This window comes from Bradyrhizobium sp. UFLA01-814 (genome assembly GCF_046718885.1).
Lineage (GTDB): Bacteria > Pseudomonadota > Alphaproteobacteria > Rhizobiales > Xanthobacteraceae > Bradyrhizobium > Bradyrhizobium elkanii.
On sequence record NZ_JAQOSR010000044.1, the window covers coordinates 1 to 53768 of the forward strand.

The window sequence follows — 53768 nt, forward strand, 5'->3', positions numbered from 1 at the left end:
TGCTCACGGTCCTCAATGCCATGATGCGAGACCGAAAGCCGTACCTACAGACCAAACCGACATAACAGTTGCCGGCCCCCCGTGGGTAATTGCGCACTAGGCCGGGACGACAGCGAATGTGTGGTGCCGCTTGCGGTCAAGAATCCGCATCAGTGACTGACGCGTGAGCGAGGCACCGCCGGAAGGGTTCCCTCCCCTTGCGGGGAGGGAGCCGCGCGGCATGCTCACCTCACCGGCATTCCTCGCGATGCGTGAGCGCACCCGCCCCCGCACACGACCCTGTGACCATAGTTGAAGGCTGCGACGACGAAACTTCTGGATTGTTGGCCGCGTAGACGCCAAGACAGAAGCGCTATTCTGCGAAGGTTTCATTGATGCACGACGTCTCGATCCCGGCGGCCCTGATCGCCGGTCTGGTCAGCTTCCTGTCGCCCTGCGTGCTGCCGCTGGTGCCGCCCTATCTGATCTATTTGACCGGCGCGACCATCGAGCAGGTCAACCAGGACGGCGCCACCGCGGCCTCCAAGCGCGCGGTGATGACGGCGGCGCTGATGTTCGTGCTGGGCTTCTCCACCGTGTTCGTTGCGCTCGGCGCCAGCGCGTCCTTCGTCGGCGGGCTGGTGCGCGCCTGGTCGGCCGAGCTCTCGATCCTGGCCGGCATCGTCATCATCATCATGGGCCTGCACTTCCTCGGCGTGACCCGGATCGGCCTGCTGATGCGCGAGGGACGGCTGACCGCGCCGAAGCCGATCGGGCTGTGGGGCGCCTATGTCATGGGCCTGGCCTTCGCCTTCGGCTGGACGCCATGCATCGGGCCGATCCTGGCGGCGATCCTCTCGATCGCGGCCGCGGAGGCCACGGTGACAAAGGGCGCCGGCCTGCTCGCGGTCTATTCCGCCGGGCTCGGCATCCCGTTCCTGCTCGCGGCCTTCATGGTCAAGCAGTTCTCCTCGCTGTTCGCGCGGATGAAGCGCCATCTCGACACCGTCGAACGGGTGATGGGCGTGCTGATGGTGGTCACCGGCATCGGCTTCCTGACCGGCGCAGTGTCGAGCGTCAGCGTCTGGCTGCTGGAAACCTTCCCGGCGCTGCAAAATATCGGCTAGGCCTTCGCGCCAACGCAGGCTGCCGTCCGCTGGCTTTTGGCCGCGCGATGTCGGACTATTGCGGAATCGCCGCAATCCTCATGGGACCCCGATGGGCCAGGATCGTCAGACGCGCGCCAGCTGGCCGATCTTCAGTTCGCTGCAGTCGTTCCGGCCAAGCGACCTGCCGGGTGATCTGATCGCTGGCCTGACGCTCGCCGCGATCGCGATCCCCGAGCAGATGGCGACCGCCCGGCTCGGCGGCTTCTCGCCGCAGATCGGCTTCTTCGCCTTCATGGCCGGCTCGATCGGCTTTGCGATGTTCGGCGCCAACCGCTTCCTGTCCTGTGGCGCCGACTCCACGATCACGCCGATCTTCGCCGGCGGCCTCGCGCTGATGGCGACCGCCGGCTCACCGGACTATCAGGCGCTCGCGATGGCGCTGGCGCTGATGGTCGGCGCGATCATGATCGCCGGCAGCCTGTTCAAGCTTGGCTGGATCGCCAATTTGCTGTCGACGCCGGTGACGGTCGGCTTCCTTGCCGGCATCTCGGTCCACATCCTGGTCTCGCAATTGCCCGGCGTGCTCGGCCTGACCACCCCGGACGGGCCGACGCTCTACAAGCTCGGGGTGCTCACTGAAAAGATCGGCCAAACCAATCTCTACACGCTGGCGATCGGCCTCGGCGTGCTGGCGCTGGTCGCCGGATCGGAGAAGATCAGCGCGCGCATTCCCGGCGCGCTGATCGGCCTTGTCGTGGCCACCGTCGCCGTGATCGCCGGCCATCTCGAAAGCAAGGGCGTCAAGGTGGTCGGCACCGTGCCCGGAACGCTGCCGACGCCATCGTTTCCGGACATTGCGCCGGAGCGATGGGTCAAACTGTTGTCGCTGGCGATCCTGATCGCGGTTGTCGTCATGGTGCAGACCGCGGCGACGACGCGCTCGTTCCTGTCCGATCCGGACAAGCCGGCCGACGTCGATCGCGACTTCCTCGGTGCCGGTGCCGGCAGCCTGCTGTCCGGGCTGTTCGGCGCCTTTCCCGTCAACGCCAGTCCGCCGCGCACCGGCATCGTGTCGGAGACCGGCGGACGTACGCAGCTTTCGGGGCTGTTTGCCGCGGCCATCGTGCTCGCGCTGCTCGCGTTCGGCGCGACGCTGTTGCAGCACGTGCCCGATGCGGCACTCGGCGGGGTTCTGCTGTTCGTGGCACTGCGCATCATTCGCGTGAAGCAAATCGTCGCGATCTTCCGTCAGTCATTCTATGAATTCCTGCTGGTGGTGGCGACCGCAGCCGCGATCATCGTGCTGCCGATCGAGCAAGGCGTCGCCGTCGGCATCGCCTTGTCGCTGCTGCACGGCATCTGGACCACCACGCGCGGCCAGCTTGCCGAATTCGTCCATGTGCCCGGCACCACGATCTGGTGGCCGACAGGCCCGCACGTCACAGGCGAGCGCACGCCCGGCATTGCCGTCGTCGGCCTGCAGGCCCCGCTGTCGTTCCTCAACGCGGAAAGCTTCCACAGCGGCGTGCTCAAGACCATCAGCGCGGCGACACCCAGGCCGCGGCTGCTGGTGATCGAGGCCAGCGGCATGATCGAGATCGATTTCACGGCGGCGCAGGCGCTGCGCGACCTGTTCCGCGAATGCCGCGATGACGGCGTGACGGTGGCGGTGGCGCGGCTCGAATCCGAGCGCGCGCAGGACGCCTTCGAGCGCTTCGGTCTCTACGAGGTGTTGCCGCGAGACCACGTCTTCCGCAGCGTCGACGAAGCGGTCCGCACGCTCGGCGGACAGGCGTAAAGATTGATGGGATCCGTCCGTAGCCCGGGTGAGCGAAGCGATACCCGGGAAACCGTTCCCGCATATCGCTTCGCTCATGCGGGCTACGCACTATCCTCCGTCATTGCGAGCAAAGCGAAGCAATCCATCGCGTGGCATATGCGGAAGCATAGATTGCTTCGTCGCTATCGCTCCTCGCAATGACGGAGCTACAAATTTTGGGCGACTCAGCTGCGCAGCCCGGATGAAGCGAAGCGCAATCCGGGATTTTCTCGTGCGTCGATGAACCGTCCCGGATTTCGCTTGCGCTCCATCCGGCCTACGGGCACTCGCCTCGCCCCGACGGCCTCAGGCTTGCTCGCCCTCGAGCGTCGGATGCTCCCTCAGGACTTCCGCCTTGATCGAGCCGGCGTGGATGGCACGAAACAGCGCCCGCCCCGTCTTGATGTTATTGGCCTTCATGCAGAGACCGACGATCTCGCGCACCGCGGAATCCCGCACCAGCTCGTCGGAGATCTTCATCGCGGTCTCCATCGCGACCTTGGCGGCACGCTCGTAGCGATCACGCTCGGTCTGCTGCTTGTTCGGTGAACGCTTGTCGGGCGAGCCAACCGCCTCGGCACAGCCGGCGGCATCGCGGCAGATCGCACGGATCCGCTGCGCAGCCTCGATGTCGCCGAGCGGACGCTCGACGGGATCGTCCCAGATATCCTTGCGCCCGGCCTTGTTGAACCACCACATCGCCGCACCTTAAAAAAAGTACGGCAAGCATAGCTGGCCTTGGCGCAACCTGTGAACCGCGGAGTCCGCTCCGTGCCGAGCAAGAGGTGCGCACTATGGCCCGGCGGCCACACCGGCCGCCGATCCCCGCGCGAATCGATGTCGAATTCATGGAATAGAGCCCATTTCGGTTCTGATTGCGTCAGAGCCGAAGCTGCGGGACTCTCGCTTGCCGCGTCTTCACGCGAACCGACAACACTCTACGCAGATCGTTTCGGCCCGATCGCCTCGAACTGCGCCTTTTGCTCATCGCTGAGCGTGGCATAGAAATTCTCAAGCGCGGCGCGGACATCCTTGACCGCCTGCAGCATGACGTCGAGCCGCTTGGCGACGAAGGCAAGGCGTGCAGGCGGGGTCATCGCCTCGTTGGTCTGGCACGCGGCCTTCAGCTTCCGCGCGGCGTCGGCACTAGCGTCCTGCAGCACCTGAAGCGCACCGCGTTGGGTGTCGCTGAGCTGCAGCCGCGCCTCGATCTCGCCGGTCGGCCATTCCTGCATCGCAGGCTGTGCAGCGCCGCAGCTCTGGGCGACCGTCGCGCTCGGATCACGGGCCGCGGCTTCCTTGCGCTGGTTCTCGGCGAGCGCGTTGAGCCGCGCTTTCTGCTCGTCATCGAGCAGGCCGTAGAATTTTTCCAGCGGAGGCTTCACGATTCCGACCGCGGTGACCATCGCTTCGATCCGCTGCTGCATGGCGGCGAGGCGGTTCGGCGCCGTCAACACCACCTGCGCAGGACATGCCGCCCGAATGACCTGGGCAGCCGCGAGCGACGCGTTGCCGAGCTCGCCGAGCGCCGCCGATTGCGCTTCGGTCGGCTGCACCGTATCCGCGATCTGATCCACCGGCAGGCCGGCGACCGAACGGCTGTCATTGCCGCACATCTGCTCGATGCGCCCGCCGCCGCGGTAACGGCGGCCCGTCCGGCGCTCCGGCAGATAGCCCCGGAGATCGTCATACCCATAAGGCCCGAAGATGCCGGCATAGATGTCCGGATAGCCGTAGCCCCAGAATCCGATGTCGTCGCCCCAGATCGCGTAGTCGTAGATGTCGTTGTACGCGAACGGCCAGAACAGCGGGCCGACCCAGCCATAGCCGCCGCCGGGATGCTGCCACCATCCGTTGGCCACCGCCCCGCCGTGCCAGCCGGCGAGCGCCGCGGCCGCGGCGATCTGCGCGCGCGCCGCCGGGTTGCTCAACAGCCGGCCGTTGCGCAATGCGCCGTTGCGCGACAGCGAGTTGAACGTATTGCGCATATGGCCTGGTGCGATCGCGGCATTTCGCATCCGGCCGAAATTGCCGCCCCCGCGCGACGCGAAGGCGCCATGGCCGGCGAAGCCTGATCGCGAGATCGCGTGCGAGCGGCCGAACCCGCCATGATGGCCGCCGCCAAAATGCATGTGGCCGAAGCCATGCCCGCCACGTCCATGGCCACCGCCGTGCCCGTGGCCACCACCATGCCCATGGCCGCCACCATGTCCTCCGCCATGGCCGCCGCCGTGCCCGCCGCCGCCTCGGGCGATCGCATCGCCCGACAGCGCCATCGCAAGCACCACGACCGCAATTCCGATTGCCCGTCCGATCACGGCGTTCTCCCTCCGCGCACCGCACACATCGCGCGCCAGCACACTGCGGCACGACAGAGACGCCGGGCGGGCGGAAAAGTTCCATGCGTGACGCGCGCCAGAGACGCTCGCGAACGCTGCGCAGCCTGACGGCGCCTCAGGCGGCCGGGACGATCTTTCCGGGATTGAAGATGTTTTGCGGGTCGAGCGCATGCTTCAGCGCCCGCATCGCGTCGAGCGCCTCGGGGCCAAGCTCGGCCTGCAAATACTTCTGCTTGCCCTGCCCGATGCCGTGCTCGCCCGTGCAGGTGCCGCCCATGGCCTGGGCACGCTCGACCAGGCGGTGCATGAACTCCTCGCCGCGCGCCATCTCGTCCTTGTTGTCGACGTCGCAGAGCAGCGAGCAGTGGAAATTGCCGTCGCCGACATGACCGACGATCGGCGACAGCAGATTGAGCCGCTTGAGATCCTCCTCGGTCTCGGTGACGCAGTCGGCAAGCCGCGAGATCGGCACGCAGACGTCGGTCGCGACCACGCCGATGCTGTCGCCGGGGCGCAGCGCCTTGACGGACCAGTAGGCGTCGTGCCGGGCCTGCCACAGCTTGGTGCGGTCTTCCGGCTTGGTGGTCCAGGTGAAGTCGCCGCCGCCGCATTCGGCGGCGATGTCGCGGAAATTCTTCGACTGCTCGGCGACTTCGACCTCGCTGCCGTGGAATTCCAGCAGCAGCAGCGGCGTCTCCGGCAGCGACAGCTTCGAATAGCTGTTGCAGGCTTTCACCTGCGCGGCATTGAGCAGCTCGATCCGGGCGACCGGAATGCCGGTTTGGATCGCGAGGATCGTGGCCTGGCAGGCGCCGCGCACCGTTTCGAACGAACAGGCCGCCGCCGCGATCGTGTCGGGAATGCCGCGCAGGCGGATGGTCAGTTCGGAGATGATGCCGAGCGTGCCTTCGGCGCCGACGAACAGATGGGTCAGGTCGTAACCGGCCGACGACTTCTTGGCGCGCGTGCCTGTCGTGATGATCTCGCCGTCGCCGCGCACCACCTTCAGCGCCAGCACGTTCTCGCGCATCGTGCCGTAGCGCACCGCGTTGGTGCCGGAGGCGCGGGTCGAGGTCATGCCGCCGAGCGAGGCATCGGCGCCGGGATCGATCGGAAAGAACAGGCCCTGGTCGCGCAGATGCTCGTTGAGCGCCTTCCGCGTCACGCCGGGCTGGATCACGCAGTCGAGGTCCTCAGCATGCACCTCGAGCACCTTGTTCATGTCGCGCAGATCGATGCAGATACCGCCCGCGGGCGCGTTGACCTGACCCTCGAGCGAGGTTCCGGTGCCGAAGGCGATGACCGGCACGCGATTGGCGGCGCAGATTCGCACCACGTCCTGGATGTCGGCGGTTTCCTGCGCCATCACGACCGCATCCGGCGGCTGGGTCGGCAGCCATGTGGTGGTATGGGCGTGCTGTTCGCGCACCGCCTGCGACGTGACGAGCCGGTTGCCGAACCGCGCCGCCAGCGCGTCGATCGCGCGCTTAAGGGCCTGCGGCTCAGGGCGCGTCACATTGCTCGAAATCGTTGTCGCCACGTCAAATTTCCTCCCACCTTTAGCCGACCGTGGCAAAGCTTGTATAAGGGGTCAAGAGAGCCTGACTTGAAAAAGTGGACGCTGGAGTCACAGAAAAGCTCATGCTCAAACGCCAGCAAACCGGGGATGGATCATGACTTCAGTGACTGCCACGAGCGAGATGCCGCTTCCGCCGGCCCCGTTCAGATCCTCTGTGATGCAGATCGAGCCGCAATGGATCGACTACAACGGCCATCTCAACATGGCCTACTACAATGTGATGTTCGACCGCGCCATCGACGAGATGTGGCTGCAGCTCGGCATCGGGCCGGCCTACATGAAGGCGCGGCACTGCTCGACCTTCACCGCCGAGTGCCACGTCCGCTATCTCAGGGAAATTCATCTCGGCGATCCCGTGCAAGTCCACGTTCATCTGCTCGGCGCCGACGAGAAGCGGCTGCACACGTTCGAGGAGCTGCGCCATGCCACCGAGGGCTGGCTCTCCGCGACCTCGGAAAACCTCACGCTGCACATCGACATGGAGGCGCGCAAGGTGGCGCCGTTTCCGCCCGATATCCGCGCCCGCGCTCGCGCGATCGTCGACAGCTATGCGGGTGTACCACGTCCCGAGGGCATCGGCCGCAACGTGGCGATGCCCTCGGCGAAATAACTTGCCGTTTTCAAGCGAAGCGGCCGCCGGTTCGCGGCCTCGCTAGACCCTTGTGCGGCCGCGCACCAATCCAACCACCGCCGACACCAGAAACAGGATGACGGCGATGAAGAAGATCGCCTTGGCGATTTCGACGGAAGCGCCGGCGATGCCGCCAAAGCCCAAAATGCCCGCGATCAGGGCGATGACCAGGAACGTGACGACCCAGCTCAGCATGATCAAAACTCCGCTTCGTTTCCTTGCTATTTCTCGGGCGCGGACCTTCGTCCGGCGCGCACCTGTTGAAACAATCCGGCCGGGAAACGCGGGTTCCTGAGCGTGAAACCGCGAAATTTTCGTTGATTTCCGGAACCAGCATTGATGTGGGCTGCCGGCGAAAGCGTTCCCGTCAGCCGCGATAAAACCTGTCAAAACGGCCGATCAGGCCCTATATGGCCTTCAATCCCTGTTAAGAAGGCTCCCCTTCACCGTCCCGCGGTGCCATCGTGGGGCCGAGACGATTCGCCAATGACCGAGCCGAGCAAATTGCCCCATCACGGCGTTCCCGAGCACCAGCCGGCGGCTGGCGGCATCGCCGCGCGTGCGCGGGCGGCGGCCGGTCCGCAATATCTGAGCGGCCTCAATCCGGAGCAGCGCGAGGCGGTCGAGACGCTCGACGGTCCGGTGCTGGTGCTTGCCGGCGCCGGCACCGGCAAGACGCGCGTGCTGACCACGCGCATCGCGCATATCCTGAGCCAGGGCCGCGCACGGCCGCACGAAATCCTGTCGGTGACCTTCACCAACAAGGCGGCGCGCGAGATGAAGCTGCGGCTCGGGCAGATGCTCGGCCAGGCGGTCGAGGGCATGCCGTGGCTCGGCACCTTCCATTCGATCGGCGGCCGCATCCTGCGCATCCATGCCGAGTTGGTGCAGCTGAAATCCAACTTCACGGTGCTCGACGTCGACGACCAGGTGCGGCTGCTGAAGCAATTGCTGCAGGCCGAGAACATCGACGACAAGCGCTGGCCGGCGCGGATGCTGGCCGGCCTGATCGACGGCTGGAAGAATCGCGGCCTGTCGCCGTCGCAGGTGCCGGCGGGCGAAGCCGCCTCGTTCGGCAACGGCAAGGGCGGCAAGATCTACGCGACCTATCAGGAGCGGTTGAAGATCCTCAACGCGGCCGATTTCGGCGACCTGCTGCTCGAGAACATCCGGCTGTTCCGCGAAAATCCCGATGTGCTACGGCAGTACCAGAGCCGCTTCAGGTTCATCCTGGTCGACGAATATCAGGACACTAACGTCGCGCAGTATCTGTGGCTGCGCCTGCTGTCGCAGGCGCCGTCGCGGCCGGCCCGCGCGCTGTCCGAGATTATTCCGGGAGCAACCGATGCTCCCGTCATTCCGGGGCGCGCCGAAGGCGTGAACCCGGAATCTGATGCAGGTGACGACTCATCTCGAGATTTCGGGTCTGCGCCTGCGGCGCATCCCGGAATGACGGAGAATGCGGCAACCGCAACGCAGCTCAAGAACATCTGCTGTGTCGGCGATGACGACCAGTCGATCTATGGCTGGCGCGGCGCCGAGGTCGACAACATCCTGCGCTTCGAGCACGATTTCCCCGGCGCCAAGGTCATCCGCCTCGAGCGCAATTACCGCTCCACCGGCCACATCCTGGCCGCGGCCTCGCATCTGATCGCGCATAATGAAGGCCGGCTCGGCAAGACGCTGCGCACCGAGGATGTCGACGGTGAGAAGGTCACCGTCACCGGCTCCTGGGATTCGGAGGAGGAAGCGCGTGCGATCGGCGAGGAGCTCGAGGAGCTGCAGCGCGCGGGTGAAAACCTCAACGACGTCGCCATCCTGGTGCGCGCCTCGTTCCAGATGCGCGAGTTCGAAGACCGCTTCGTCACGCTCGGCCTGCCCTACCGCGTGATCGGCGGCCCCAGATTCTACGAGCGCGCCGAAATCCGCGATGCGCTGGCCTACTTACGCACCATCAATTCGCCGGCCGACGATCTCGCCTTCGAGCGCATCGTCAATGTGCCCAAGCGGGGGCTCGGCGACGCCACCGTGCAGCTGCTGCACGACCATGCCCGCAAGCGCCGCATTCCGCTGTTCGAGGCGGCGCGCGCCGTGGTCGAGACCGACGAGCTGAAGCCGAAGGCGCGCGGCTCCTTGCGCGATCTCGTCATGCAGTTCGACCGCTGGCGCGCCCAGCGCGAGGTCACCTCGCATACCGAGCTCGCCGAGATCGTGCTCGACGAGAGCGGCTACACCGAGATGTGGCAGAAGGACCGCTCGGCTGATGCCGCCGGCCGGCTGGAGAACCTCAAGGAGCTGGTGCGTTCGATGGAGGAATTCGAGAACCTGCAAGGGTTTCTCGAACATATCTCGCTGGTGATGGACCGCGACGGCGAGGCCGGCGACGAGGCGGTGTCGCTGATGACGCTGCATTCGGCGAAGGGCCTGGAATTCGACAACGTGTTCCTGCCGGGCTGGGAGGAAGGCCTGTTTCCGAGCCAACGCACGCTGGACGAACAGGGCCGCGCCGGGCTCGAGGAGGAGCGCCGCCTCGCCCATGTCGGGCTGACCCGGGCGCGCCGCCGCGCCAAGATCTACTTCGCCACCAACCGCCGCATCCATGGCACCTGGTCGACCACGATCCCCTCGCGCTTCCTCGACGAGCTGCCGGCGCACAATGTCGAGATCACCGAATCCAAGGGCGGATCGGGCTGGGGCGGCAGCGGCGGCTACGGCGCCTCGCGCTTCGACAACCTCGAATCATTCGGCTCGAGCTATTCGACCCCGGGCTGGCAGCGTGCCCAGGCCAACCGCAACCGCGGCGGCGGGGGCCGCGGCGGCAGCGGCTTCGAGGAGCGGCAATCGTCCTTTTCGGGTTCGCGGGGCGATACCTCCTCCGAAAGCTTCAATCGCACCAAGCGCGGCCCTGTCGTGATCGAAGGCGAGCTGGTGGCGAAGTCCACCGGCACGACGTCGGATTTTTCGCTGGACGACCGGGTATTTCACCAGAAATTCGGCTACGGCCATGTGGTGAAGATCGACGGCAACAAGCTGACCATCGCCTTCGAGAAGGCCGGCGAGAAGAAGGTGGTCGACAGCTTTGTGCAACGGGTGTGACATAGCGACCTTCTTTAGCGGCCTTCCCTGTTCGTAGCCCTTGACCCCAGTTGATTTCATGGGTTGAGATGGATCCATGGTCCGGGGGAGGTTTTTCCTTTTTGTCATCGCGCTCACCGCGCCGTCGCTGGCGGTCGCGGAGACGATGAGCTTTGGCGATTCGGCAGCCCAGCTCGCCAAGGCCTGCGGCGCCGACATCACCGCCAACTGCCGCGGCGTCAACCTCGACTCCAACCGCCTCAAGGAATGCCTGTCGCGCAACCGCGACGTGATATCGTCGCAGTGCAAGGAGAGCTACTTCTCCACCCTCGATGCGATCCAGAAGCGGATCGCGGCGCGCGTCACCGTTGCGAATGCCTGCACCCGCGAGATCGTCAAGGTCTGCGGCGGCTCGACCAAGGAGACCAGCAAGTCGGTGCCCTGCCTCGTCAGCGCCAAGGGCCTCAGCCGCAATTGCACCCAGGCGATCAATGACGCGGGGTATCAATGATGCGGCTGTCGCGGCGAGGCTTGCGCGATCCTGGCCTTTTGGCCCTGCTGGGCACGCTGGTTTTGCTGGCGATGCCGATTTCACTGGGGCGTGCACAGACCGCCGTCACACGCGACGACGTCATCGCCAAGCTCAATCATTTTGAGACAGACGCCGAGATCGATGTCCCCGCGCTGCGCCAGCAGGTGGCCGAACGATCGAAGTCGCGATCGAAGAACGAGCCGCCGCCCTCGAAACGGCCGCCGATCGCTCCCGATCTGACCAAGCTGCCGACGTTCAACGTCGACATCGCGTTCGACGTCGATACGCCGATCGTGCTGCCGGAATCGTATCAGACGGTCGGGCGGATCGCCGATGCGCTGACGCACTCCTCGCTGCTCCCCTACACCTTCCTGATCGTCGGCCACATCGAATCGACCGGACGACGCGAGAACAATGTGCTGCTGAGCCAGCGGCGCGCCGACGCGATCCGCGACATCCTGGTCAACACCTTCAAGATCACCGCGAAGCGCCTGCAATCGGTTGGGCTTGGCGAAGAGCAACTGCTCGACCCGACCAAACCCAACGCGCCGGTCAACAACCAGGTGCAGATCATGCTGGTCGCGAAGGTCGCCGAAAGCGCGCCGCCCGCGCACCCCGCCCCGGCGGCCGCCGCCAAGAAGCCGGCGAAGTCAGCGAAGAAGCACTAGCCTGATGCCGCTCACTTAACGCGGTATGATTCGGACCATCATGTCCGGATTGCTTGGTTCTCGGAATTGCCATGTTGACCAACAGTCGCGATATCATTCGGCGCCTGGAGCGAGAGGGATGGAGCCTCGTCCGCGTTGCCGGTTCTCACCACGTCTTCAAGAACCCCCGATCGGGCGAAACGCTGGTCGTTCCGCACCCCAAGAAGGACTTGGGAAAAGGCTTGGTGCGTGCCATTTATAGGGGAGCGGGCTGGAAACCCGATTGAGGCACACCTTGGCTCACTACGTTGCCATCATTGAGGACGCCGGACCGGACTACGCCGTAGGCGTCTGGTTTCCGGACCTGCCCGGCTGCACTTCCGCGGGCAATGATATCGACGAGGCTTTGCGCAATGCCCCTGAGGCGCTGGAGCTCTATGCCGAGGGCCTAAGGGACGATGGACAGGAACTGCCCCGTCCCCGGACATTGACCGAGTTGAAGGCAGACCCCGAAGTCGCCGACGACCTGAAAACCTACATGGTCGCCTTGGTCGAACTGCCCGTCAGAGCGCACGCCGCGGAATAAATTTCTGCCCTGGCGGGCGATTGCAGAACGGATTGTCCGTCCCTATCTGCGCTTGACCCGCATCTTGCCCGCCCGGGCCCCAGTCCGCGCGCGCCCTTCCCTCACGCTTTCGATCCTCCATGTCGCCGATCATTTCCGTATCCAATCTTTCGAAAACCTATGGCTCCGGCTTCAAGGCGCTGAAGGGCATCAATCTCGATATCATCAAAGGCGAGATCTTCGCGCTGCTCGGGCCGAACGGCGCCGGCAAGACCACGCTGATCAGCATCATCTGCGGCATCGCCAATCCGAGCGAGGGCCGCATCACGATCGGCGGGCACGACATCATCGCCGACTATCGCGCGGCGCGGTCGATGATCGGGCTGGTTCCACAGGAACTGCACACCGACGCGTTCGAGTCGGTGTGGGCGACCGTCAGCTTCAGCCGCGGCCTGTTCGGCAAGCCGAAGAACCCCGCCCATATCGAGAAGGTGCTGCGCGACCTGTCGCTGTGGGACAAGAAGGACGACAAGATCATCACGCTGTCCGGCGGCATGAAGCGCCGCGTGATGATCGCCAAGGCGCTGTCGCACGAACCGCAGATCCTGTTCCTCGACGAGCCCACCGCCGGCGTCGACGTCGAATTGCGCAAGGGCATGTGGGAGGTGGTCCGCACGCTGCAGGCTTCCGGCGTCACCATTATCCTGACCACGCACTACATCGAGGAAGCCGAGGAGATGGCCGACCGCATCGGCGTCATCAACAAGGGCGAGATCATCCTGATCGAGGACAAGGCGACCTTGATGCAGAAGCTCGGCAAGAAGGAGCTGACCCTGCAGTTGCAGAACAAGCTCGAGGCCATTCCCGATGTTCTGTCTGCCTACAATCTCGAATTGTCCGACGACGGCCGCACCGTGACCTACGACTACGATACCAAAGGCGACCGCACCGGCATCACCAGCCTGCTCAACGATCTCCGCAATGCCGGCATCCGCATCTCGGACCTCGATACCAAACAAAGCTCCCTCGAAGACATCTTCGTCAGCCTCGTGAGGGCGCCATGAACTACCGCGCAATCCGGGCCATCTACCTGTTCGAAATGGCGCGCACCTGGCGCACGCTGCTGCAGAGCATCGTCTCGCCGGTGGTGTCGACCTCGCTGTACTTTGTGGTGTTCGGCGCCGCGATCGGCTCGCGCATCACCGAGGTCGAGGGCGTCAGCTACGGTACCTTCATCGTGCCGGGGCTCGTGATGCTGTCGGTGCTGACGCAGAGCATCTCCAACGCCTCGTTCGGCATCTACTTCCCGAAATTCGTCGGCACGATCTACGAGATCCTGTCGGCGCCGATCTCCTATTTCGAGATCGTCATCGGCTATGTCGGCGCCGCCGCCACCAAGTCGATCATCCTCGGCCTGATCATCCTGGCGACGGCCGGGCTTTTCGTCCCCTTGCATATCCAGCACCCGGTGTGGATGCTGACCTTCCTGGTGCTGACGGCGGTCACCTTCAGCCTGTTCGGTTTCATCATCGGCATCTGGGCCGACGGCTTCGAAAAGCTGCAGATGATCCCGATGCTGGTGGTGACGCCGCTGACCTTCCTCGGCGGCAGCTTCTATTCGGTGAACATGCTGCCGTCGGGCTGGCGCACCATCACCCTGCTCAATCCCGTGGTCTATCTGATTTCCGGCTTCCGCTGGAGCTTCTACGAGATCGCCGATGTCAGCGTGCCGCTGAGCCTCGGCATGACCGTGGGCTTCCTGGTCGCCTGCATGGCCATCGTGGCGTGGATCTTCAGAACCGGCTACCGGCTGAAGAACTGACTTGCGAAAGCAAGTCATTCCGGGGCGCGCCTTAGCGCGAACCTCAGATGCGCAATTGCGCATCGGGGAATCTCGCGCCGTCACTTCGAAGATTCCGGGTTCATGCTTCGCATGCCCCGGAATGACGCTCGCCCGTAGCCCGGATAGAGCGAAGCGCAATCCGGGACCTTATCGCCAAGCCTGCAGAACCCGGATTTCGCTTCGCTCCATCCGGGCTACAGGTTCTTCAACGATCAATAGCAGTGGAAATGGCCGTGGCGGTAATAGCCGCGGCAGCGGTGGCCACGGCGGTAACCGCGATCCGGGATGCCGAACACGCCCTTGACCGCGCCCATGGCGCCACCGACACCAGCGCCGACGGCGCCGCCAACCACGCCGCCCACCGGGCCGGCGACCCGATTGCCCTCATAGGCGCCCTCATGAGCGCCGCGGACGATGCCTTGGGCATGGCTTGCATGGGGGACTGCGACCAGCGTCAAAGCGAGGGCTGCGGCCGCAAGCAGGAGCCGCGCGGAGAGGCCGGCTGGGACGACGGCCGCGGTCTTCACCTTGGTGTTGTTCATCTGGATTCCTTGATGCGCGGCGCGAACGCGCCGCCGGGGGTTTGTGAAACGCCCGTGCGGCCAAATGGTTGCGTGTCGGAGACCGATTGGGCCGTCGTCGCGGCATGCTCGCGAAAAAGTCAGCCCGCCGTGACAGGCAGGCCCGGCTTCGGCCTTGTTTGCGCCGCGCGCGGGATTAACCATGGCGTTTGATCACGGCCTTGGCCCGCTACTGGAACCAAGTTCGGATTCCGTGCATATTGATTGCCGGGGACGGAGAGCCGCGGCTTCGCGAGCAGGCCTGGAGGCCAAAGGTAAAATGCGTTCGTTCCTCATTGCGTTCACTTCCGTGATGCTCTTCACCGCCGGCGCCGCACACGCCAAGGTCGATATCACCATCGACAAGGACAACCAGCAGATGACCGTCGCGGTCGACGGCGTCGCGCGCTATCACTGGCCGGTCTCGACCGGCATCCCGTCGCGCGAAACGCCGAACGGCAGCTTCCGCGCCTTCCGCATGGAAGAGGATCACTATTCCAAGGAATTCGACGACGCGCCGATGCCGCACTCGATCTTCTTCACCAAGATCGGGCACGCGATTCACGGCACCGACTCGGTGAACCGCCTCGGCTCGCCCGCCTCGCATGGCTGCGTGCGGCTGTCGCGCGACAACGCAACCACGCTCTACGCGCTGGTCCAGAAGGAAGGCGTGCTCAACACCACCGTGACGCTGACCGGCTCGTCGCAGGTCGCGCTGGCGCGCAATCCGCGTGGACGCAACGGCACCGCCGTCGCCCGCCGCGCGCCGCAGCAATATGACGAGCAGTACGGCACCGCCGCCGCCGGCGACCCGGTCGTGCTGACGCCGCAGCCGCGCGACTATCCGGCGCAGGCCCGCACCGATGACGGCTACATCTATCCGGCCGACGGCAGCTCGACCGATCGCCGCTATCCGGCACCGCCGTCGAGCCGCCGCGTCTACGACGCGCAGGCCTATGGCCAGCAGCAGCAGTATTACGGCAATCAGGGCTACGCGCCGGCGCCGCAGGGCTACTACCAGCCGCGCCCCGCCTATCAGCCGCGCGGCTTCTACGGCAACACCTATCAGGACTAGAGCGTTTTCGAGCGAAGCGGGCGCCGTTCGCATGAAGAAAACGCGTTAAAAGAAATCTGCCGCACGTTCCTGGTCCACTGACGGCGCCGCAGGCAGCGCGCCGTCAATTCACGCTCCCCTCACCCGCTTGTGACCGTCGCAAAACGCCCCCGTCATCGTGCGCCGGGGCCCGTCGTCGCGTCGTCATCTGATTGTAAAACTAGCCCGATATTCGGCGGCACAAGCGCCCGCCGGGTCCCTGGAGGCCGATTCACGCGGCATGCCCGATGAAACCAGGGCGAGAAGCGCGGGTCACGTAGGCAAGATCAGAGGTCGACATGAAACGGGGCATCATTGTCCTTTGCCTGTGCATCGTGGCGATGGCCGCTTATTTCACGACGGACAGATGGGCCATCCGTCACACGACGCTGTCGTTCCACGACGTTCTGCGTGACGACCGCAACGTCACGGTCGAGGTCGCGGTGCGCCGCGACCGGCAAATGCAGGCGATGGCCGAGATGATCGAGCTGCCGGTCGCGATCCCGAGCCACGGCAACACCGTCAAGAACACTGAGTACTCGTTCCTCACCAATTTGTTCGCGTCGCGCGGCTACCTCGTGGTCAGCATTCAGCATGATCTCGATACCGACGCGCCGATGGTCACCAAGGTCGGCGAGGAATATGTCGGGCGCGCATGCAGTACAATCGCGGCGTCTTCAACATCATGTATGCGATCGACGAGCTCAAGAAGCTCTATCCGAACGCAAACTATCGCCAGCTGACATTGATCGGCCATTCCAACGGCGGCGACATCTCGATGTTCTTCGCCAAGCAGCATCCCGACCTGGTGAAGAAGGTCGTCACGCTGGACAATCTGCGCGTTCCCTTCATCACCGACGGCAGAATCAAGATCCTCTCGTTCCGCTCCAGGGATCCGGTGTTCAAGGCCGATCCGGGCGTCGTGCCCGACGACGAGACCTGCGCGAGACTCGGCATCAAGGTGGTCAGAACCGAATTCCAGCACAACGATCTCAGCGACCGCGGCCCGGACAGCGCGAAGTCGTCGATCCAGGCCGGCGTGGAGCAATTCCTCGACGAGGATGCCGGCGAGAGCACACCGACGATGCCGCTGCTCGCCGCCTCGACACCCGCCTCCGCGGGTGCAGCGCCGCCAGAGAACAAATAGTCGCGTCGCGCTGAAGGCGAGCTCGCGCTCTCCGGTGCTGCCGGACAGCGCTTGGAGCCCGCTCCGTTCCGATTGAATCGGAGCGGAGCTCCAGATTGTTGCTTTGACTCTAAGCGCGCGCGTGGCGATAGCCGGTGGCAACGAGCCAGATTGCGGAAAGCAGGAAATAGAACGCGCCGAAGCCCGCATAGGGAGCGACGTCGAGAATGGTCGGCGCAACGGTGCCGATGGACTGGCTGATCATGTAGCCGCCGGCGAGTGCCGACTGCGCGCCGCTCAGGATCATCGCCCATTGCGCGCCATAATGACGCCAGCGCCTGACGCCCGTGTACAATTGCAGCACGCCCGCGAGGATCGCCCAAACCCCGAACACGGCCAGGACGGCATAGCTGCTATGGCTGAGCGCCACGATCACGGCGAGCGTCGTGATCGCGCTGACCGCGACATTCAGGGCTTGGGACGGGTTGGCCTTCAGGCCGCCGTTGACCCGGGCGTCAGCCAGATTGGCGATGCCGTCCCACGCCGGGTAGATCACGAGCAGAACCGCGGCGGGGCCGGCTTGGCCGCTGAACAGAACCGCGGCGGCGACCCAGGCGACCGAGAAGATGGCGCGCCCGAGATAATAGGATCGCAGCCAGGCGGATTGGGTCGAAAGGTGGCTTTGCATTGACAGGCTCCTTGTTTGTCTTCCTACTAGTAGGTAGATGCCAAATCCGAGTCAATCTGGCGCTCCGACGTCCTGTGAGGAGAGGAAAGCCTTGATTTGCCTCTGGAATTTACCTACTGGAAGGTAGGCATGACGTGAACGTGATGATTTCGACTTCTGAAAAAATTCTCGACGTCGCACAGCCCCTCATCGTCGCCGGGGGCTATAACGGGTTCAGCTATGCCGACATCTCGGATGCCATCGGCATCCGGAAGGCGAGCATCCACCATCACTTCCCGACCAAGGTCGAGCTGGTCTCGGTGCTGGTGGATCGCTACCGGCAGCAGACCGAGCTGGGCCTGAAGTCCCTTCAGGAACAGTTCGCAAGCCCGGCCGACCAGCTGCAGGCTTACGTGAACTTCTGGCGGGCGTGCATCGGCGATGCCTCGCTGCCGTTCTGCGTCTGCGCGATGCTTGCCAGCGAGATGCCGATATTGCCGGACGAGGTCGCATCGCGCGTCCGCGCCCATTTCCATCATCTTGCGGGATGGCTCACCTCGGTGCTGCAGGCCGGCGCGGAACAGCATCTGTTCCGGCTGGACCAGCGGCCGCACGAGGAGGCCCAGATGCTGATGGCATCGGTTCATGGGGCAATGCTCTCGGCGAGGGCTTTCGACGATCCCGGAATGTTTGCCGCGATCGTCAAGCCCCGGCTCGCCAGACTGCTGGTAGCCGATCGCTAGAGAATGATCGCGCGGAAGCCGCCGCGATTGGCTCGGCTTGCAGGTCCTATTGCTCGCCGTCGCGCAGGCGGCGGTACACCGCGCCCAGCACGTTCGAATAGTCGTCGGTCCAGACCCGCTGCTTCTCATCGGCTTCGGTCTCGGTCCAGACATCAGACGATGCGAGCTTGCCGACGTCCTCCTCCTCGCGCGCGGAGACCACGACCGAGGTCGAGAAGATGTACTCGTTGTCGCGGCCGGAATCCTCGCTGTAGACCCAGCTCTTCATGTCGTTGGCGTCTGCGATGCCGACCACGACGCTGGCAAGTTCGAGGTGACGGTTGGAGACGTGCATCACGACCGCGCCCTGCGGCGCCAGCTTCTCCTTGTAGATCGCCATCGCCTCCTCGGTCGCGAGATGGATCGGGATCGCGTCCGACGAATAGGCGTCGACGATGATCAGATCGTAGGCGCCGTCCGGCTCCTTGGCGAAGGTCAGCCGCGCGTCGCCGATGACGGGCCTGAGGTTCGGCTCGCAGTTCTGGATGTAGGTGAAGTATTTCGGGTCGCGCGCGGTATCGACCATCGACTGGTCGATCTCGAAGAAGCGCCAGTCCTCGCCGGGGGCCGACGCGCAGGTCAGCGTCCCCGAACCCAGCCCGATCACCGCCACCTTCAGCGGCGCGCCCTTGCGCTCGCGGATTGCAGTGATCGCCCGCCCGATGCCGCCGTCCTTGTGATAATAGCTGATCGGTTCTGGCGTTCCTGTGACCGCCGTGCCGTCATCGTTTTTGAACTTCTCGGCGCCATGGATCGTGGTGCCGTGCATCAGCACGTGGTACTGCCCGTTCGGCGTCACCACGATCTTGTGCACGCCGAAGAAGCTGCGCACGGTTTCGACGCGGCCGTCGTCGGATGGATAGGCGCGCAGCACCACCAGCGCGACCACGACGGTGGCGAAGATCTTCCAGCGATTGGCGTTCAGCGCGAGCGCGAGCAGCGCCGAGAGCACGCCGACCGCGCCGATCACCCAGACCCGGTGCACGTCGAACCAGTTGAAGATGTCGCCGGCCGAATAGCTCGGCGCGATCAGCGCCACCGCCAGCACCGCGAGGAACGGCCAGTACCAGGCGCTCCAGCGCAGCAACCGCTCCGCGCCGCCGGGCGGACGGCATAGCGCCGCGAGCGCCAGCAGGATCGGATATTCGGCGACCCACGAGAAAGTAAAAGGCGCAATAAGCCCCGCGAACAGGCCGCCGACCATGCCGCCGAACGACAGCGCGACGTAGAAGCCGGTGAGATATTTCGCCGCCGGGCGGGTGCGCGCGAGCTCGCCATGACAGGCCATCGCGATGATGAAGAAGCAGAGCTGATGGCCGCCGAGCGTGAGCAGCAGGTTCTGCTCGCCGCCGACCGCAAGCAGGATCACGACGCCGGCAATCGCAAGCGGCTGCGCCCGCAGCATCCATTTGTGCGGCAATAGCGGCCGCGACTGGAACACCAGCACCCAGGTCAAGAGATACAGCGACAGCGGCAGCACCCACAGCAAGGGCGCGGCGGCGACGTCGGTCGAGATATGCGCCGTCACCGCGATCAAGAGGCCGGACGGCACCGCGGCGAGGAAGATCCAGCGCGCCCGCAGCGGCCAGGACGGCGCCGGCGCATTGGCGTCATCGACCTGCATGTTGAGTGCGGCGGCATTGGCAGGCGACCGCAACAGCAGCACGCCGCAACTCGCGATCAGAATGATCAGCAGACCATAACCACCGGTCCAGATCAGGTTCTGGGTGCGCAGCGTGAACATCGGCTCGAGCAGCACCGGGTAGGACAAGAGCGCCAGGAAGCTGCCGATGTTCGAGGATGCGTACAGAAAATACGGATCGGGACCGTTGGGATGTCCGGTGCGCACGAACCAGGCCTGCAGCAACGGATTGTTGGCGGCGAGCGCGAAGAACGGCAGGCCGATCGAAACCGCGAACAGGCCGAGCAGCCAGACCGCATAGCCGGACGTCGGCGGCTCGCCCCAGCTGCTCCTGATCGCCAGCGGCAAGGTCACGAGCGCCACGACGAGCAGCACCAGATGCACCACGACCGGCGCAATACGGCCGTTCAGCTTCATCAAGAGATGCGCATAGGCGTAGCCGCCGAGCAGCAGCGACTGGAAGAACACCATCGCCACCGACCACACCGCCGGCGAGCCGCCGAGCCGCGGTAGCACCATCTTGGTGAACAGCGGCTGCACCGAGAACAGCAACAGGGCACTGACGAAGATCGCGGCGGTGTAGACAACCAGTACCAGCCGGTTGCGCGGGGCGGTCGGCTCAGACGTCATGAAAGCTCCGGCATGGACCCGGCGGGCGCCGGAGGCGGACGGTCCGGTGGCACCCCACCGGAGGATTTCAGTTGAGCATACGGCACTATCACGGACAAGAAACGGCGGTCACGCGGACTTGACGACGCGGCGCTGCGGCGCCACAGCACATGCTCTAATCACTGCTTCTTGAAGCGGACATGAACGAAACAGACGTCGTCATCATCGGTGCGGGGCACAACGGCCTCACCTGCGCGGCCTATCTTGCGATGGCCGGGCTGCGGGTGAAGGTCGTGGAACGCCGCAAGGTGGTCGGCGGCGCCGCGGTCACCGAAGAATTTTGCCCGGGCTTCCGCAACTCCGTCGCCGCCTACACGGTGAGCCTGCTCAATCCGCAGATCATGTCTGACCTGAAACTTGCCGATCACGGCCTCAGGATCGTCGAGCGGCGCGCGCAGAACTTCCTTCCCGCGCCCGACGGCAGCTACCTTTTGACCGGCGAAGGCCGAACCCGGGACTCGGTCGCAAAGCTCAGCCGCCGGGACGCGGTCGCAATCGACGCGTTCTCAGGGGAACTCGAAGCCATCGCCGACGTGCTGCGGCAATTCGTGCTGCGCGCGCCGCCGAACGTCGTCGAGGGCTTTGGTATCGCCGCGGTCAGCGAAGCCTTCAACGCGCTCGGCACCGCCAACATCCTGCGCCGGCTGTCGCTGGAACAGCAGCGCAATCTGCTCGACCTGTTCACGCGATCGGCCGGTGAGATGCTCGACGAGCGTTTCGAGAACGACCTCGTCAAGGCGCTGTTCGGCTTCGATGCCATCGTCGGCAATTATGCCAGCCCCTACGCGGCCGGCTCCGCCTATGTCATGCTGCATCATGCGTTCGGCGAGGTAAACGGCAAGAAAGGCGTCTGGGGCCACGCGATCGGCGGCATGGGTGCGATCACCCAGGCGATGGCGCGTGCCGCGCGCAGCCATGGCGTCGAGATCGAAACCGATGCGCCCGTCCGCGAGGTGATCGTCGAGAAGGCGCGCGCCGTCGGCGTCGTCCTCGACAATGACAAGACCCTGCGCGCCAAATACGTCGTCTCGAACGTCAATCCGAAGCTGCTGTACACGCGTCTGGTGCCGGAAGCCGCATTGGCGCCCGAGTTTCGCGCGCGTATCTCACGATGGCGGAACGGGTCCGGCACGTTCAGGATGAATGTGGCGCTCAGCGCCGTGCCCTCGTTCACCGCGCTCCCCGGCCCCGGCGATCACCTCACGGCGGGCATCATCATCGCCCCGAGCCTCGGCTACATGGATCGCGCCTGGCACGATGCGCGCGAATTCGGCTGGAGCCGCGCGCCGGTCGTCGAGGTGCTGATCCCCTCGACGCTCGACGACAGCCTGAGCCCGCCGGGCCAGCATGTCGCGAGCCTGTTCTGCCAGCATGTCGCACCGCAACTGCCCGACGGCAGATCGTGGGACGATCATCGCGACGAGGTCGCCGATCTGATGATCGCAACGGTCGACCAATATGCCCCCGGGTTCGCAGGCACCGTGATCGGCCGCCAGGTCCTGTCGCCGCTCGACCTCGAGCGGCAGTTCGGCCTGCTCGGCGGCGACATCTTTCACGGCGCGCTGACATTGAACCAATTGTTCTCGGCGCGGCCGATGCTCGGCCATGCCGACTATCGCGGACCTCTGAAGGGCCTCTACCATTGCGGTTCGGGCGCCCATCCCGGCGGCGGCGTCACCGGCGCCCCAGGCCACAATGCCGCGCGGGCGATCTTGGCCGACCATCGGGCGCTATTCACGTAGAGCGGACACCACGCGCCGCGCTCATCGCGGGACAAGCTGTGGACAGGCGCGTTGAGAGGCTGGGTGTCTGCGGTGGACAGAGGCGTCGTCTCAAGACGGGATAACCGGTGGACGTCGCTGTGGACCGGCTGTGCGACGGACGCTGACAATCCCTGGAGAACGCGGTTGATGTCTTGTCGACAAGCTGGGTGTGGCTCTGTGGACAACCGGTCAAAAAGAAAACACCGGGCGACATGTCGCCCGGTGCTTCCCTGAGAACGCCGTTCGAGAGATTACTTCAGCGAGCCGCTGATCGAGTTGAAGGTCCCGCTCAGTGCCGAGCCGACGCCATTCACCGCAGCGATGATGGCGATGGCGATACCGGTCGCGATCAGTCCGTATTCGATGGCGGTCGCGCCGGATTCATTCCGCAAAAACTTAACGATAAAAGCCTTCATTGCAGCCCTGCCCTTGGTTGTGATGCCTTGGAACGAAGGGTGTTCCCAGTTCCGCCACCGTACTAGTACGGCAACATCTAAGGTTGTCTGAACCGGGAACCTCTCAATTCTCGCGATATTCGATTGAATCCGGCTTGAAATTTTAACAAAAACCGCGCTACCGGCCTCCGATGACCCCGTCCACACACCGCGCCAGCGTCACCCTTCCAGATGAATCGACCGCAAAGCGCGTGGTAGACGCGCTTTCCGAGGTGTTTTTCGAGGATCAGGCGGCGTTTGCAGCCTTCGAGCGGCCGGATGGCCGCTGGGACGTCACCGTCCATTTTGCCGAGCCGCCGGATCAAGATTTACTGCGCGAGCTGGTCGGCCAGGTGGTGCGGCAGAATGTCGCATCTACTTTAGTTTTTGATACCGTGGAGGCCAAGGACTGGGTCAAGGCCAGCCTGGAAGATCTTGTCCCGGTCGCCGCCGGCCGCTTCATCGTCCACGGCCAGCATGACCGGCACCGGATACCCCCCAACAAGCTCGGGATCGAGATCGAGGCGGCGCTGGCCTTCGGCACCGGCCATCACGGCACCACGCGCGGCTGCCTGCTGCTGCTCGACCACGTGCTGAAGGCGTATCAACCCCGCCGCGTGCTGGATCTCGGCACCGGGACCGGCGTGCTGGCGATCGCCGCCGCCAAGGCGCTGCACGGCAAGGTGCTGGCGAGCGACATCGACCCGCCGTCGGTCAGAGTCGCCGAGGAGAATGCCCGGCTGAACGGCGCAGGCGATCTGGTGGACCTGATCCGCGCCACCGGCTTTGCGTCGCCGCGCTTTGCCGAGGACGGTCCATTCGACCTGGTGCTCGCCAACATCCTCGCCAATCCGCTGCGGCAACTGGCCGGCCCGATGGCGCGCCACCTGGCCTCGTCGGCGCAGGTCATTCTCTCGGGCCTGTTGACGCACCAGGCGCCGGCGGTCATCGCCGCCTACCGTGCCCGAGGGCTGGTGCCGCTGCGGCATCTGAAGATCGAGGGCTGGAGCAGCCTGCTGCTGCGTTTCGTGAAGTGACCGCGACCGGCAGACAGTGCGGCGACTGCACGCTCTGCTGCAAGGTGATGGCGATCGAGGAACTGGCCAAGCCCGCCAATACGTGGTGCCCGCATTGCGAGCCGGGGCGCGGCTGCCGGACCTATCCGGGCCGGCCGACGGAATGCCGCGCCTTCAGCTGCGTCTGGCTGGCGAACGAGCTGCTGGAGGAGCACTGGAAGCCTTCCAGGTCGAAGCTCGTCCTGACCACGTCCGAAGATGGTCTTGAGGTCAGATGCGACCCGGGCTTCCCCGACGCCTGGCGCAGGGAGCCGTTTCGCAACGAGCTCAGGGAATGGGCGATGTCCGGCGAGACGCTCGATATGACCGTCGTCGTGATCGCCGGCAGGCGCATGACGCTGCTGACGCCCGATCGTGAATTCGATCTCGGCATCGTCGGCCCCGATGAGCGGATCGTGCGCGAGCTCGAGGACGGCAAGGTCGTCAATGTGACCGTGGCGAAGGCGTCGGATCTGGAACGGTAGCCGCGATCCGTGGATTAGCTATTCGGGTGCCGGAGAATCGCTGCGGATGGTCTCGACCTTGTCCTGACCGGCCGCACGCTTGGCCCGCGCCTCGACCAGGCGGTCCAGCATCTGGACGATGACGCCGCGCTGCTTCTGTTCGACCGGCGCAATCGGGCCGCGGCGGACCGGCGGCGAGATCTTCTCAAACGTGAATGCAGGCATCGTGCATCTCCTCACCGTTGAGTTGAGACACTCCTGGACACTCCCCATACGCTTGACCGTTGACGTGCAGTGGACATCGTCCGGCCAATTCCACTATGCCATATTCAAGCATAAGTTATGCCAAAAATATGGTCATGCTTGACCGCGCTCGCGCGAAGGTCATGCTTCCATCTGAAGAGAGTACGACGGCGATGTTCGAAGCCCATTTCCAGACGTTCGAAGAGCCCGAAGGCGGCGTGGCGCTGACTGCACGCTTGAGCGCGCTGCGCGAGGAACTGGCGCGGCGCAAGCTGACCGGGTTCGTGATTCCGCGCGCCGACCAGCAGCAGAATGAATATGTCGCAGCCTCCGAGGAGCGGCTCGCCTGGCTGACCGGCTTCACCGGATCGGCCGGGCTCGCGATCGTGCTGAGCAAGGAAGCGGCCCTGTTCGTCGACGGCCGCTACACGCTGCAGGCCGGCAAGCAGGTCGACCGCAAGGCCTGGCAGGTCGAGCCGCTGGTCGAGCCGCCGCCGGAGCATTGGCTGACCCGGCATCTGGTGGCCGGCGACCGCCTGGGATTTGACCCCTGGCTGCACACTTCTTCGGCAGCCGAACGGCTGGCAACCGCCTGCGCCAAGGCCGGCGCGGAACTGGTCGCCGTCGACGGCAATCCGGTCGATGCGATCTGGCACGAGCGGCCGGCACCGCCGCTCGGCCCGGTCACGATCCACGGCGCGCAGTTTTCCGGGGAGATCGAAGCCGAGAAGCTCAAGCGCATCCGGCTCGAGATCAACAAGCTCGGCGTCGACGCGCTGGTGCTGTCCGACAGCCACGCGGTGGCCTGGACCTTCAACATCCGCGGCGCCGACGTCTCGCATACGCCACTGCCGCTGTCCTATGCGCTGGTGCCGAAGGAAGGCCGGCCGCTGGTGTTCATCGATCAGCGCAAGCTGTCCAACTCGACACGCGACCATCTCGAGCAATCGGCCGATGTCGAGCAGCCCGCGGCGCTGGCGGCAAAACTCACCGAGCTCGCCAAGCGCGGCGCCTCGATCGCGCTCGACAGCGCGACCGCAGCCGACGCCCTGAGCCGCCTGATCGCGGGTGCCGGCGGCAAGCCGGTGCGCGGCAGCGATCCGGTGAGCCTCTTGAAGGCGGTCAAGAACGTCACCGAGATCGAGGGCACGCGCACGGCGCATCAGCGCGACGCGGTGGCGCTGGTGCGTTTCCTCGCCTGGATCGACCGCGAGGCGCCCTCCGGCAGCCTCACCGAGATCGACACCGTCGAGGCGCTGGAGACGTTCCGCCGCCAGACCGGCGCGCTGAAGGACGTCTCGTTCCCGACCATCGCCGGCACCGGGCCGAACGGCGCCATCGTGCACTACCGCGTGACGCGCAAGAGCAACCGCCGCATCGAGCCCGGCGACCTCCTGCTGATCGATTCCGGCGCGCAATATGAGGACGGCACCACCGACGTCACCCGCACCATCGCGATCGGCAAGCCGACCGACGAGATGCGCGACCGCTTCACCCGCGTGCTGCGCGGCCATATCGCGATCGCCCGTGCGATCTTCCCCGACGGCACCACCGGCGCGCAGCTCGACACGCTGGCGCGGCAATATCTCTGGCAGGCCGGGATCGATTTCGAGCACGGCACCGGCCACGGCGTCGGCAGCTATCTCAGCGTCCATGAAGGGCCGGCGCGGATTTCCAAGCTCGGCACCACGCCGCTGAAGCGCGGCATGATCCTGTCCAACGAGCCCGGCTACTACAAGACCGACGCCTACGGCATCCGGATCGAGAACCTCGAGCTCGTGATCGGCACCGACATTGCCGGCGCCGAGAAGCCGGTCAACGCTTTCGAAACGCTGACGCTGGCGCCGATCGATCGCCGCCTGATCGAGGTCAGCATGCTGAGCCAAAGCGAACTGGCCTGGCTCAACGACTACCACGCCCGCGTCGCGCAGGTGGTGCGGCCGCATCTCGACGACAACGCAACGAAGCTGTGGCTCGACGAGGCGACAGCGGCGCTGAAGTAGCGGTGCACACAAGCATCCACACATTCGGTGTCATCCCCCGCGGGGGGCGGGTTTTCTTTCATCGAGGAATGCAACTATTGACAAGTTACGAAGCTCGATATCCCCTATGGTTGCATGCGCCGCCGTCGTCGACGTAGAACGTCGGACGGAGCGCCGAGGGAACACGGCATTTGTTGCCGCCGATAGAAATGGAACATGCCATGTCTTCGATGGACGTCGACTACAGCGCGGAGAAAGAACAACCGAGCCTGTCCATCTACACCGTCAACTGCAATCACAGTAAGCAGGTCTTGCTCGGCGGCATGGGGTCCAAATCCCGAGGGACGGCCTATGACGTGCTTGCCTGTCAAGAGCTGGGCGAGGGTTGTACGGCGCAAGGGTATGACTGCATCGCGCTTTACCAGGATACGGTCCATCACAATGCAGGTCTCAACGTAGGTCTGTTTCTTCGTAACGCCGACTCTCTTTGGCAAAAGGCGGACGCCAAGTCCTTCAAATTGCCCGAAACCATGACGGGCCGAGGGGTTGCCCAGATCGCGCTCAGCTCCAGGAAGAACGCTAAATTCGTGGTTTGGATCGCCACGCTTCACTGCAAGTCGGGCCAGTATTTCGGGAATAGCGCGCAGGCAGAACTCGGCGCTTTGCTGAAATATGTGCTCGATTGTGGAACCATGGCGGATGCGAAAATCATCATTGTTACCGGCGATATGAACTGGGGCAGTGTCAAGACTTGGGCTAACGACAATCAGACAAAGTACAAGACTTACCTATGCCAGTCTTATTTGGGTGACGATCAGATGAGCGGAAAATCCCTTATGCAGACCGTCGTTTTTTACGTACCGTCCAAAGTCGATGGGAGCCATGTCGAGATGTCGACCCTGGCCCGTACGACGGAAGGTCACGCCATTCTCCATACCAAAATAACATCTCTCAAATTGAGTTGAAGCCTGGTCGCGAAAAGGCGCCTCTGAAGGCGGGCTGAAACGCCGGCCTCACTGCCGGCGCTTCGCCTTCGACACATGCGTCACGCCGGCTCGATGCCGACCCAGCTGACGACGGCCGTCACGGGTGCCGCGTCCACCTTGAAAACCGCTCTGTACGGCGTGCCCTTGCGCACAACGGCAGTCGCAGAATTGCAAGGAATGAACTTGTTGTACCGCTCGCAGTATTGAACGTTCGTCCCCGTGATGGTGACGGGGTTCTTGAAGTCCTCGTTGTCGGCAACCGTGAGCGACAGTGTCCCCTCCGCACTGTCCGACCCTCCTCCCGCGTTCAGATATCCGAACAGGATTCCATTCGTATCCGCGACATTGATCTTGTTGACCTCGCGGCGCTCCAGCGGCAGCATCCTGTTGGACGCGCCGATCGGTATCCAGTAGGCCTCGACCTGCGGGTTGCCGTAGGTCGGCACGAAGTCGACGATAAAATCGCTTCCTTTGACGACCGGCATGCAAAAGCTCTCCGCCGCGATGCAAGTGTCGGAATGATCGTACCAGTGGATCGATGACGCGACGCATTGCGCGAGGTCCTGACCCAACGCCGATTGCCTTCCGCAGATGTTGCCGCGATTGCCATCCTGCGCGTGCTGGAGTCTCGCAACAACGAAGCCATCCTGCTGCCGATTCGGGTAACGTTTGTTGGGTTCGAGGCGCTCCCATTCGCCGAGCGCTAGCGGGAACGGCTGGAAATAGGCCGCCGCGACCGACCCGCCCCAGCGCGGCGTGAAGCTGAGGTTATAGTAGTCCTTCGCGCGCACCGGCATGAACAGGCTGCCGCCCCACATGTGCTCGTCTTTGTACCAGTGGCAGCCCGCGCTGGCCCGGCACGTCTTGGGATCGCTGGCGCTGTCCGTGAGGCCATAGACCTCGGAGCCATCATTTTCGACGTTGACCCGAACGTGGGCGCTGACAAAGCCATCGGTGGTTGCCCGATAGTTGACATTGGGCGAACGGGTGGTCGCACGCGGAAGCGGGTCCGGCTCCACACGCCAGAACTGCAGCGCGCGCGCCTTAAGGTCGTCAGGCAACAGATTGAGTGTGGAGGTGACGCCCGTATTGCCGATGACCGCCCATTTGTTCGGTTCGCCGACGGTTGCGCCCCATGAGGAGGGCGTGCTCACCAACCGGGTGTCTCCCCCATACCCTTCGAAGCTTGTGTTTTGCGCAATCTGCTCCGCGGCGGTCTTGCGGCTCTCCGAGGTCTGCTTGGTGAACGAAGCTCCACCGCTTGCCTGGCCGACCTTGAAGCTGACCGCGGCCGAGATCTGATCTTCGCTTTCGTCCTCGGTCGCCGAGGCGTCGGTCTCCTCGGAATAGGTGAGCGTCAGTTGGCCGCCGAGCAGCACCTCCGAGGGCACCACGTGGCCGAATTTCGCCATGACGCTTTCCAGTTCCTTGCCCGGATATTGTTGCTCGAGGGCAGCCGTCACGGCGTCGACGAATTTCGGCGAGACTGTCGTGCAGGCGTCAAGGAAAACGGTCGCGCGCGGAAATTGATAGAATCCGACCATATGGCGCCGCGTACGACTGAGGCTTTGCGCGTGCCTCTCCTTGTGACTGCGCTCGAACGAAGCCGAGCAGAACGCATAGCCTGCGCTTGCCGTCTCCTTGTCGAACCCGGCGCGGACATAGGTCGACGATTCCGACGTGTAGGTGACCGAGCTTGTCACGCGCGCGTGATCTTGTTCGTTGCGCATGAAGCTCGCGTTTGCGGCCGGAACCTTCCAGTACAGCACCGGCTCACGCGGACGCGCCGGCGCCGGCCCACGCATGTTGTATCCGTAGACGAGCTTTGAATTGAACGCGATGACCATCCATTCTTCGGGCTTGATATCCGTCGGCAATACTGCCGCGTCGCCCCGATCGACACTCAGCGCGGACGGGACCCTGAATTCGACGTCTGCGTGCTGGAGGACGGGCGCCGTCAGATCGAAGGTCGTTCCGGCTGGCAAATCGGGCGGCGGCATCGGCTCGACCGCCGACTTCTTCGGCTTGTTCCTCTGGGCAAGCAGGCGCTTCAGCTTGGCCGCCGTGCCCTTCTTCTTAATCAGGTCGTCGATCGCCTCGGCAGTGACGTCTTCAATCTCGGTATAGCCCTGATCGTAGAACGCCTGAGCGTCCTCGCCCGCCCCGTTGCTGATCAGCCATTTTCCGACCGCAGTCCCGTTCGCATCATCAGCCATCACGTTGTCCCGCGTTACCTGCGTGAGGGACGACCGTCGTTCCTCCGCGCAGCCGTGCTCATTTGAATTCCCATTTCATTCTATCCGACGTTGCATTTTCTTTGTCAATCGCCTGAAAGGCTACCGGTCTAAAAGAGGCTATGGTCGATTGCTCGGGGACATTGGCCGTAGCAATTTTACAGTGTAGTTCGATGACCGGTGTCTGGAATACTGGGTCCCCCGCTTTCGCGGAGGACGACAGCAGAATTCGCGGCTGACGACAGTGTGTTTATTGCGCGAGACGAAACATCGTCGCTAGCGTCTCCTGAAATCGCATGGGCGTATGCCGAAACACCCATATTCCGCGCGGACGGGCACGCTACAGTCTTTTTACAATGCTGGATCGGACCTGAATGCACGGCGTGATGGGCAAGCCGCCCGGAGCGGCCAAAGACAACATCGCGACATCGAAGGTCATGCTGCTGATGCTCGTCGTGATGACGGGCGTGGCGCCGATCTCGCTCTACATGCTGGTGCCGGCGCTGCCGGTGCTGGCGACCACCTTTGGCCGCGACATCTCTATCGCGCAGATGACCGTGTCGCTCTACATGGTCGGCATCGCGCTTTCACAGCTGATCATGGGGCCGCTGTCCGACAGGTTCGGCCGTCGGCCGGTGCTGCTCGCGGGCCTCGGCCTGATGGTCGTGGCCGGCGTCGGCTCGGTGTTCGCCGAGACCCTGCCGCAACTGATCGCGGCGCGCTTCTTCCAGGCGCTCGGCGGCGCCAGCGGCATGGTGATCAGCCGTGCCATCATCCGCGATCTCTATCCGCGCGAGCGGGTCGGCGCCATGATCAGCCTCGTCGTCGCCGCGCTGATGATCGCGCAAATGGTGAGCCCGTTGACCGGCGGCCTGCTGGAGACCACATTCGGCTGGCGTGCGATCCTCTATCTCATCACCGCGGCGTCGCTGATCACCACGATCTTCATCGCGCTGGCGTTGCCGGAAACCCGCCGCGACCGGGCCGACAGCTCCAGCTTTCGCGGCGACCTCGGCAAGCTGATGACGAGCCGCGCCTTCGTCGGCTATCTGCTGTGTCAGGTGCTGGCGTCGCAGATCATCTTCGCCTTCGCCGGCGGCGGCCCTTACATCGTGGTGACCCAGATGGGCCGGACCAGCGCCGAGTATGGCGCGTGGTTCGCGATGACGGGGTTCGGCTACTTCGTCGGCAATCTCCTGTGCGTGCGCTTCGCGCCGCGGCACTCGCTGGAGAAGCTGATCTGGTTCGGCCTCGCGCTGCAGGTCGGCGGCAGCCTGCTGAACCTGGTCTGGAGTTTTACCGGAGTAAACCAGGCCCCGCTCTGGCTGTTCGGCACCCAGATGATCGTGATGATCGCCAACGCCTTTGTGATGGCCAATTCCGCCGCCGGCGCGATCAGCATCCGGCCCGAAGCCGCCGGCACCGCCTCGGGCGCCATGGGGTTTCTGCAGCAGGGCATCGGCTCGCTGATCTCGCAATTCGGTGCCTATCTCGGCGGCCACTCCACCACGACGCTGCCGCTGACCGCGGCGATCTTCGCGATCTCGATCGCCTGCGCCTGCACCATGATCTTCGTCGTGCCGCGGCGGAAGGTGGTGGTGAGCGAGGAGCTGATCGCGCAGGCCGAGGAGGATGAGCAGGGGATGATGTGAGCAGTTCGTCATTCCGGGGCGATGCGCAGCATCGAACCCGGAATCTCGAGATTCCGGGTTCGTCTCTTCGAGGCGCCCCGGAATGACGGACATCCTACTCCCCGATCAGCTTCAGCCACTCGTCCTCGGTGAGCACCTGGACGCCGTGCTTCTGCGCTTCGGCAAGCTTCGAGCCGGCGCCCGGCCCCGCGACGACATAGTCGGTCTTCTTCGACACCGAGCCGGCCGCCTTGGCGCCCAACCGTTCGGCCGTCGCCTTGGCCTCGTCGCGCGTCATCTTCTCGAGCGATCCGGTGAACACCACGGTCTTGCCGGCCACCGCCGAATTGCTCTTCGGCTTCTCGGCGTCGATGATCTCGTCGAGCTCCCCGGTCAGCCGCTCGACGATGCCGCGATTGTGGCTCTCGCCGAAATAGTCCGCGATGCTCTTGATCACGGTGTCGCCGATCTGGTCGAGCGCATCCATCTCCGCCATCGCTTCCTCGTCGCCCTTGGCGACCTTGAGGCAGGCATCGTGGAACGCGTCCCACGAGCCATAGCCGCGCGCCAGCGCCAGCGCGGTGGTCTCGCCGACATGGCGCATGCCGAGCGCGTAGATGAAGCGCTCCAGGCCGATCCTGCGGCGGCTGTCGATCGCCGCGAACAGATTGCGCACCGAGGTCTCGCCGTAGCCTTCGATGCCCTCCAGCTTCAGCTTCGCGTTGCGCTTCTGCAGCGTGAAGATATCAGCCGGCTCCTTGACCCATCCCTCGTCGAAAAAATACTGCAACTGCTTCACGCCGAGACCGTCGATGTCGAAGGCGCGGCGCGACACGAACAGAATGAGGTGCTCGACCTTCTGGAACGGACAGGCGAACTCGCCGGTGCAGCGGGCGCGCGAGCCTTCCTCGCCGGCCGCGGTCTCCTCGCGCACCACATCGGTGTGCAGCGGGCACGGACATTTCTTCGGGAAGTGGAATTCCTTCGCGTTCTTCGGCCGCTTGTCGATCACGACGTCGACGACCTGCGGGATCACGTCGCCGGCGCGCTGGATCACCACGGTGTCGCCGATCCTGATGTCGCGTCCCTCGCGCAGCACCTCGCCCTTGTTGCCGATGCCCTTGATGTAGTCTTCATTGTGCAGCGTGACGTTCTGCACGATCACGCCGCCGACACCGACCGGCTCGAGCTTGCCGACCGGCGTGAATGAGCCGGTGCGTCCAACCTGGATCTCGATGTCGCGCAGCACCGTCATGGCGCGCTCGGCCGGGAGTTTGTGCGCGATCGCCCAGCGCGGCGTGCGCGACACGAAGCCGAGCCGCTCCTGCCAGTCGATGCGATCGACCTTGTAGACGACGCCGTCGATGTCGTAGTCGAGCTCGGCGCGCTGCTCCTCGATCTTGCGATGGAACGCGATCAGCTCCTCGACCGAGTGACACAATTTGGTCAGCGGATTGGTCTTGAAGCCGCACCGCTCGAACCAGTGGATCATGCCTGTCTGCGTATCTTCCGGCATCGCGCTCATCTCGCCCCAGGCATAGGCGAAGAAGCCGAGCGGCCGCGAGGCGGTGATGGTGGGATCCTTCTGCCGCAGCGAGCCGGCCGCCGAATTGCGCGGATTGGCGAAGATGGTGTCGCCGGCCGCCTTCTGCCGCTCGTTGAGCGCAAGGAACGCCTTCTTGGTCATGTAGACCTCGCCGCGCACCTCGCAGATGTCGGGCACGTTGCGGCCCTTCAGTTTCTGCGGCACGTCCTCGAGCGTGCGGATGTTGGCGGTGACGTCCTCACCCTCGGTGCCGTCGCCGCGGGTTGCCGCGGTGACGAGCTCGCCGCCCTCGTAGCGTAGCGACATTGAGAGCCCGTCGATCTTCGGCTCGGCCGAGAAATCGATCTTGTCATCCGGCAACTTGAGGAAGCGCGTGATGCGTCCGACGAAGTCGACCACGTCGGCTTCCGCGAACGCGTTGTCGAGCGACAGCATCGGCAGCGAATGGCGGACCTTCCTGAAGCGCCCCGACGGCGCAGCGCCGACCTTCTGCGACGGCGATTCCGCGGTGACGAATTCAGGGAAGCGCTTCTCGATCGCATTGTAGCGCTGCCGCAACCCGTCGTATTCGGCATCGGTGACGCTGGGCGCGTCGTCCTGATAGTAGCGCTTGTCGTGACCTTCGAGCTCGAGCGCAAGGCGCATCAACTCGACCTTGGCCTGGGCCTTGGTGAGCTTGTCGACGTCGGAGAGTTCTTTCTTTTTTGCTGCTTTAGCCATGCGACGGGCGCGCTATAGTTTTTCGTCATTCCGGGGCGGTCCGTCAGGACCGAACCCGGAATCTCGAGATTCCGGGTTCGATGCTTCGCATCGCCCCGGAATGACTGTGTGGGAAATGGGGCTCATGTCGTACTACGTGTACATTCTAGCAAGTCGACGAGACGGAGCAATCTATGTTGGGATCACCAACGATCTCGTGCGGCGGGTCTACGAACATCGAATGAAGGCCGTCCCAGGCTTCACGTCCAAATACAACATCACGCAGCTGGTTTGGTTCGAAATCTACGACGACCCGATCTCCGCGATATCACGCGAGAAGGAGTTCAAGAAGTGGAAGCGAGCCTGGAAGGCGCAATTGATCGAAGCGAGCAATCCGCAGTGGAATGACTTGTACGAGTCGATCTGTACCCGAGGTGGTCATTCCGGGGCATCGCGCAGCGATGAACCCGGAATCTCGAGATTCCGGGTTCGATGCTTCGCATCGCCCCGGAATGACGAGGGGGAGAGATTACGCTGTCGCCGCCCTGAGCAGCCGTTCCGCGGCCGCCCTCGCCTCCGCGGTGATCTCGGCGCCGGCCAGCATGCGCGCGATCTCTTCGCGGCGGTGGTCGGCGGCGAGCGCGTTGACGCGGGTGGCAACCCGCTTGCCCTTGTCGAGCGCGTCCTTGGAGATCAGAAGATGTTGGCTCGCCCGGGCGGCGACCTGCGGCGCGTGCGTCACTGCCATCACCTGCACCTTGCCGGCAAGGCGCGCCAGCCGCGAGCCGATCGCATCGGCCACCGCGCCGCCGACACCGGTGTCGATTTCGTCGAACACCAAAGTCGGCGCCGAGCCGCGATCGGCCAGCACGACCTTCAGCGCCAGCAGGAAGCGCGACAGCTCGCCGCCGGAGGCGACCTTCATCATCGGCCCCGGCTTGGTGCCCGGATTGGTCTGCACCCAGAACTCGACGCGGTCGATGCCTTGCGGCCCCGGCGCGGCCGCGCTGCTCTCGACCTGGGTCATGAACTTCGCGCGCTCGAGCTTGAGCGGCGCAAGCTCGGCGTTGACGGCCTTGTTGAGCTTCTCGGCGGCCTTGGTGCGCGCCGCCGACAGTTTGGCGGCAGCCGCCGCATAGCGCTTGTCGGCCTCACCGGCGGCCGCTTCCAGCTTCTTCAGCTGGTCGGCGCCGGCATCGATCAGCGCGACGTCGCCGGCATATTGCGCCGCCAGCGCGGCCAGCAGATCGACCGGCGTTGAATATTTACGCGAGGCGGCACGCAGCGCGAACAGCCGCTCCTCGATGCGCTCCAGCTCGGCCGGATCGAAATCGGTCGCCGCCAGCGCGGCGTTGAGATGCTGGTCGGCCTCTTCCAGCGCGTTGATCGCAATGTCGATCGCCTTGACCGCGGGCTCGATCAGCGCAGGCGCATTGGCGGCGCGCCGCTCCAGCCGCCGTACCGCAGCCGACAGCGACGCCACCGGCGAATGCGAGCCGCCGATCGCCTCCTGCGCCTCGCGCAGATCGGTTGCGATCTTCTCGCCCTGCATCATGGTAGTGCGGCGACCCGCGAGCTCGGTCTCCTCGCCTTCCTTCGGCGCCAGCGTCTTCAGCTCCTGCGAGGCATGGCGCAGATAGTCCGCCTCGCGCGCGGCGCGCTCCATGCCGGCGCGATGCTCGTCGAGATCAGCATTGGCGGTCCGCCTGATGTCCCACAGCGCTTCCAGCGCCGCGACGTCCTTCTCGTGGCCGGCGAAGGCATCGAGCAGCTGGCGATGGGTGGAGGCGTCGACCAGCGCGCGCTCGTCATGTTGGCCGTGGATCTCGACCAGCGCGGCGCCGACCGCCTTCAGGGTCTGCACGCTGATCGCCTGATCGTTGATGAAGGCGCGGGTGCGGCCGTCGGCGAGCTGCACGCGGCGCAGGATCATCTCACCGGTGTCGTCGAGGCCGTTCTCGGCCAGGATCCCGGCCGCCGGATGCCCCTTCGGGACATCGAACATGGCGGTGACCTGCCCCTGTTCGGCGCCGTGGCGCACCAGTCCGGCATCGCCGCGGCCGCCGAGCGCCAGCGCAAAGGCATCGAGCAGGATGGATTTGCCTGCGCCGGTTTCGCCGGTCAGCACCGCGAGGCCACGGGAAAATTCGATATCGAGCCGTTCGATCAGGACGATGTCACGGATCGACAGACGCGCCAGCATGCGAGGACAATTCCTAGCCGAGACCTATCTTCTTGAAGGTCCTGCTGATCCAGGAACCCTGATTCTCGCTCGGCTCGAGACCGCCGGACTTTACTAGATTATATGCGTCCTTGTACCAGCGGCTGTCTGGAAAATTGTGGCCCAGCACCGCGGCCGCGGTCTGCGCCTCGCCGGCGATGCCGATCGCCATGTAGGCCTCGGTGAGGCGGTAGAGCGCCTCCTCGACGTGGCGCGTGGTCTGGTATTGCGTGACCACGGTCTTGAAGCGGTTGATCGCGGCGGTGAAGTCGCGCTTGCCCATGTAATAGCGCCCGACCGCCATTTCCTTGCCGGCGAGCTGGTCGCGCGCAGCCTGGATCTTGGACTTGGCCTGGGTGGCGTATTCCGAGGTCGGATATTTGCGGACCACCTCTTCGAGCGCCGCGATCGCCTTCTCGGTGCGGCTCTGGTCGCGCGAGATGTCCGGGATCTGGTCGAAATGCGATGCCGCGATCAGGTACTGGGCGTAGGACGCATCCGGGCTGCCGGGATGCAGCGTGACGTAGCGGGTGGCCGAGCCGATGCAGCTGTCGTAATCGCCCGCCTGGTAGAACGAATAGGCCGACATCAAGAGCGACTTGCGCGCCCAGTCGGAATAGGGATGCTGACGGTCGACTTCCTCGAACTTCTTCGAGGCGGCCTTCAGGTCCTTCTTCTCGTTCATCATGTACAAGCCCTCATTGTAGAGCTTGTCCGCGGGCTCATCGACGAACGTGTCGTCCTTGGCCATGAACTTGTCCCACAGCGCGCCGGTGCCGCAGCCGCTGAGCGGCATGGCCAGCACAATCAGGCCCGCCGCAAAACGCAGCGTGCGCGCGGCCTTGGTCAGGCCGGAGACGTCAGAAGAATTGCGTGATTCGAGCGCCATACGCATTGCCGACATGAATTGTAAAACCTGACGCCTTTGATGCGGTTAACGGCAACCCCACTCCACCCATGAACCGCGGTCATGGATGCAATATTTCCAGTGCCATTGGCTCCGTCACTCGCAACCGCAGGCCTGCTTAGCCGAAAAATGACCGTGGACCAACCGAATACGGAGCCATTCCGCCGGGAATAAGGCGACCCGACGAAGCTCACAGCCTACTGTGGTTATTACGGAAATTGGACCCGACCGGCCAGGCGATCAGGACTTGGGCGATCAGGACACGTCCGGGCCGTAGGCCGGGGCGACGAGGCCGCCCACGGTGCCTGCACCGGCTTCGACATGGCCACGGAGCGGCCGCCGAGCGGTGTCCGATTCGACCACCCGCCAGGCGCTGCGGTCGGCGAGCAGCGCCTTCAGCACCGCGTTGTTGAGCTTGTGGCCGCCCCGTACCGAACGGTAGCTGCCGAGCAACGGCAGGCCGGCCAGCGCCAGGTCGCCGATCACGTCGAGCACCTTGTGGCGGGCGCATTCGTCGGCATAGCGCAGGCCCTCGGCGTTGAGGAGACGGGCCTCGTCGAACACCACGGTGTTGTCGAAGGACGCGCCGAGCGCGAAGCCTGCGCCCCACAGCCGCGCCACGTCGCTCATGCAGCCGAACGTGCGGGCCCGTGCGACCTCGCGGCGGAAACCTTCCGGCGACAGATCGAAGGTGAAGGTCTGGCGGCCAATCACCTGGTTGGTGAAATCGATCTCGACTTCAGTGCGGAACCCACCGGCGAACGGACGCAGCTCGCCAACCGATTCGCCGATCTTGACTTGCACCGGCTTCAAAACCTGGATGAAGCGGCGGACGCCGGGCTGGGTCACAATGCCGGCCTGATCGATGGCCGCGACGAACGCCGCAGCGCTGCCGTCCATGATCGGAACTTCGGCGCCATCGACTTCGATGGTGGCGTTGTCGACGCCCATGCCGCGCAGCGCCGCGAGCACGTGCTCGGCGGTGGAAACCAGCGGCCCTTCGCGGTCACCCAGCACCGTCGCGAACTCGGTCGCGATCACCGCATCGGCGGTGGCCACGACTTCGCGGTCGGAACCGTCGAGACCGGTGCGGACAAAAATAAAACCCGCATCAACAGGTGCAGGTCCCAAGGTGAGACTGACAGGAAGACCGGAATGAACGCCTACGCCAGTCACGGTGGCTTGCGACCGAAGCGTGGTTTGACGGCTGAACTTCATTCGATAATGCCCACTACCCGACTTCACTCAATTCAAGTGGCCAAATTTCCCCAAGGCCGACTCGCTTGAGCTCCCCAAGTCACGGCAGACCATAGTCACAGCCCTAAACCGCGCCAACTCACGCTTCTTTACCGATTGTTACCCCATCTCCGCCGCATTCACGCCCAAGGTTAACCAAATTGCGGCAGCGAAAACGGCCCTCGGCGACGCGCCATCTGACCACCGAAAGAATAATTAATCATTTAAAATCAGTTGCTTGTTTATCCGGCGCAATCGCTTACCCGCGCCAAGGAAAAGGCCCCGGCGGTTCCCCGCCGAGGCCTTCTTCGTCGCCAAGCTTGTAACAAACTTCAGTTCGCCTGCCGGCGCAGGAAGGCCGGGATATCAAGATGGTCGTCGCCCTGTGGCGCCGGGGCAACAGGTGCCTGGCGGCCATGAGCGTCCAGACCCTGCGGCGCAGGGCGCTTTGCATATTCGGATACCGGCGATTCGTTCGCCGAGATCTGCTGGGCGACGCTGCGGGCCGGCTTGCGCTCGGGCAGCGGCGGCATCGTCGGCATGGCCGGACCGGAGGCGCGGGCCGCGATCGGCGGCTCGGTCTCCTCGTCGCGGCGGCCGAGGCCGACATTGGCCAGCCGCTGCAGCAGCGACAGCCGGGTCTTCTGCGGGTGCTCCACCTCGCCGTCACCGCTGGCCTGCCGGATTTCGGCCTGCGCCGGCATCGGCAGATCCTCGAACTTCGGCATCCGCGGAGCACGGACCGGCGACCGTTCCGCCGCCTGCGGGATGAAGGTCTCGGGCGGCATCGGCTCATGCTGTTCGGCCCGGGCGGCCTCGTGGTCCGGGAACAGCGAGGGCTTCTGGGCAATCGGCCGCACGGTGACGTCACCGTAAGAGGCCGGCTGCATCGGCGCCTGTGCCGGCGCGCTGTCGGGAGCAACCGCGGCGGCTATCGCCGCGAGCGCGGCGCGCTCGACGGCCGGACGTCCCTGGGGCACGGCGGGCGGAGCCGCGATCGGCGCGACCGTCACGCCGGTCGACGGTTCCAGCTTCTGGGCACGCTCGGCCATGCGCTGATTGTCGGCACGCAGGCGGGCGGTCAGATCGGCCAGCCGGCTCTCCGGCGAACCACCCGACTGCTGCGCGGCGGGAGCCTGGGCGCGGGAGGCAATGGCCGCCTGCTCGATACCGGTCGCGACCACCGAGACGCGAATGACGCCATCGAGCGATTCGTCGAAGGTGGCGCCGACGATGATGTTGGCGTCGGCGTCGACCTCTTCGCGAATGCGGGTGGCGGCTTCGTCGACCTCGAACAGGGTCAGGTCCTTGCCGCCCGTGATCGAGATCAGGAGGCCGCGGGCGCCCTTCATCGAGCTGTCGTCGATCAGCGGGTTGGCGATCGCGGCTTCCGCGGCGGTCAACGCGCGCTTCTCGCCGGTGGCTTCGCCGGTGCCCATCATCGCCTTGCCCATTTCACGCATCACGGCGCGGACGTCGGCGAAGTCGAGGTTGATCAGGCCTTCCTTGACCATCAGGTCGGTGATGCAGGCGACGCCCGAGTACAGCACCTGGTCGGCCATCGCGAAGGCGTCGGCGAAGGTGGTCTTCTCGTTGGCGACCCGGAACAGGTTCTGGTTCGGGATGATCAGCAGCGTGTCGACCACCTTGTGCAGCTCGGCGATGCCGTGCTCGGCGGTGCGCATGCGGCGCTGACCCTCGAAGTGGAACGGCTTGGTCACCACGCCGACGGTGAGGATTCCCATCTCGCGAGCGGCCTTGGCGATCACGGGTGCAGCACCGGTGCCGGTGCCGCCGCCCATGCCGGCGGTGACGAACACCATGTTGGCGCCGGTGAGGTGATCGCGCAGCTCGTCCATGACCTCCTGCGCGGCCGCAGCGCCGACGTCGGGCTGCGAACCGGCGCCGAGGCCCTGGGTGACCTGGGTGCCCATCTGCACGATGCGCTGCGCCTTCGACATGGTCAGCGCCTGCGCGTCGGTGTTGGCGACGACGAAGTCGACGCCCTGCAACCCGGCGGTGATCATGTTGTTGACGGCATTACCACCCGCGCCGCCGACGCCGAAGACGGTGATCCGCGGTTTCAGCTCGCTGATGTCAGGGGGTGTCAGATTGAGTGCCATGGTTGCCTCTCTCGATTATGCGCGCGTTGGTTCGTCCCGGCCGCTGGCCGCCGGAGCTGGTGAAAATGCTGTGAGCCGGGGTGCGGTCATCAGAAGCCCTCGCGAAGCCATCGTCCGACCTTTCCGAAGTAACCGTCTGTCCCTGTCCTGAGCTGCCGCGTGCGCCGCGGTTCGACATGTTCAAGATGTGCGTATTGCGGATAGACCAGGAGGCCCGTGGGCACCGAGAACGAGGCGCCCTTCGCCTCGTTCGGCAGCCGGCCGAAGCCGAGCGGACGGCCGATGCGGACCTGACGATTCAGGATGCGGGTGGCAAGCTCGACGGTGCCGGTGAGCTGCGAGGCGCCGCCGCTCAACACCACGCGCGCCCTCGGCTCTGCCGCAAAGGGGGAATCCGCGAGCCGGTCACGGACCATTTCGAAAATCTCCTCGGCGCGATGCCGGACAATGTTCGCAATCGTGGCGCGGGACACGATTTGCGGTGTCTCCCGATCATCGCCTGCGGTGGGAACGGACATCAGCTCGCGCGAGTCCGAACCGCCGGTCAGCACCGTGCCGTATAAGGTCTTGATTCGCTCGGCATCCGCAATGCACGCGCCGATGCCGCGCGCAAGATCCATCGTGATGTGTTGCCCGCCGAGCGCAAATCCGGATGCGTGCACGAGACGTCCGCCGGAGTATGTCGCGATCGTGGTCGATCCCGCGCCCATCTCGACGACGGCAGCGCCGAGATCGGCCTCGTCATCGGTCAGCACCGAGAGACCCGCGACATAGGGGCTCGACGCCATGGCTTCGACGTTGAGATGGCAGCGCTCGACCACCAGCATCAGGTTCTTGGCGACCGTCGCGTCCGACGTCACCACATTCATGTCGACGCCGAACTGGCGCGCCACCATGCCTCTGGGATCGCGGATGCCCTTGACGCCGTCGAGTGCGTAGCCGACCGGCAGCGCGTGCAGCACGGTGCGGCCCGCGCCGGCGGCGTGGCGCATGCCGGCCGACGTGACGCGGCTGATATCGTCCGAGGTCACCGAGCCGCCGCGGATATCGGCCGCGGCTTCGACCAGCTGGCCATGCTGCCGGCCGCCGGAGACCGACAGCAGAACGGATTCGACACGGACCTTGGCCATGCGTTCGGCCAGCGCCACCGCGTGGCGCACCGCCTTCTCGCATTCGGCGAGATCGACGACGGAGCCGGCCTTGACGCCGCGCGACTGGATCTGGCTATAGCCGATCAATTCGACCGCATGGGTGCGTCCGCGCAGCGCCTCGTTCGGCGGCGACGGCCTGAGCCGCGCGATCATGCAGGCGATCTTGCTGGAGCCGACATCGAGCGAAGCCACCATCGCGGTGCGCTTCTGCATCGGGCGGGTCTTCGGGGTCAAATTGCGATCGAGGCCGGTCATGCGGAGTCACCGGCCTTCTTCTTGGACTTCTTGTCCTTGAACAGTTCGTCGCGCGCCTTGCCGGCGTCCTCGGACAATTGCACGATCAACCGATCGGGCAGGCGCATGTCGACGGCGACAATGTCGCGCGAGAACAGCTTCTCATCCTTGTCGAGCCTGGAGAGCGCAGCGAGCGCGTTGCCGATGTCGTTCTCCGGCAGGCGGACGTCGAGACCGTCCTTGAGGCGCAGGTTCCAGCGCCGCTCGCCGACGAAGATCGCGGCCTTGGTCACCGAGCGCACCTGCGGGTAACGGTCGAGCAGCGCCAGGAAGTCGTGGGCTCTGACGTCGGCGCCCTTGCCGACAACGAGCGGCAGATTGAGGAAGCGGCGCGAGACGTAGGGCTCGAGCACCGCGCCGTCGGAGGCGATCACCGACAGGCGGCCGTTCTGCTGCCACAGCGCGAAGGCAGTGCGCTCGACGATGTCGATCTGCAGCCGGCCGGGATAGAGCTTGAGGATCGTGGCATCCGCGATCCAGGGATTGGCCTTCAGCTTGGCGCGCACGGTGTCGGCGTCGAGGAACAGCAGCGAGGAGCGGCCATTGACGCCACCGATCGCGAGCACCTCGTCCTGGCTCAGCTGCTTGCGGCCGTTGATGCCGACGGTGGTGATGCGGAAGCCGGCGGTGTTGGCGAGCGCGTTGCGGGCGTCGCTGAGCGCGGTGGTGAATTCCTCGACATGGCCGCCTTTGACGATGCCAAGGCCCAGGCTGCCGAACAGGATCGCGAGCGTCGCGACCAGCCCGATGCGGCGCGGCAGATAGCGTTCGACCATCAGGATGTAGCGGTTCGGCGGCTCGCGATCGATGATGACTTGCGGCCGCTTGGCGGGGCGCCGGCGACGACGTGCGAGATGGGCGCCGACATACTCGCACAGCAGCACCGCCGCTCCAATAGCGGCTGCTCTCAGGTCAGCTTGAGGCCCCAGCGATCGCAGCGATCGGGTGAGGCGTCCTGCACCATCCATTGCACGAGCTCGTCACATGTTGTGCCCGCAAACCCCGCGGGTCCCGGCACAAATCACGTCTCGGCTAGACCGGTGGGATTAGAGTGGCCCCCTGTTCCCTCGTTGCGATCCTCGAAGCGGTAATCCGCGACAGCTCACGCCCCGGCAGCCAAGCGCTACATGCGCCGCCAGCGTTAACCTTCGGGCTTCCTGGTAAACAAACGGTAAACGACTTCGGCCTGGAGCGTGTTTTGATCAACGCTCTGAGTACTTTGCCGCGAACTCGTTAGCATTTTAGCAACAGCCGCCGGGTTCCGTCCGGCTGACCTGGCGGGTTCCCGCCCGGCCGGGCATTAACTTCGGACGCGGCGGCGGGCCAGCTCGATCTGGTCGGTAAGGAAGTCGGCAAAGGCGATGCCCTGTGCTTTCAAGGCCTTAGGGTACAGTGATGCCGCGGTGAGCCCCGGCAGGGTGTTGGTCTCGAGGTAGACCGGGCCATTGGCCGAGACGATGAAATCGCTGCGCGAGTAGCCGGTGCATGACAACGCGCGGTGCGCCCGCAGCGCATGGTCCCTGATCGCGGCGCTGACCTCGGGCGCGAAACGGCCGGGACAGATCTCCTGGGTCGACTTCAGCAGGTATTTGGCCGTGTAGTCGAAGGTTCCCTCCCCCGGCACGATCTCGATCGGCGGCAGCGCGAACACGGAGCCGTCGGACTGCTCGAGCACGCCGCAGGTCGCCTCCACGCCCGACACGAACGGCTCGATCAGATACTCTTCATGCTTTGCGGCATTGCGGACCGCGACGAGGTCCTGCTGCGCGTTGACGAAGATCAGCCCGTAGCTCGATCCGTCCTTGGCGGGTTTTGCAATCAGCCTGCCGTGTTTCGCGAAGGCGTCATCGATCTGTTCGACATTGATGCCCTGCGGCGCGTTGAGGCCTGCGATCGCGGCGAAGCGCTTTGCCGACGGCTTGTCGAACGCCAGATGCGACGACGCCGAGCCGGAGCCGGTGAACGCGACGCCGCGCAGCTCGCACATCGCCTGCAACTCGCCATTCTCGGCGCGGCCGCCGTGCAGGCCGAACACCAGCACCCGCTGCTCGGCGCTCGCCTTGTCGAGCGCCTGGTCGAGCGCGATGCCGCGACCGTCGGGTTTGAAGTCGACCTCGAACGGCCGCGTATGGCCGAGCAGTTTTTCCGACGTCACCGCATGCACGGTGTCGTCGACATCCCAGAACCAGAGGTCCGCGTCGGGCAGCGCGCGGTGCAGCGCCTGCGTGCTCGCCACCGAGACCAGCCGCTCCTTGTTGGTGCCGCCGAACAGAATGGTCACCTGCATCTTCTTTGCCTGTCTTCGCTACTTCCGTCATTCCGGGATGGTCCGAAGGACCAGACCCGGAATCTCGAGATTCCGGGTTCGATGCTGCGCATCGCCCCGGAATGACGACTACGATGAATTTCCGATCCGCTTGATTTCCCAGTGTAGCTCAATTCCGCTGCTCTGCTTGACCCGTTCGCGCACCGTCTCGCCGAGCGTCTCGATGTCGTGCCCGGTGGCGTTGCCGGTGTTGATCAGGAAATTGCAGTGCATCTCCGACACCTGCGCGCCGCCGACCTTGAGGCCGCGGCAGCCGGCGGCATCGATCAGCTTCCAGGCGCTGTTGCCGGGCGGATTCTTGAAGGTCGAGCCGCCGGTCTTCTCGCGGATCGGCTGCGCGGTCTCGCGATGGGTCTGCACCTCGTTCATGCGGGCGCGGATCACCTCAGTATCGGTGATCCTGCCGCGGAAGCGCGCCGAGGTGAACACGATGGACGGATCGACGCCGCTGTTGCGATAGACGAACTTCATGTCGGCATTACCGAACGTATGCTTCGTTCCGTCGCGGCCGATGCCGGTGGCCTCGATCAGCACGTCCTTGGTCTCGCCGCCATTGGCGCCGGCATTCATGCGCAGCGCGCCGCCGACCGTGCCGGGAATGCCGAAGAAGAATTCCATGCCGCCGATGTCAGCCGCCGCAGCCGTCTCGGCGACGCGCTTGTCGAGCGCCGCAGCGCCGGCGGTGACGACATCGCCGGCCGCGCTGGTCTCTCCGAAGGCGCGCGGCGCGAGCCGGATCACGACGCCGGGCATGCCGCCATCGCGCACGATCAGATTGGAGCCGACGCCGACGACATAGACCGGCAGCTCCGGCGGCAGGCGCGTCAGGAAATAGGCGAGGTCATCTTCATCTGCCGGCGTGAACAACACCTGCGCCGGCCCGCCGACGCGAAACCAGGTCAGCTCCGCCAGCGACTGGTTCGCCAGCAGCCGCCCGCGCAGCTCCGGCATCGCGGCTTTCAGGTCGGGCGTGATGTCGGGGAAGGTCATGGGTAACCTCTCCATCCGTCATGGCCGGGCTTGTCCCGGCCATCCACGTCTTGCAGTATCTCCACATGGCAGGGGGATACGTTTATTTTCTGACCAACCGTCCGAACGGCGTGCTCTACGTCGGGGTAACGAGCGATCTCGTCCGCCGGATATTCGAGCACCGTTCCGGCTTCGTCGATGGCTTCACCAAGCGATACGGACTGAAGCGACTCGTCTACTTTGAGCACTTTGACGACATCCGTACAGCCATCCAGCGCGAACACACCATCAAGCATTGGCCGCGCGCTTGGAAGATCCGCAAGATCATCGCAGCGAACCCGAACTGGGACGACCTGTACGACACGATAGTGCAGTGAAGACGTGGATGGCCGGGACAAGCCCGGCCATGACGAGGATGGATACGAGGCCATCATCACCCCAACGCCTTCAATTCGCCGGGCAGCGCGTAGGCCCATTGCGTGATGTTGCCGGCGCCGAGGCAAACGACGAGGTCGCCGGGCTTGGCAAGACCGTGCACGATCTTCGCGAGCTCGCCCGCGTTCGGCAGCGGGACAACGTTGCGATGGCCGTGGGCGCGCAGGCCGGCCGCGAAATGGTCGCGGTCGATGCCGGCGATCGGCGCCTCGCCGGCCGGATAGACCTCGGCGACCACGACCGCATCGGCATCGTTGAAGCAGGTGCAGAATTCCTCGAACAGCGATTGCAGGCGGGTGAAGCGATGCGGCTGCACCACGGCGACGATCTTGCCGTTGACGGATTCCCGCGCCGCCTTCAAGACAGCCGCGATCTCGACCGGGTGATGACCGTAATCGTCGATCACGGTGATGCCGTTGGTCTCGCCAGTTTTGGTGAAGCGCCGCTTGACGCCGCCGAAGCCGGACATGGCCTGGCGGATGACGTCGTCGGAAACGCCGAGCTCGTGCGCGACCGCGATCGCCGCCGTCGCATTCGATGCGTTGTGGCGCCCCGGCATCGGCAGCATGATATCGGCGATCTCATGGACCGCGCCGGACTTGCGATCGCGGATCGCGACCGAGAATTTCGAGCCGCCGCCCATCGGCGTCAGATCCTTGAGCTGCGCATCGGCCTGCGGATTCTGGCCGTAAGTGATGATGCGGCGGTCTTCGATCTTGCCGACGAGAGTTTGCACCACGGGGTGATCGGTGCACATCACGGCAAAGCCGTAGAACGGGACATTTTCGACGAAATTGCGGAACGCGTCCTGGATCGCCTCGAAGGTCTTGAAGTGATCGAGATGCTCGGGGTCGATATTGGTGACGATGACGACATCGGACGGCAGCTTCAGGAAGGTGCCGTCGCTCTCGTCCGCTTCGACCACCATCCAGTCGCCGGCCCCGAGCCGCGCGTTGGAGCCATAGGCATTGATGATGCCGCCATTGATCACGGTCGGATCGAGCCCGCCGGCATCGAGCAGGGTCGCCACCATCGTCGTCGTGGTGGTCTTGCCATGGGTGCCGGCGATCGCGACGCAGCTCTTCAGCCGCATCAGTTCCGCCAGCATCTCGGCGCGCCGCACCACCGGAATGCGCCGTGCGCGCGCCGCCATCAGTTCGGGATTGTCGCGCTTGATCGCAGTCGAGACCACGACGACATCGGCGCCGTCGACATTCTCGGCGGTGTGGCCGACCGAGACCTTGGCGCCCTTCTTGCGCAAGCGGTCGAGGTTGTAGTTGTCCGAAGCATCGGAACCCTGCACGGTGTAGCCGAGATTGATCAGCACCTCGGCGATGCCGCTCATGCCGATGCCGCCGATCCCGACGAAGTGAATGGGTCCGATCTCGCGCGGCAGTCTCATTTTGCTAACACCTTCATCGTGTCCGGACTCACCCCGGCACTTCTTCGACTTATGAAAGACTGATATGGCCGGGACAAGCCCGGCCATGGCGTCCCACGGCCGAAATTCCTCGAAAGCGGCCTAAATTCCGGCCACTTTCGCAACCAGATCGGCAAGCCGCTCGGCGGCATCGAGCCGGCCGACGCCGCGCGCCGACGCCGCCATCGCGGTCAGTTTCGCAGGCTCGGCGGCGAAGGCCGAAATTTCAGCGGCCAGCCGCTCCGGCGTGAAGTCGCTCTGCGCGATGCGCAGCGCGCCGCTCGCCTGCGACAGCACGCCGGCATTGGCAAACTGGTCCTGATCGATCGCGCCCGGCAGCGGCACCAGGATCGAGGGCCGGCCGATCGCGGCGAGCTCGGCGACCGTGCCGGCGCCGGAACGCGAGATCACGAGCTGGCTCGAGGCGAGGCGCGCCGGCAGGTCGGCGAAGAACGGCGCGAGCTCGGCGTTGATCTTGAGCCGATCATAGACCTCGCGCACCCGATTCATGTCCTCTTCGCGCACCTGCTGGGTGATGATCAGGCGGCTCCACAGCGCGGGCGCGAGCTGCTCGATCGCCGGCGGCACGATATCGCTCATCACCCGCGCGCCCTGGCTGCCGCCGACGACAAGCAAGCGCAGCGGCGCGTTCGGCTCGGGTGCCGTGTATTTCACCGCAGCCGCGGCGAGGATCGCCGGCCGCATCGGCGTGCCGACGGTGGTCGCCTTGCCCGCGAGCGCGGGATCGCGATCGAGCACGCCGGGCAGCGAGGTCGCGATCGCATTGACGCGGCCGGAGAGGAAACGGTTGGCGCGGCCCAGCACCGCATTGGCGTCGTGGATGATGCCGGGGACGCCGAGCAGCCGCGCCGCCATCAGCGGCGGCAAGGTCGGGTAGCCGCCGAAGCCGACCACGGCCGCGGGCTTCAGCCGGCGCACCAGATTGGCGGCAACCAGCGTGCCGTAGCCGAGCATCAGCACGGTCCGCGCCAGCGAGATCGGGTTGCGGCTGCGCACGGTCGCGCTGGGCACTAGGTCGATGCTCTCCCGGCCGAACAGGCCGGAATAGCGCAGCGCGCGGCCGTCGGTGGCGAGCCGGACCCGCAGGCCACGCCTGATCAATTCCACGGCGAGCGCTTCGGCCGGGAACAGATGGCCGCCGGTGCCACCGGCCGCCAGCAGAATCAGGGGCGCGTTGTCCATGGCCGCCTTCTACATCGTCATTGCGAGCGAAGCGAAGCAATCCATAGCCCCGCAGAACGGAGGGATGGATTGCTTCGTCGCTTCGCTCCTCGCAATGACAACAAGGGTTCACCTACGCGTAGGCGCGCTGAGCGCTGGCGCCTTCCATCGATTCGATCTCGGTGCGCGGCCGCTGCCGCGTCAGCGCCAGCATCATGCCGACGCCATAGGCGAGCGACACGAACGAGGAGCCGCCATAGGAGATGAACGGCAGCGTCATGCCCTTGGCCGGGATCAATTGCAGATTGACCGCCATGTTGATGGTCGCCTGCACGCCGAACAGGATCGCCAGCCCCGAGGCTGCGAAGCGCGAGAACATGTCCTCGGTGGCATAGGCGCGGGTCAGCGTACGGATCACGATGAAACCGAATAGCGCGACCAGCATCAAGCAGAGGATGATGCCGAACTCTTCGGCCGCGACCGCGAACACGAAGTCGGTGTGGCTGTCCGGCAAGCTGCGCTTGGCGATGCCCTCGCCCGGCCCCAGGCCGAACCAGCCGCCATTCCAGAACGCCTCCATCGCGGTGTCGACCTGGAAGGTGTCGCCGGAGGCGGGATTTATGAAGCGCTTGATGCGGCCGGCGACGTGCGGCACCAGGAGATAGGCGCCGAACAGGCCCGCGCCCGCCGCGCCGGCGAGCCCGAACACCCAGATCATCCGCATGCCCGCGATGAAGAACAGCGCCCCCCAGACGGTGAGGATCAGCATGGTCTGACCGAAGTCGGGCTCCATCACCAGCAGCGTGACCAGCGTCAGCAACAGCACCAGCGCCATCGAGGTCGCCGGCATCTCCGGCCGCTTGGTCGATTCCGCAAACAGCCAGGCCGCGACGATGACGAAGGAGGGTTTTGCGGCTTCGGAGGCCTGGATGTTGACGCCGAGCAGCGTGATCCAGCGCCGCGAGCCCTTGACCTCGGGTCCGATCAGCAGCGTCAGCACGATCAGCGCGATCGAGACCGCGAACACGATCAGCGCGGTGCGCCGGATCTGCCGCGGCGTCATGAACGAGACGCCGATCAGCACCATCAGCGACGGCACCAGGAACATGACGTGGCGGTTGAAGAAGTGGAACGGATCGAGCCCGATCCGGGTCGCCACCGGCGGACTCGCGGCCAGCGACAGGATGACGCCGGCCAGCATCAACGCGGCGATCGCGACAAGCAGCAGCTTGTCGACGGTCCACCACCAGTCCGAGAACGGGGTGCGTTGGTCACGGGCGAGCATGGGCGTTCCCAGATGGCAGAGATAACGTCCATTCGTGGCGCAGGATGGTTTCCAAGGGGTTAACGGGATAGGTAACTTTTGAGGGAGGTGGTTGGGCCCATCCCGACGTCGTCCTGGCGAAAGCCAGGACCCATAACCACCGCGCTTGATAATGGACGCTACCGCGGCCCCAGCGTCGCGCAACGATTGAGATTTGGGGTAATGGGTCCTGGCTTTCGCCAGGACGACGATGAGGATAGTTCTCGCGCGATACGACGTACCGTCACTGCGCACTTCATCTCGGTGTCATCGCCCGGCACCGAATGGCGGATTACGCTGCGCCAATCCGCCCTACGTGACGTCACACCACCGGCTTGACGCCGGGCAGGGCCTGGACGATGTCGCGGAAGGCGGTGCCGCGGATTTCGAAATTGCGGTACTGGTCGAACGAGGCGCAGGCCGGCGACAGCAGCACGACGGCCTCCGCGAGCCCGGACGCCTCGGCATCGCGCGCGGCGCTGGCGATCGCGACGTCGAGCGTGCCGGACATGTCGTGCGGGACGCGCTCGCCAAGCGTGCCGGAGAATTCGGCCGCCGCCTCGCCGATCAGATAGGCCTTGCGGATGCGCGGGAAATATTCGGTCAGGCTGGTGATGCCGCCGGCCTTCGGCTTGCCGCCGGCGATCCAATAGATGTCGGCGAACGACGACAGCGCATGCGCGGCCGCATCCGCGTTGGTACCCTTGGAGTCGTTGACGAACAGCACGTTGCCGCGGCGGCCGACCTGCTCCATGCGATGCGCGAGACCCGGGAAGCTGCGCAGGCCGTTCTGCAAAACGTCGGTTGCGATCCCCATCGCCAGCGCGCAGGCCGAGGCGCAGGCGGCGTTCTGCGCATTGTGCAGGCCGCGCAGCGAGCCGATGCCCCCCAGCCGCGCGATCTCGCTGCGCGCCGCGCCAGATGCGCGCACGATGGTCTCGTGCTCGACATAGAGGCCGTCGGGCAGCGGGTTCTTCACCGAGATGCGTACCACGCGCTTGCCGGCGCGATCGAGCCGGTCGGCGATGTTGCGGCACCAGATGTCGTCGACGCCTGTTATCGCGGTGCCGCCGGCCTGCACGCCGGCGACCAGCCGCTCCTTGACCGCGGCGTAATGCTCGAGCGTGCCGTGGCGATCGATGTGATCCTCGCTGATGTTGATCAGGATGCCGACCGACGGATCGAGCGACGGTGCGAGGTCGATCTGGTAGGACGACATCTCGATCACATGGACACGGCCCATCCGCGGCGGCTCCAGCGACAGGATCGCGGTGCCGATATTGCCGCCCATCTGGGTGTCGTAGCCGGCGACATCAATCAGATGGGCGATCAGCGCGGTGGTGGTCGATTTGCCGTTGGTGCCGGTGATGGCGACGAACGGCGCGTTCGGCGCGTGACGGCGGCGCTCGCGGCAGAACAGTTCGACGTCGCCGATCACCTCGCAGCCAGCCTCGCGCGCCTTCAGCACGCTCCAGTGCGGCGCCGGATGGGTCAGCGGCGCGCCCGGGGTCAGGATCAATGCGGCGAAATTCGCCCACGACACGGTGCGCAGATCGGCGGTGGTGAAGCCGGCCTGCGCCGCCTTGACGACGTTGTCGGCATTGTCGTCGGCGGCGATCACCTCGGCGCCGCCGGCCTTCAGCGCGTGGCAGCTCGCGAGCCCGGAGCCGCCGAGCCCGAACACCGCGACCGTCTTGCCGGAGAAGGAGGTGACCGGGATCATGGCGCAACCTCCGTCATTCCGGGGCTCGCGCAGCGAGAACCCGGAATCTCGAGATTCCGGGTTCGTGCTTCGCACGCCCCGGAATGACAGTGGGAGGGCTTCTTCATCATCAGCGCAGCTTCAGCGTCGAGAGGCCGGCGAGCGCCAGCATCACCGAGATGATCCAGAACCGGATCACGATCTGCGGTTCGGTCCAGCCCTTCTGCTCGAAATGATGGTGCAGCGGCGCCATCCGGAACACGCGCTTGCCGGTGAGCTTGAACGAGGTGACCTGGACGATGACCGAGACCGCCTCCAGAACGAACAAGCCGCCGATCACGGCGAGCACGATCTCGTGCTTCACCGCAACCGCCGTCGCGCCAAGCATGCCGCCGAGCGCCAGCGAGCCGGTGTCGCCCATGAAGATCGAGGCCGGCGGCGCGTTGAACCAGAGGAAGCCGAGGCCTGCGCCAAGCACCGCGCCGCACAGCACCGCCAGTTCGCCGGTGCCGGCGACGTAATTGATCTGCAGATAATCCGAGAACACCGCGTTGCCGGTCAGATACGAGATCATGCCGAAGCTGGCGGCGGCGATCATGACCGGCACGATGGCAAGACCGTCGAGGCCGTCGGTCAGGTTCACCGCATTGCCGGCGCCGACCATCACGAAGGCGCCGAAGATCACGAAGAACCAGCCGAAATTGATCACGAGGTCCTTGAAGAACGGAATCACGAGCGACGTCGAGGACACGTCGCGCCCGAGCCGGACCAGCGCGTAGGTGGCGGCGAGCCCGATCGCCGCCTCGATCAGGAGCCGCAGCTTGCCGGCGAAGCCGCTGTGCGACTGCTTTGTGACCTTCAAATAATCGTCATAGAAGCCGACGAAGCCGAAGCCGAGCGTCACCGCCAGCACGATCCAGACGTAGGGATTGAGCGGATTGGCCCATAGCAGCGTCGACACCACGAGCCCGGACAGGATCATCAGACCGCCCATGGTGGGCGTGCCCTTCTTGGAGATCAGATGCGACTGCGGACCATCGGTCCGGATCGGCTGGCCCTTGCCCTGCCGCAACCGCAGATGATCGATGATCCAGGGCCCGAACAGGAACACGAACAGCGCGCCGGTCACCATCGCCCCGCCGGTGCGGAACGTGATGTAGCGGAACACGTTCAGCGCGCTGCGGAATGCCCCAAACCCCGGAACGGTGTTGGACAGTTCGATCAACCAGTAGAACATTCGAGGAGTCCTATACCGCTTCTTCGTGCGCGGCCTTGTCGGGGAAGCGTTTTTCCAGCGCGCTGACAATGAGCTTCATCTTCGATCCCAGCGAGCCCTTCACCATGATCACGTCACCGGCACGGACCGCGGCGACCGCCTGCGCTTCGAGCGCCGCCGAGCTCTCGGCATAGCCTCCCCGCTTGCCGGTGGAAAGGGCATCCCACAGATTCCGCATCAGCGGACCACAACAATATACGAGGTCGATGCGGTTGGCGGTCACGGCCTCGTTGAGGCCGCGGTGCAATTCGGGCCCGGTCGGCCCGAGTTCGAGCATGTCGCCGAGCACGGCGATGCGCCGGCCATGCGGCCCGGTCTGGGCCTGGCCGAGTACGTTGAGCGCGGCTCCCATCGAGGCCGGGTTGGCGTTGTAGCTCTCGTCGATCAGCATCGCCTCGCCATGGCCGACCTCGAGGGTGCGGCGGAAGCCGCGGCCGGTCGGCGCCTCGAGCTGCGACAGCGACAACGCCGCGCGCGCGATATCGGCGCCGAGCAGCGAAGCACCGGCGAGCACCGCGAGCGAGTTCATCGCCATGTGCCGGCCGGGCATGCCGATCTTGTAGGTGATGTCGTGATCCAGAATATCCGCATGCACCGCCGAGCAAGTCGCGTGCAGCGACAGGTCGAGCAGCCGCGCCTCGGCGCGCTTGTCGGTGCCGAACGAGACGATGCGCGAGATGCCGGCCTGCTTGGCCTGCTTCTGCAGCCGCGCGAATTGTCCGTTGTCGCGGTTGAGCACGACGGCGCCATCGGGCTCGAGCCCTGCGAAGATCTCCGCCTTGGCGTCGGCGATCGCCTCGATGCCGGCGAAGAATTCCAGATGCACCGGCTCGATCGTGGTGATGATTGCGACGTGCGGGCGCACCATCTTCACCAGCGGCGTGATCTCGCCGGCATGGTTCATGCCGATCTCGAACACCGCAAAGCGCGTGCTGGCCGGGCAGCGCGCCAGCGACAGCGGCACGCCCCAGTGATTGTTGAACGACGCCACCGACGCATGGGTCTCGCCCTGCGCCGACAGCACGCGGCGCAGCGCCTCTTTCGTCGAGGTCTTGCCGACCGAGCCGGTCACCGCGATGATCCGCGCGTTGAGCCGCGCGCGCGAGGCATGGGCGAGCTCGACGAGAGCGGCGAGCACGTCGTCGACCACCAGCAGCGGCGCATCAGTGGGAAACTTTGCCCGTTGCGCGGTCTCGACCACCGCGAGCCCGGCGCCGGCCTTCAGCGCCGCCTCGACAAAGGCATGGCCGTCATGGACGTCGCCCTTGATCGCGAAATACGCCTCGCCCTTTGCGATGCTGCGGCTGTCGATCGAGAGACCGCTGACGCCGTCCGGCAGCGTGCCTTGCGTGGCGGCGCGCATCGCCGTCGCCATCGCATCCGAGGTCCACAACATCGTGCTCATGCGCCCTCCGCAGCCCTGTCTCTTATACACATCTCCGAGCCCACGAGACTTAGGATATCATCGCGTATGCCGTCTTCTGCTTGACAAGGGGGGGGGGGGGGGGGGGGGGGGGGGGGGGGGGGGG

44 protein-coding genes and 3 pseudogenes are annotated in these 53768 nt (G+C 65.0%); 21 read left to right on the plus strand and 26 right to left on the minus strand.

The features are described 5' to 3' along the window. Positions 1-374 precede the first annotated feature (374 nt). Positions 375-1106 carry a cytochrome c biogenesis CcdA family protein gene (locus PMN64_RS15700; RefSeq protein ID WP_152977690.1) on the plus strand — a complete coding sequence of 244 codons (732 nt, stop codon included), beginning with the start codon at positions 375-377 and terminating at the stop codon, positions 1104-1106. A 91-nt stretch (positions 1107-1197) separates the two neighbouring features. Further along, on the plus strand, positions 1198-2886 hold the full coding sequence (locus tag PMN64_RS15705; RefSeq protein WP_411781270.1) for a SulP family inorganic anion transporter: 1689 nt from the start codon (positions 1198-1200) through the stop codon (positions 2884-2886). Positions 2887-3213: 327 nt separating this feature from the next. On the opposite strand, the gene PMN64_RS15710 is transcribed toward PMN64_RS15705, so the two are convergent. The 3 genes from PMN64_RS15710 to PMN64_RS15720 all read right to left on the minus strand — a co-directional run bounded on the left by PMN64_RS15710 (position 3214) and on the right by PMN64_RS15720 (position 6786). Next, entirely contained in the window at positions 3214-3606 is a 393-nt protein-coding gene (locus tag PMN64_RS15710) for a hypothetical protein (RefSeq protein ID WP_411781271.1), read from the minus strand. A 239-nt stretch (positions 3607-3845) separates the two neighbouring features. Next, complete coding sequence (locus PMN64_RS15715) at positions 3846-5225, minus strand: Spy/CpxP family protein refolding chaperone (RefSeq protein WP_411781272.1); 1380 nt, start codon at positions 5223-5225, stop codon at positions 3846-3848. A 136-nt stretch (positions 5226-5361) separates the two neighbouring features. After that, a complete protein-coding gene (locus PMN64_RS15720; RefSeq protein ID WP_411781273.1) occupies positions 5362-6786 on the minus strand; it encodes an FAD-binding oxidoreductase in 1425 nt (474 codons plus the stop codon). Between the two features lie 160 nt (positions 6787-6946). Here PMN64_RS15720 and PMN64_RS15725 point away from each other — a divergent pair, with 160 nt between their 5' ends. Then, positions 6947-7435: a thioesterase family protein gene (locus PMN64_RS15725; RefSeq protein ID WP_411781301.1), complete on the plus strand. Its 489-nt coding sequence runs from the start codon at positions 6947-6949 to the stop codon at positions 7433-7435. 42 nt (positions 7436-7477) lie between these two features. Here the strand turns inward: PMN64_RS15725 and PMN64_RS15730 are convergent, their stop codons facing one another. Continuing rightward, positions 7478-7651 carry a DUF1328 domain-containing protein gene (locus PMN64_RS15730; protein WP_016846258.1) on the minus strand — a complete coding sequence of 58 codons (174 nt, stop codon included), beginning with the start codon at positions 7649-7651 and terminating at the stop codon, positions 7478-7480. Between the two features lie 291 nt (positions 7652-7942). Here PMN64_RS15730 and PMN64_RS15735 point away from each other — a divergent pair, with 291 nt between their 5' ends. The 7 genes from PMN64_RS15735 to PMN64_RS15765 all read left to right on the plus strand — a co-directional run bounded on the left by PMN64_RS15735 (position 7943) and on the right by PMN64_RS15765 (position 14097). Further along, the gene (locus PMN64_RS15735; protein ID WP_411781274.1) at positions 7943-10552 is read left to right on the plus strand and encodes an ATP-dependent helicase; all 2610 of its coding nucleotides are present in this window, start codon (positions 7943-7945) and stop codon (positions 10550-10552) included. A 76-nt stretch (positions 10553-10628) separates the two neighbouring features. Then, the gene (locus PMN64_RS15740; protein WP_411781275.1) at positions 10629-11042 is read left to right on the plus strand and encodes a hypothetical protein; all 414 of its coding nucleotides are present in this window, start codon (positions 10629-10631) and stop codon (positions 11040-11042) included. After that, positions 11039-11731, plus strand: coding sequence for an OmpA family protein (locus PMN64_RS15745; protein WP_411781276.1), 693 nt, complete (start codon positions 11039-11041; stop codon positions 11729-11731). The genes PMN64_RS15740 and PMN64_RS15745 overlap by 4 nt, the downstream gene beginning before the upstream one ends. Positions 11732-11802: 71 nt before the next feature. After that, a complete protein-coding gene (locus PMN64_RS15750) occupies positions 11803-11997 on the plus strand; it encodes a type II toxin-antitoxin system HicA family toxin (RefSeq protein WP_028342157.1) in 195 nt (64 codons plus the stop codon). 8 nt (positions 11998-12005) lie between these two features. Next, positions 12006-12296, plus strand: coding sequence for a type II toxin-antitoxin system HicB family antitoxin (locus PMN64_RS15755; protein WP_028342158.1), 291 nt, complete (start codon positions 12006-12008; stop codon positions 12294-12296). Positions 12297-12415: 119 nt separating this feature from the next. Next, positions 12416-13339, plus strand: a complete 924-nt coding sequence (locus PMN64_RS15760; protein WP_028342159.1) for an ABC transporter ATP-binding protein — start codon at positions 12416-12418, stop codon at positions 13337-13339. Further along, positions 13336-14097, plus strand: coding sequence for an ABC transporter permease (locus tag PMN64_RS15765; protein ID WP_028342160.1), 762 nt, complete (start codon positions 13336-13338; stop codon positions 14095-14097). The genes PMN64_RS15760 and PMN64_RS15765 overlap by 4 nt, the downstream gene beginning before the upstream one ends. A gap of 233 nt (positions 14098-14330) precedes the next feature. Here the strand turns inward: PMN64_RS15765 and PMN64_RS15770 are convergent, their stop codons facing one another. Beyond that, positions 14331-14660, minus strand: a complete 330-nt coding sequence (locus PMN64_RS15770; RefSeq protein ID WP_028342161.1) for a hypothetical protein — start codon at positions 14658-14660, stop codon at positions 14331-14333. 298 nt (positions 14661-14958) lie between these two features. Between PMN64_RS15770 and PMN64_RS15775 the strand changes: the two genes are divergently transcribed. Further along, on the plus strand, positions 14959-15753 hold the full coding sequence (locus PMN64_RS15775) for a L,D-transpeptidase (protein ID WP_028342162.1): 795 nt from the start codon (positions 14959-14961) through the stop codon (positions 15751-15753). 317 nt (positions 15754-16070) lie between these two features. Then, a pseudogene (locus PMN64_RS15780) lies at positions 16071-16918 on the plus strand (alpha/beta fold hydrolase). Between the two features lie 109 nt (positions 16919-17027). Here PMN64_RS15780 and PMN64_RS15785 read toward each other — a convergent pair. Beyond that, a complete protein-coding gene (locus PMN64_RS15785; protein ID WP_411781277.1) occupies positions 17028-17585 on the minus strand; it encodes a DUF308 domain-containing protein in 558 nt (185 codons plus the stop codon). A gap of 134 nt (positions 17586-17719) precedes the next feature. Between PMN64_RS15785 and PMN64_RS15790 the strand changes: the two genes are divergently transcribed. After that, positions 17720-18307 (plus strand): TetR/AcrR family transcriptional regulator, encoded by a 588-nt coding sequence (locus PMN64_RS15790; RefSeq protein WP_411781279.1) that lies wholly within the window; start codon positions 17720-17722, stop codon positions 18305-18307. Positions 18308-18353: 46 nt separating this feature from the next. On the opposite strand, the gene PMN64_RS15795 is transcribed toward PMN64_RS15790, so the two are convergent. Then, positions 18354-20618, minus strand: a complete 2265-nt coding sequence (locus tag PMN64_RS15795; RefSeq protein WP_411781280.1) for a spermidine synthase — start codon at positions 20616-20618, stop codon at positions 18354-18356. A 179-nt stretch (positions 20619-20797) separates the two neighbouring features. Here PMN64_RS15795 and PMN64_RS15800 point away from each other — a divergent pair, with 179 nt between their 5' ends. Next, on the plus strand, positions 20798-22399 hold the full coding sequence (locus PMN64_RS15800; RefSeq protein WP_411781281.1) for a phytoene desaturase family protein: 1602 nt from the start codon (positions 20798-20800) through the stop codon (positions 22397-22399). Between the two features lie 272 nt (positions 22400-22671). Here PMN64_RS15800 and PMN64_RS15805 read toward each other — a convergent pair whose 3' ends face one another. Next, positions 22672-22836 carry a Flp family type IVb pilin gene (locus PMN64_RS15805; RefSeq protein WP_028342167.1) on the minus strand — a complete coding sequence of 55 codons (165 nt, stop codon included), beginning with the start codon at positions 22834-22836 and terminating at the stop codon, positions 22672-22674. A 170-nt stretch (positions 22837-23006) separates the two neighbouring features. Between PMN64_RS15805 and PMN64_RS15810 the strand changes: the two genes are divergently transcribed. Together PMN64_RS15810 and PMN64_RS15815 are read left to right on the plus strand one after the other, a co-directional pair. Next, the gene (locus PMN64_RS15810; protein WP_411781282.1) at positions 23007-23891 is read left to right on the plus strand and encodes a 50S ribosomal protein L11 methyltransferase; all 885 of its coding nucleotides are present in this window, start codon (positions 23007-23009) and stop codon (positions 23889-23891) included. Then, a complete protein-coding gene (locus PMN64_RS15815; protein WP_411781283.1) occupies positions 23888-24394 on the plus strand; it encodes a hypothetical protein in 507 nt (168 codons plus the stop codon). The genes PMN64_RS15810 and PMN64_RS15815 overlap by 4 nt, the downstream gene beginning before the upstream one ends. Before the next feature lie 18 nt (positions 24395-24412). Here PMN64_RS15815 and PMN64_RS15820 read toward each other — a convergent pair whose 3' ends face one another. Then, on the minus strand, positions 24413-24598 hold the full coding sequence (locus tag PMN64_RS15820; protein WP_028342170.1) for a hypothetical protein: 186 nt from the start codon (positions 24596-24598) through the stop codon (positions 24413-24415). Positions 24599-24789: 191 nt separating this feature from the next. Here PMN64_RS15820 and PMN64_RS15825 point away from each other — a divergent pair, with 191 nt between their 5' ends. Continuing rightward, on the plus strand, positions 24790-26619 hold the full coding sequence (locus PMN64_RS15825; RefSeq protein WP_411781302.1) for an aminopeptidase P family protein: 1830 nt from the start codon (positions 24790-24792) through the stop codon (positions 26617-26619). A 200-nt stretch (positions 26620-26819) separates the two neighbouring features. Continuing rightward, positions 26820-27563, plus strand: a complete 744-nt coding sequence (locus PMN64_RS15830) for a hypothetical protein (RefSeq protein WP_411781284.1) — start codon at positions 26820-26822, stop codon at positions 27561-27563. A gap of 80 nt (positions 27564-27643) precedes the next feature. On the opposite strand, the gene PMN64_RS15835 is transcribed toward PMN64_RS15830, so the two are convergent. Then, on the minus strand, positions 27644-29800 hold the full coding sequence (locus PMN64_RS15835) for a hypothetical protein (protein ID WP_411781285.1): 2157 nt from the start codon (positions 29798-29800) through the stop codon (positions 27644-27646). Between the two features lie 392 nt (positions 29801-30192). Here PMN64_RS15835 and PMN64_RS15840 point away from each other — a divergent pair, with 392 nt between their 5' ends. Beyond that, the gene (locus PMN64_RS15840) at positions 30193-31470 is read left to right on the plus strand and encodes a multidrug effflux MFS transporter (protein ID WP_411781286.1); all 1278 of its coding nucleotides are present in this window, start codon (positions 30193-30195) and stop codon (positions 31468-31470) included. Between the two features lie 94 nt (positions 31471-31564). Here the strand turns inward: PMN64_RS15840 and ligA are convergent, their stop codons facing one another. Then, positions 31565-33715, minus strand: coding sequence for an NAD-dependent DNA ligase LigA (gene ligA / locus PMN64_RS15845; RefSeq protein ID WP_411781287.1), 2151 nt, complete (start codon positions 33713-33715; stop codon positions 31565-31567). Positions 33716-33839: 124 nt separating this feature from the next. Between ligA and PMN64_RS15850 the strand changes: the two are divergent. Beyond that, positions 33840-34121 (plus strand): annotated as a pseudogene (locus PMN64_RS15850) (GIY-YIG nuclease family protein); the annotation flags it as partial. A 102-nt stretch (positions 34122-34223) separates the two neighbouring features. Here PMN64_RS15850 and recN read toward each other — a convergent pair. From recN to murB, 9 genes and pseudogenes are all read right to left on the minus strand, one after another. Next, on the minus strand, positions 34224-35897 hold the full coding sequence (gene recN, locus PMN64_RS15855; protein WP_411781288.1) for a DNA repair protein RecN: 1674 nt from the start codon (positions 35895-35897) through the stop codon (positions 34224-34226). Positions 35898-35910: 13 nt separating this feature from the next. Beyond that, positions 35911-36819 carry an outer membrane protein assembly factor BamD gene (locus tag PMN64_RS15860; RefSeq protein WP_028332540.1) on the minus strand — a complete coding sequence of 303 codons (909 nt, stop codon included), beginning with the start codon at positions 36817-36819 and terminating at the stop codon, positions 35911-35913. Positions 36820-37077: 258 nt separating this feature from the next. Continuing rightward, on the minus strand, positions 37078-38040 hold the full coding sequence (lpxC, locus tag PMN64_RS15865) for a UDP-3-O-acyl-N-acetylglucosamine deacetylase (protein ID WP_028342176.1): 963 nt from the start codon (positions 38038-38040) through the stop codon (positions 37078-37080). 350 nt (positions 38041-38390) lie between these two features. Continuing rightward, the gene (gene ftsZ / locus PMN64_RS15870) at positions 38391-40181 is read right to left on the minus strand and encodes a cell division protein FtsZ (RefSeq protein ID WP_411781289.1); all 1791 of its coding nucleotides are present in this window, start codon (positions 40179-40181) and stop codon (positions 38391-38393) included. Positions 40182-40270: 89 nt separating this feature from the next. Further along, positions 40271-41587 carry a cell division protein FtsA gene (gene ftsA / locus PMN64_RS15875; RefSeq protein ID WP_028332543.1) on the minus strand — a complete coding sequence of 439 codons (1317 nt, stop codon included), beginning with the start codon at positions 41585-41587 and terminating at the stop codon, positions 40271-40273. After that, positions 41584-42594 carry a cell division protein FtsQ/DivIB gene (locus tag PMN64_RS15880; protein WP_411781291.1) on the minus strand — a complete coding sequence of 337 codons (1011 nt, stop codon included), beginning with the start codon at positions 42592-42594 and terminating at the stop codon, positions 41584-41586. Before PMN64_RS15880 ends, ftsA begins: the two co-directional genes overlap by 4 nt. Beyond that, positions 42534-42828, minus strand: a pseudogene (locus PMN64_RS15885) (D-alanine--D-alanine ligase); the annotation flags it as partial. The pseudogene PMN64_RS15885 and the gene PMN64_RS15880, both read right to left, overlap by 61 nt. Positions 42829-42926: 98 nt before the next feature. Next, positions 42927-43913 (minus strand): D-alanine--D-alanine ligase, encoded by a 987-nt coding sequence (locus PMN64_RS15890; protein ID WP_411781292.1) that lies wholly within the window; start codon positions 43911-43913, stop codon positions 42927-42929. Positions 43914-44021: 108 nt separating this feature from the next. Further along, positions 44022-44942: a UDP-N-acetylmuramate dehydrogenase gene (gene murB, locus PMN64_RS15895; RefSeq protein WP_411781294.1), complete on the minus strand. Its 921-nt coding sequence runs from the start codon at positions 44940-44942 to the stop codon at positions 44022-44024. A 20-nt stretch (positions 44943-44962) separates the two neighbouring features. Here murB and PMN64_RS15900 point away from each other — a divergent pair, with 20 nt between their 5' ends. Then, positions 44963-45298: a GIY-YIG nuclease family protein gene (locus tag PMN64_RS15900; RefSeq protein WP_253609924.1), complete on the plus strand. Its 336-nt coding sequence runs from the start codon at positions 44963-44965 to the stop codon at positions 45296-45298. 56 nt (positions 45299-45354) lie between these two features. Here the strand turns inward: PMN64_RS15900 and murC are convergent, their stop codons facing one another. From murC to PMN64_RS15930, 6 genes are all read right to left on the minus strand, one after another. Next, positions 45355-46758: a UDP-N-acetylmuramate--L-alanine ligase gene (murC, locus tag PMN64_RS15905; protein ID WP_411781295.1), complete on the minus strand. Its 1404-nt coding sequence runs from the start codon at positions 46756-46758 to the stop codon at positions 45355-45357. A gap of 120 nt (positions 46759-46878) precedes the next feature. Then, positions 46879-47979, minus strand: a complete 1101-nt coding sequence (gene murG / locus PMN64_RS15910; RefSeq protein WP_411781296.1) for an undecaprenyldiphospho-muramoylpentapeptide beta-N-acetylglucosaminyltransferase — start codon at positions 47977-47979, stop codon at positions 46879-46881. 112 nt (positions 47980-48091) lie between these two features. Beyond that, a complete protein-coding gene (gene ftsW / locus PMN64_RS15915; RefSeq protein WP_411781297.1) occupies positions 48092-49243 on the minus strand; it encodes a putative lipid II flippase FtsW in 1152 nt (383 codons plus the stop codon). A gap of 340 nt (positions 49244-49583) precedes the next feature. Next, positions 49584-50984: a UDP-N-acetylmuramoyl-L-alanine--D-glutamate ligase gene (gene murD, locus PMN64_RS15920; RefSeq protein ID WP_411781298.1), complete on the minus strand. Its 1401-nt coding sequence runs from the start codon at positions 50982-50984 to the stop codon at positions 49584-49586. A 109-nt stretch (positions 50985-51093) separates the two neighbouring features. Then, the gene (mraY, locus tag PMN64_RS15925; RefSeq protein ID WP_016846578.1) at positions 51094-52200 is read right to left on the minus strand and encodes a phospho-N-acetylmuramoyl-pentapeptide-transferase; all 1107 of its coding nucleotides are present in this window, start codon (positions 52198-52200) and stop codon (positions 51094-51096) included. Positions 52201-52210: 10 nt separating this feature from the next. Continuing rightward, on the minus strand, positions 52211-53644 hold the full coding sequence (locus PMN64_RS15930; protein WP_411781300.1) for a UDP-N-acetylmuramoylalanyl-D-glutamyl-2,6-diaminopimelate--D-alanyl-D-alanine ligase: 1434 nt from the start codon (positions 53642-53644) through the stop codon (positions 52211-52213). Positions 53645-53768 lie beyond the last annotated feature (124 nt).

Bases quoted from the DNA above. Each gene is read 5' to 3' on its own strand.
- PMN64_RS15700 (WP_152977690.1), top strand. From the start codon at position 375: ATGCACGACGTCTCGATCCCGGCGGCCCTGATCGCCGGTCTGGTCAGC.
- PMN64_RS15705 (WP_411781270.1), top strand. From the start codon at position 1,198: ATGGGCCAGGATCGTCAGACGCGCGCCAGCTGGCCGATCTTCAGTTCG.
- PMN64_RS15710 (WP_411781271.1), bottom strand. From the start codon at position 3,606: ATGTGGTGGTTCAACAAGGCCGGGCGCAAGGATATCTGGGACGATCCC.
- PMN64_RS15725 (WP_411781301.1), top strand. From the start codon at position 6,947: ATGCCGCTTCCGCCGGCCCCGTTCAGATCCTCTGTGATGCAGATCGAG.
- PMN64_RS15730 (WP_016846258.1), bottom strand. From the start codon at position 7,651: ATGCTGAGCTGGGTCGTCACGTTCCTGGTCATCGCCCTGATCGCGGGC.
- PMN64_RS15735 (WP_411781274.1), top strand. From the start codon at position 7,943: ATGACCGAGCCGAGCAAATTGCCCCATCACGGCGTTCCCGAGCACCAG.
- PMN64_RS15740 (WP_411781275.1), top strand. From the start codon at position 10,629: ATGGTCCGGGGGAGGTTTTTCCTTTTTGTCATCGCGCTCACCGCGCCG.
- PMN64_RS15745 (WP_411781276.1), top strand. From the start codon at position 11,039: ATGATGCGGCTGTCGCGGCGAGGCTTGCGCGATCCTGGCCTTTTGGCC.
- PMN64_RS15750 (WP_028342157.1), top strand. From the start codon at position 11,803: ATGTTGACCAACAGTCGCGATATCATTCGGCGCCTGGAGCGAGAGGGA.
- PMN64_RS15760 (WP_028342159.1), top strand. From the start codon at position 12,416: ATGTCGCCGATCATTTCCGTATCCAATCTTTCGAAAACCTATGGCTCC.
- PMN64_RS15765 (WP_028342160.1), top strand. From the start codon at position 13,336: ATGAACTACCGCGCAATCCGGGCCATCTACCTGTTCGAAATGGCGCGC.
- PMN64_RS15770 (WP_028342161.1), bottom strand. From the start codon at position 14,660: ATGAACAACACCAAGGTGAAGACCGCGGCCGTCGTCCCAGCCGGCCTC.
- PMN64_RS15775 (WP_028342162.1), top strand. From the start codon at position 14,959: ATGCGTTCGTTCCTCATTGCGTTCACTTCCGTGATGCTCTTCACCGCC.
- PMN64_RS15785 (WP_411781277.1), bottom strand. From the start codon at position 17,585: ATGCAAAGCCACCTTTCGACCCAATCCGCCTGGCTGCGATCCTATTAT.
- PMN64_RS15795 (WP_411781280.1), bottom strand. From the start codon at position 20,618: ATGACGTCTGAGCCGACCGCCCCGCGCAACCGGCTGGTACTGGTTGTC.
- PMN64_RS15800 (WP_411781281.1), top strand. From the start codon at position 20,798: ATGAACGAAACAGACGTCGTCATCATCGGTGCGGGGCACAACGGCCTC.
- PMN64_RS15805 (WP_028342167.1), bottom strand. From the start codon at position 22,836: ATGAAGGCTTTTATCGTTAAGTTTTTGCGGAATGAATCCGGCGCGACC.
- PMN64_RS15810 (WP_411781282.1), top strand. From the start codon at position 23,007: ATGACCCCGTCCACACACCGCGCCAGCGTCACCCTTCCAGATGAATCG.
- PMN64_RS15820 (WP_028342170.1), bottom strand. From the start codon at position 24,598: ATGCCTGCATTCACGTTTGAGAAGATCTCGCCGCCGGTCCGCCGCGGC.
- PMN64_RS15825 (WP_411781302.1), top strand. From the start codon at position 24,790: ATGTTCGAAGCCCATTTCCAGACGTTCGAAGAGCCCGAAGGCGGCGTG.
- PMN64_RS15830 (WP_411781284.1), top strand. From the start codon at position 26,820: ATGTCTTCGATGGACGTCGACTACAGCGCGGAGAAAGAACAACCGAGC.
- PMN64_RS15835 (WP_411781285.1), bottom strand. From the start codon at position 29,800: ATGGCTGATGATGCGAACGGGACTGCGGTCGGAAAATGGCTGATCAGC.
- PMN64_RS15840 (WP_411781286.1), top strand. From the start codon at position 30,193: ATGCACGGCGTGATGGGCAAGCCGCCCGGAGCGGCCAAAGACAACATC.
- ligA (WP_411781287.1), bottom strand. From the start codon at position 33,715: ATGGCTAAAGCAGCAAAAAAGAAAGAACTCTCCGACGTCGACAAGCTC.
- recN (WP_411781288.1), bottom strand. From the start codon at position 35,897: ATGCTGGCGCGTCTGTCGATCCGTGACATCGTCCTGATCGAACGGCTC.
- PMN64_RS15860 (WP_028332540.1), bottom strand. From the start codon at position 36,819: ATGTCGGCAATGCGTATGGCGCTCGAATCACGCAATTCTTCTGACGTC.
- lpxC (WP_028342176.1), bottom strand. From the start codon at position 38,040: ATGAAGTTCAGCCGTCAAACCACGCTTCGGTCGCAAGCCACCGTGACT.
- ftsZ (WP_411781289.1), bottom strand. From the start codon at position 40,181: ATGGCACTCAATCTGACACCCCCTGACATCAGCGAGCTGAAACCGCGG.
- ftsA (WP_028332543.1), bottom strand. From the start codon at position 41,587: ATGACCGGCCTCGATCGCAATTTGACCCCGAAGACCCGCCCGATGCAG.
- PMN64_RS15880 (WP_411781291.1), bottom strand. From the start codon at position 42,594: ATGGATGGTGCAGGACGCCTCACCCGATCGCTGCGATCGCTGGGGCCT.
- PMN64_RS15890 (WP_411781292.1), bottom strand. From the start codon at position 43,913: ATGCAGGTGACCATTCTGTTCGGCGGCACCAACAAGGAGCGGCTGGTC.
- murB (WP_411781294.1), bottom strand. From the start codon at position 44,942: ATGACCTTCCCCGACATCACGCCCGACCTGAAAGCCGCGATGCCGGAG.
- PMN64_RS15900 (WP_253609924.1), top strand. From the start codon at position 44,963: ATGGCCGGGCTTGTCCCGGCCATCCACGTCTTGCAGTATCTCCACATG.
- murC (WP_411781295.1), bottom strand. From the start codon at position 46,758: ATGAGACTGCCGCGCGAGATCGGACCCATTCACTTCGTCGGGATCGGC.
- murG (WP_411781296.1), bottom strand. From the start codon at position 47,979: ATGGACAACGCGCCCCTGATTCTGCTGGCGGCCGGTGGCACCGGCGGC.
- ftsW (WP_411781297.1), bottom strand. From the start codon at position 49,243: ATGCTCGCCCGTGACCAACGCACCCCGTTCTCGGACTGGTGGTGGACC.
- murD (WP_411781298.1), bottom strand. From the start codon at position 50,984: ATGATCCCGGTCACCTCCTTCTCCGGCAAGACGGTCGCGGTGTTCGGG.
- mraY (WP_016846578.1), bottom strand. From the start codon at position 52,200: ATGTTCTACTGGTTGATCGAACTGTCCAACACCGTTCCGGGGTTTGGG.
- PMN64_RS15930 (WP_411781300.1), bottom strand. From the start codon at position 53,644: ATGAGCACGATGTTGTGGACCTCGGATGCGATGGCGACGGCGATGCGC.